We start from the raw sequence: 56,849 nt of genomic DNA, 5'->3' as shown, positions 1-56,849 counted from the left end.
CTGGCGATGATCGGCTTCCTCGCCCTCATGATCGGCGCCATCACACTGGCGGACGGGGCCGGCGCCGCGGTGTGGACCTCGCTCGGCTTCCTGGGCGCCCTGGCCACCGCGCCCGTGGCGGCCTGGCTCTGGGTGAAATTCAGCCTGGCCCCCTCGGCCGTGGTCTTCGAGGGGCAGCGCCCCGTGGCGGCACTGCGCCGCTCGTCGCAGCTGGTGCGCGGCGACTGGTGGCGGATCTTCGGGATCAGCCTGCTGGCCTTCGCCATGGCGGCGGTGGCGAACTACATCATCCAGATCCCGTTCTCGTTCCTCGGCATGTTCTCCGGGATCATCGGGGGCTCGACCCTGGACGACGACCCGAACCCCGCGTCGATCGTCTTCGCGATGAGCGGCTATGTGGTGATCCTCCTGTTGGGACAGCTGATCGGTCAGCTCGTCTCGGCAACGTTCCCGCAGCTGGTGACCGGACTCCTCTACGTCGACCGGCGCATGCGTACGGAGAACCTGGGCCCGGTCCTCGCCGAGGCGGCAGCCGTACCGCCGCAGTACGGCCCCTAGGGTCTTTCAGTCGATGAGCGAGTTCTTCGGGGTGAGCACACAGAACTCGTTCCCCTCGGGATCCGCCAGCACCACCCAGCTCGCATCCGCGCGCTGCCCGATCTCGACCCGCCGTGCCCCGAGCCCGATGATGCGCTCGACCTCGACTGCCTGGTCGTCGGGGGCGAGGTCGATGTGCAGCCGGCTCTTGGCCGTCTTCTTCTCCGGCACGGGGACGAAGGTGATACCGGGAACCGCGGACTTGTCTGCGCCGATGACGATTTCGTCGTCGGCCTCGAAGAGCACCTTCCAGTCGAGCACTTGACACCAGAAACGGGCGAGCGACGGAAGATCGTGGGTGTCGACGACGATGCTGTAGAAGGAAACGGCCATGCCCGCCAGTCTGCCTGGCGGGCATGGCCGTTCACCACATCGAATCGCGAAGCCGCCCGTCGCGTCAGCCGCCGACGGTGAACCAGACGGCCCGGGACTTCTTCCACTCGGCGTGGTCGAGGTCCTTCGCCTCCGTGCCGTCCCCGTACAGATCGGCCGATCCGGCGTCCGTGATCAGCTGCGCCCGGGCGCCCGGAACAGTCAGGTCCGGAACATCGACGACGGCCTCCCAGCCGCCCGGGTCGGCGGTCGGCAGATCGGCCCGCTTGACCGGCGCGTGTGCGGCGACGCCGTCCCATGTATAGAGGGCGTACGCGTCGGAGTTGTCGTCGGCCGCCCAGGAACCGGCCACGATCAGATACTGATCGGCGGCGTTCTTGCGGATGTCCCGGATACTGAGCCCGCCGAGGTCCAGCTCGATCGGCGTACCGATGACCGCCTTCGCCCCGCTGCCGGCCACCTTGTCGAAGTTGGTGACAGGCACGATCAGGGCCTTGCCCCCTTGCTTCGGCGGCACGAGAGGCGCCCGGAAGCCGAGGTACGCGGTGGCGGTCGAGCCGGGCGCGAACTCCAGGCCCTCGATGTTGAACCCGTCGATCTGCTTGGGCGCTTCACCGTCCGCCGTACCCGCGGCGAAGCCGTACCGGTTGCCGTTCGCCTTGTCCCAGGCGACGAGGTCGTCCCGGAGCTTCTTGTACGAGCCGCCGACCGTCAACTGGGTGGCGGCGCCCGACCCGGTCACCGTCGTGGTGAAGACGGTGTTGCGGTCGGACTTGTATTCGCCGTCCTTGTTGTTGCCGAGCGAACCGGTCCAGTAGATGGTGTTCCCGACCCGGGCCGCGCCCTCGATGTCGATCTCCTTGTCCGCCCCGAGCGCCGAGCCGACGTCCCAGCTTCTCACGGGCGCCCCGGATGCCGAACGGCTGTACAGCCGGAGCGTGTTGGACTCGTCGTCGGCCACGACCGCGTACCCGCCGCCGACATCGACGGCGGCCGAGGTGTCCGAGGACCCGGTGAGGTAGCGCGTGTCTGCGGAGTTCTGCACGCCGGCGGACGCTGCGTAGTGCAGCGTCTTGGTGGCGGTCTTGCCGCCGAGCCCGGTGACCTTGATCGTGAGATCCGTGTAGCCGCGTGCGTGCGCGGCGACCGTGAGCTGCCGGGTGGCGCCGGCCCCCGTCACGGTCACATCACCGGTTCCGGCGACGGACGACTTGGAGCTGGCGGACGCCGCCACACCGAGCGCGGTGACATCGGCGCCGCTCTGCGCGACGGTGACGGTGACCACGGGGTCACCGGCCGAGCCGACGGCACCGGAGAGGTAGGAGACCGAGAGCCCGATCGTCGGCGTTCCGTAACTCGCAGCGTGTGCGGGGGCGTTGATCCCCAAAGCGGCCAGTACGAGAACACCGCCCGCGGCGGCGGCCGCCCGGCGGTTCTGGAGCGAAAGCTGATGCAGCACAGCGTGCCTCTCGTCGGCGTGATGTCGAGGAGTAGGTTGCGGTTCCCGCGCCAACGGCGGAGACACATCATGCGTACAGCAGACGAACAACGCCGAACGGCCCCCGGCAGAAGCCGGGGGCCGTTCGGCGGTGCAGATGGCTCAGACGTTGAAGCCGAGCGCGCGCAGCTGCTCGCGCCCGTCGTCCGTGATCTTGTCCGGGCCCCACGGCGGCATCCAGACCCAGTTGATCCGCAGCTCGCTGACGATGCCGTCGGTCGCGGACTTCGCCTGGTCCTCGATGACATCGGTCAGCGGGCAGGCCGCGGACGTAAGCGTCATGTCGAGGGTGGCGATGTTGGCGTCATCGATATGGATGCCGTAGATCAGGCCCAGGTTGACGACGTCGATGCCCAGCTCGGGGTCGACGACGTCGTACAGGGCTTCGCGGACCTCCTCCTCGGAGGCCGGCTTGGTCGTCAGGCTCTCGTTGGATGTCACCGTGTTCTCGCTCATGCCGTCTTCCCTTCGGACAGCGCTTTCGCCGTCGCGTCCTTCCACGCCATCCAGCTCAATAGCGCGCACTTGACCCGGGCCGGGTACTTCGAGACACCGGCGAACGCGACCGCGTCCTCCAGTACCTCCTCCATCGCGTCGTCCGGCTCCAGCTGGCCCTTCGACTGCATCAGTTCCAGGAAGGTCTCCTGGATCTTCTGCGCCTCGCCCAGCTCCTTGCCGACCAACAGGTCGTTCAGCACGGATGCGCTGGCCTGGCTGATGGAGCAACCCTGACCCTCGTACGACACATCGGTGATGGTCTCGCCGTCGTACTTCACCCGGAGAGTGATCTCGTCGCCGCACGTCGGGTTGACGTGGTGCACCTCGGCGTCGCCGTCCCGCAGGCCGCGCCCGTGGGGGTGCTTGTAGTGGTCCAGGATCACTTCCTGGTACATGGAATCAAGCTTCACCAGTCAACCCTCAGCCGCTGTGACTATTAACCGAAAAAGTTCCGTACGTGTTCCAGACCGTCCACCAGGGCGTCGACCTCGGCGGGCGTGGAGTACAGATAGAACGACGCTCGCGTCGTCGCAGGAATTCCGAACCGCAGGCAGACAGGCCGTGCGCAGTGGTGTCCGACCCGGACCGCGATGCCCTGCTCGTCGAGTACCTGGCCCACGTCGTGGGGGTGGATGTCGCCGAGCGTGAAGGAGATCGTGGCGCCCCGGTCCTCGGCCGTCGCAGGACCGATGATCCTGAGGTCCGGGACCTCCAGGAGCCGCTTCACCGCGTACTCGGTGATCGCGTGCTCGTGCCGGTAGATCTTCTCCATGCCGATCGCCGAGAGGTAGTCCACGGCCGCGCCGAGGCCGACGGCCTGGGCGATCGGGGGCGTACCGGCCTCGAACTTGTGCGGCGCGGGGGCGTACGTCGACGAGTGCATCGACACGGTCTCGATCATCTCGCCGCCACCGAGGAACGGCGGCAGGTCCTCCAGGAGCTCCTGCCGTCCCCAGAGCACGCCGATGCCGGTCGGGCCGACCATCTTGTGGCCGGTGAAGGCCACGAAGTCCGCCTGCAGCGCCTGCACGTCGAGCACCATGTGCGGGGCGGCCTGCGAGGCATCGATGCAGACCAGCGCGCCGACCTGCTGGGCACGGCGGATGATCTTCTCGACCGGGTTGATCGTGCCCATGATGTTCGAGACCAGGGTGAAGGAGACGATCTTCGTCTTCTCCGTGATGATCTCGTCGATGTTGGACAGGTCGAGGCGGCCGTCGTCGGTGATGCCGAACCACTTCAGCTTCGCGCCGGTGCGCTGCGAGAGGAGCTGCCACGGCACGATGTTGGAGTGGTGCTCCATCTCCGTGGTGACGATCTCGGTGTCGTGGTCCACCCGGTAGGGCTCATCGGCCCAGCCGAGCATGTTGGCCACGAGGTTGAGCGACTCGGAGGCGTTCTTGGTGAAGATCACCTCGTTGCGGCTGGGCGCGTTGATGAACGCGGCGATCTTGTCACGGGCGCCCTCGTACAGCGCCGTGGCCTCCTCCGCGACCGTGTACACACCGCGGTGCACATTGGCGTTGTGCCGCTCGTAGTACTCGTTGAGGGCGTCAAGCACCTGGCGCGGCTTCTGCGAGGTCGCCGCACTGTCCAGGTAAACGATCTTCTTCCCGTCGTGGACCGTACGATCCAGCAGGGGGAAGTCCTTGCGGATCGCCTCGGTGTCGAGGAGGCCCGGCAGCTGTGTCACGCGGAAGCGCCACCCTTCACATATGCCTCGTAGCCCTCGTTCTCCAGCTTGTCGGCGAGCTCGGCGCCGCCGGACTCGGCAATGCGGCCGTTGGCGAAGACGTGCACGAAGTCGGGCTTGATGTAGCGGAGGATCCGCGTGTAGTGCGTGATCAGCAGGGTGCCGACCTCGCCGGTCTCGCGGACCCGGTTGACACCCTCGGAGACGATGCGCAGGGCGTCGACGTCCAGACCGGAGTCGGTCTCGTCGAGGATCGCGACCTTCGGCTTGAGGAGCTCCAGCTGAAGGATCTCGTGGCGCTTCTTCTCACCGCCGGAGAAGCCCTCGTTGACGTTGCGCTCGGCGAACGCCGGGTCCATCTGGAGCTGGGACATCGTCTCCTTGACCTCCTTCACCCAGGTACGCAGCTTGGGCGCCTCGCCGCGGACGGCGGTGGCGGAGGTACGCAGGAAGTTGGAGACCGAGACACCGGGGATCTCGACCGGGTACTGCATCGCGAGGAACAGACCGGCGCGGGCGCGCTCGTCGACGGTCATCTCCAGGACGTCCTCGCCGTCCAGGGTCACCGAACCACGGGTGATCGTGTACTTGGGGTGACCTGCGAGGGAGTACGCGAGGGTGGACTTGCCGGACCCGTTGGGGCCCATGATGGCGTGGGTCTCGCCCTGCTTCACGGTCAGGTCGACGCCCTTGAGGATCTCCTTCGTGGCGTTGTCGGCCTCGACGGTGACGTGCAGGTCGCGGATTTCAAGCGTTGCCATGGGTGACTCAGGACTCCTGGGTGACGGAGACGAGCACATCGTCCCCTTCGATCTTGACGGGGTATACGGGGACGGGGCGCGTCGCGGGAAGGCCGGACGGCTTGCCGGTGCGGAGGTCGAAGCTGGAGCCGTGCAGCCAGCACTCGATCATGCAGTCCTCGACCTCTCCCTCGGACAGTGAGACGTTCGCGTGCGAGCAGATGTCGTTGATCGCGAACACCTCGCCCTCGGTACGGACGACGGACACCGGGATGCCGTCGAGCTCCACCCGCTTCGGGGTGTCGTCCTCCAGCTCACTCAGCGCACAGGCTTTGACGAAGGCCATCAGACGGAAGCCTTCAGCTCGGTCTCGATCTTGTCGAGCAGCCGCGCCTCGACGTCCGGCAGACCGATCTGCTGGACGAGCTCGGCGAAGAAGCCGCGCACGACGAGCCGACGGGCCTCCTCGGCCGGGATGCCGCGGGACATCAGGTAGAAGAGCTGCTCGTCGTCGAAGCGGCCGGTCGCGGAGGCGTGACCGGCGCCGACGATCTCGCCGGTCTCGATCTCCAGGTTCGGCACCGAGTCGACCCGCGCGCCGTCCGTGAGGACGAGGTTGCGGTTCATCTCGTAGGTGTCGGTGCCCTCGGCCCTGGCCCGGATGAGTACGTCACCGATCCACACCGCGTGTGCGCCGTCGCCCTGGAGCGCGCCCTTGTAGGCGGCGTTGGACTTGCAGTGCGGGGTGTTGTGGTCGACCAGGAGGCGGTGCTCCTGGTGCTGGCCCTTGTCGGTGAAGTACAGACCGAAGAGCTCGGCCTCGCCGCCGGTGCCCGCGTAGCTGACGCGCGGGTGGAGACGGACGAGGTCACCACCGAAGGTGACGACGATCGACTTGAACGAGGCGTCCCGGCCGACCAGCGCATTGTGCTGGCCCACGTGGACAGCGGTCTCGTCCCAGTCCTGCACGGAGACGACGGTGAGCTTCGCGCCGTCACCGAGGACGTAGTCCACGTTGGCGGCGAGCACCGCGTCACCGGTGTGGTCGATGACGACGACGGCCTCGGCGAAGGCACCCAGCTCGACGACCTGGTGGCCGTAGGCCACGCCGCCCTCGCCGTGCACCGCGATGCGGATCGGCTCGGTGAGCACGGCCTCCTTGGCGACCGTGACGACGGACGCCTGCTCGAAGGACGTGTACGCCTGGGCGGCGACGCGGTCCACCGGGGTGCCGGCCTTCCCGAGCCGGGCGTCGTCACGGCCGACGGTCTCGACCGTGACGCCCTCGGGGGCCTCCACGGCGACCTTGACGGCGCCACCGGTCGCGACGGCCGTGCCGTCGTGCAGCCCGCGCAGCCGCTCCAGCGGCGTGAACCGCCACTCCTCCTCACGGCCGTGCGGGACCGGGAAGTCCGCTACGTCGAAGGACGGGGGCGCGCTCATGCGCGTGGCGACGGTCGACTCGGCGGCCACCGCGATGGACCCGGTGGTGGTGGACCCCGCCGGAATGTTCTGAGCCTCAGCCATGGCTGTCGTAGTGCTCGCTTTCTCTGTCAAAAGTCGGGGGATTCGGTCGTCAGGCTGTGCTAGCCGACCGAACCCTCCATCTGCAGCTCGATCAGCCGGTTGAGCTCGAGGGCGTACTCCATCGGCAGCTCCTTCGCGATCGGCTCGACGAAGCCGCGCACGATCATCGCCATCGCCTCGAACTCCGTCAGACCACGGCTCATCAGGTAGAAGAGCTGGTCCTCGGAGACCTTGGAGACGGTCGCCTCGTGCCCCATCGACACGTCGTCCTCGCGGACGTCGACGTACGGGTAGGTGTCGGAGCGCGAGATCGTGTCGACCAGCAGCGCGTCACACAGGACGTTGGACTTCGCGCCCGGCGCGCCCTCGCCGATCTCGATCAGGCCGCGGTAGGAGGTGCGGCCGCCGCCTCGCGCCACCGACTTGGAGACGATGTTGGAGGAGGTGTTCGGCGCCATGTGGACCATCTTGGCGCCGGCGTCCTGGTGCTGACCCTCGCCCGCGAAGGCGATGGACAGGGTTTCGCCCTTGGCGTGCTCGCCCATCAGGTAGACGGCCGGGTACTTCATGGTGACCTTGGAGCCGATGTTGCCGTCGACCCACTCCATGGTCGCGCCCTCGTAGGCCACGGCGCGCTTGGTGACCAGGTTGTAGACGTTGTTCGACCAGTTCTGGATCGTCGTGTAGCGGCAGCGGCCGCCCTTCTTCACGATGATTTCGACGACCGCGGAGTGCAGCGAGTCGGAGGAGTAGATCGGCGCGGTGCAGCCCTCGACGTAGTGGACGTAGGCGTCCTCGTCGACGATGATCAGCGTCCGCTCGAACTGGCCCATGTTCTCCGTGTTGATACGGAAGTAGGCCTGCAGCGGGATGTCGACGCGGACACCCTTGGGCACATAGATGAACGAGCCACCGGACCACACGGCCGAGTTCAGCGAGGCGAACTTGTTGTCGCCGACCGGGATGACGGTGCCGAAGTACTCCTTGAAGAGCTCCGGGTGCTCCTTCAGCGCGGTGTCGGTGTCGAGGAAGATGACGCCCTGCTCCTCCAGGTCCTCACGGATCTGGTGGTAGACGACCTCGGACTCGTACTGCGCGGCGACACCGGCGACCAGGCGCTGCTTCTCCGCCTCCGGGATGCCGAGCTTGTCGTAGGTGTTCTTGATGTCCTCGGGCAGGTCCTCCCAGGACTCCGCCTGCTTCTCCGTGGACCGCACGAAGTACTTGATGTTGTCGAAGTCGATACCCGAAAGGTCGGAGCCCCAGTTGGGCATGGGCTTCTTGTCGAACAGCCTGAGGCCCTTGAGGCGCAGCTTCAGCATCCACTCGGGCTCGTTCTTCTTCGCCGAGATGTCGCGGACGACATCCTCGGAGAGCCCGCGCTTGGCTGCAGCGCCTGCCGCGTCGGAGTCGGCCCAGCCGAATTCGTACGTGCCCAGACCCTCGAGCTCAGGGTGGGCAGTCTCCGTAGGGAGCGTCATGCGGGGTTCCTCCCGGCCGTGCTTGCAGATGCTGAATTGGTGGTCTGTGGTGCTGAGTGGCCGCTGCGCGGAATGTACGTCGTACACACACCGTCGCCGTGGGCGATGGTGGCCAGACGCTGCACATGCGTCCCGAGGAGGCTGGAGAAGAACTCCGTCTCCGCCTCGCACAGCTGCGGATACTGCTCGGCGACATGAGCGACCGGGCAGTGGTGCTGGCACAACTGCTCGCCCCGCTGCGGGCCGGGCGCGCTACGCGCCGTAGCAGCGTACCCGTCGGCTGACAAGGCCTTGGCCAGCGCCTCGGTGCGCGCCTCGGGTTCCGCGGCCTCGATCGCCGTGCGGTACGCCTCGGACTGGGCCGCGATCCTGGCCCGGGCGAAAGTGACGACCGCTTCGTCGCCCGAGGTCTCGGCGATCCAGCGCAGCGCGTCCGCGGCGAGCTTGTCGTAGGACTGGTCGAAGGCGTCCCGCCCGCAGTCGGTGAGGGCGAACGCCTTGGCCGGGCGGCCACGGGTCCGCGCCCCGTACACCCGCTGTTCGCGGGCTTCGACGACGCCGTCGGAGACGAGGGCGTCGAGATGGCGGCGGACCGCGGCCTGGGTGAGGCCGAGTCGCTTGGCCAGCTCGGCAACGGTGGACGGGCCGTGGTCCAGGATGGAGCGCGCGACCCGGTTGCGCGTGGAACGCTCTCCGGTCGCGAGTTCCTCCTGCGGAGCCTCGCCAACGTTTTTCACAACGCCATTGTTGCGTAATTCATCCGACCCTGACAACCACGGTCCGAAACGATCTACGGTGCGGTTCATCACTTAGGGTTACCTAATTCGGCCCCGGGAGAAGGCGTCCTTCCGCCCCTGCCTAGACTTACCGGCCATGAAGAGCGAGCCCGTCGTCCAGGTCAGGAACCTGGTGAAGCGGTACGGCCCCAAGACCGCTGTGGACGGCCTCGACCTGTGTGTACGCACCGGCGCGGTCACCGCCGTCCTCGGCCCCAACGGCGCCGGCAAGACCACCACCATAGAAACCTGCGAGGGCTACCGCCGCCCGGATGACGGGACGGTACGGGTCCTCGGCCTCGACCCGGTCGCCGACGCCGCGAAGCTCCGCCCCCGGATCGGCGTGATGCTCCAGTCGGGTGGCGTCTACTCCGGTGCACGCGCCGACGAGATGCTCCGCCACATGGCGAAACTCCACGCCGATCCACTGAATGTCGACGCCCTGATCGAGCGCCTCGGCCTGGGCAGCTGCGGCCGTACGACCTACCGCCGGCTCTCCGGCGGCCAGCAGCAGCGGCTCGCCCTGGCAATGGCCGTCGTCGGCCGCCCCGAACTGGTCTTCCTGGACGAGCCGACCGCCGGCCTCGACCCGCAGGCCCGCCGCTCCACCTGGGATCTCGTACGGGAACTGCGGGCCGACGGCGTGTCGGTCGTCCTCACCACGCACTTCATGGACGAGGCCGAGGAGCTCGCCGACGACGTCGCCGTCATCGACGCGGGCAAGGTCATCGCCCAGGGCAGCCCCGAGACGCTCTGTCGCGGCGGCGCCGAGAACACCCTGCGCTTCACCGGCCGCCCCGGTCTCGACCTCGGCTCCCTCCTGAAGGCACTGCCCGACGGCACGGAAGCGGCCGAGCTCACTTCCGGCACGTACCGCATCACCGGCGACGTCGGCCCGCAGCTGCTGGCCACCGTCACCTCCTGGTGCGCGCAGCACGGAGTGATGCCGTCCGGCATCTCCGTGGAGCGTCGCACCCTGGAGGACGTCTTCCTGGAAATGACCGGCAAGGAGCTGCGCGCATGAGCGCCGGTACGTACACCCCGCAGGCGGGCGCCGCCCCGCTGTCCCGCATGATCACCGCGCAGACCGCGCTGGAGATGCGGATGCTGCTGCGCAACGGCGAGCAGCTGCTGCTGACCGTGATCATCCCGACGCTGCTGCTGGTGCTGTTCAGCGCGGTCGACATCGTGGACACGGGGGCGGGCAGGTCCGTCGACTTCCTGACGCCGGGCATTCTCGCGCTCGCCGTGATGTCCACGGCCTTCACGGGCCAGGCCATCGCCACCGGTTTCGAGCGGCGGTACGGGGTGCTCAAGCGGCTCGGTGCCTCGCCGCTGCCCCGCTGGGCGCTGATGACCGCCAAGACGCTTGCGGTACTGGTCACCGAGGTGCTGCAGGTGGTGCTGCTCACGGTGATCGCGTTCGCGCTCGGCTGGTCGCCGCACGGCAACCCCTTCGCCGTCCTGATGCTGCTCGTGCTCGGCACCGCGGCCTTCTCCGGGCTCGGACTCCTGATGGCCGGGACGCTGAAGGCGGAGGCGACGCTCGCCGCGGCCAATCTGGTCTTTCTGCTGCTGCTGGTCGGCGGCGGGGTGATCGTGCCGCTGGACAAGTTCCCGGACGCGGTGCAGTCGGTGCTGGGGCTGCTGCCGATCGCGGCGCTGTCGGACGGACTGCGGGATGTGCTCCAGCACGGCGCGTCGATGCCGTGGAGCGACCTCGGCATCCTCGTGGTGTGGGCGGTGCTCGGGCTGGGCGCGGCGGCGAAGTTCTTCCGCTGGGAGTGAGCCGGCAAACGCGCTCCGTCGACGTTTCGGGGTAACTCGTCCCCCTCGTGAAAGCTTGCACAAGCCGCCGCCTACGATGGTGCGCGTGCCCAAGCTGACCCGAGCCGAAGTCGCTCAAGCCGTGCGGAACCCGCTCCTCTACATTGCCGAGCGATGGACTCCGACCCCCCACACGGTCCGCCGTGCGGCCATGTCGGCCGTCGTCATGGCCGTGCTCATCGTCGTGACCGGCGGCGCGGTACGGCTGACCGGCTCCGGCCTCGGCTGCCCCACCTGGCCCAAGTGCACCGACGAGAGCCTGACGGCAACGAGCGAGATGGGCATCCACGGCGTCATCGAGTTCACCAACCGCATGCTGACGTACGTCCTGTGCGCGGCGGTCGGGTGGGCGATCATCGCCGCCCGGTGCGCGAAGCCCTGGCGGCACAGTCTCACCCGGCTCGGCTGGGCGCAGTTCTGGGTGGTCATGGGCAACGCGGTGCTCGGCGGCATCGTGGTGCTGGTCGGCCTCAACCCGTACACCGTCGCGGCGCACTTCCTGCTCTCCACGGCACTGCTCACCATCGCGATGGTGACCTGGCAGCGGGTCCGCGAGGGCGACGCCGCGCCGCGGCCGCTGGTGGGCAAGGCGGTGTCCCAGCTGACCTGGCTGCTCGTGGTCGTGGCGGGGCTGCTGATCACGGTCGGCACGGTCGTCACGGGCGCCGGACGGCACGCGGGTGACTCCAGCGACGTCCACCGCATTCCGATCGACTGGAAGATGATCACGCAGCTGCACGCCGATCTGGCCTGGGCCGTGGTGGCGCTGACCGTCGCTCTCTGGTTCGTGCTGAAGGCAGTGGACGCGCCGGTCGGTCCGCTCCACCGAGCCCGTGATCTCTTCCTGGTGCTGCTCTCCCAGGGACTGATCGGGTATGTGCAATATTTCACCGACACGCCGGAAGTGCTGGTTGGCCTGCACATGCTCGGCTCGTGCCTCGTGTGGATCGCGGTCGTGCGGGTGCTGCTGTCGCTGCGTGAGCGCCCGGTGGCGGGCTCACCGACGACGACTCCGCGCAGCGAAACAGCGGTCATCGCCTGAAAGACGCCGCACACCGGGGAGCAACTGGCGCAAGGCGTCATCGGATACGTGCAGTACGGACCATCCCCAGTGCGCGGCGTGAATCTCAACGAGCCGAATCCTGCAGGGGTTACGTCAGTCACCAGATGTGACTGACCAAAGCCCCCTGCTCACCGGACTGATCTGGTGAGCAGGGGGCTTTCGTCGGCTTCAGGCCTTGTTGGAGGGGCCGCCGAGCTGAATGCCGGCCATCCGCGTCCACTCGTACGGGCCGGTGTGGACCTTCGCGGCGAACTCCCCGTCGAAGGACTCGTGCATCGTGATCCCGGCCTTCCGAGTGGCGCTCTCGGCAATCGCGTACGACGGGGCAACCAGATCGCCCCAGCCGCCGTCCTCGCCCACGAGAACGATGCGAGTGCCCATCTGCCCGATGTAGGCGAGCTGTCCCTCCGCACCGCCGTGTGCCTTGGAGAAAGCGCCGATCTGCTTGGCGAGCTTCGCCGCCCTGCGCTCCGCGCGGGCCGCCTGCTTGCCGCTCTCAACCTGGGTCTCTGCCGTCTCTGCCATGCTCAGGATGCTACCGATGGGTAGATCGACTGACGACGGGCGGGGCACGTGGCATGGGCCACGTACCCCGCCCGTCGGCAGGAATCGATGAAGTGGGACTACCTCAGGAAGGGGTCGACCGCCACGGCGACGAAGAGCAGCGAGACGTAGGTGATCGACCAGTGGAACAGCCGCATCTCCTTGAGCTTCCCTCCGGTCACCCCGGCCTTGGCCCGGTTGAGCAGACCGTGCGCCTCCCAGAGCCAGAATCCGCCGGTCAGCAGCGCCACCGCCGTGTAGAACCAGCCTGTGTAGCCGAGCGGGGTCAGCAGCAGCGAGACGGCGACCATCACCCAGCTGTAGATGACGATCTGGCGGGCCACCACCCGGTTGGAAGCGATGACCGGCAGCATCGGGACACCGACCCGGGCGTAGTCGTCCTTCACCTTCATGGACAGCGGCCAGTAGTGCGGCGGCGTCCAGAAGAACATCACGGCGAAGAGGATGACCGCTGCCCAGGACATCGAGTCGGTCACGGCGGACCAGCCGATGAGGACCGGCATGCAGCCCGCGATGCCGCCCCAGACGATGTTCTGCGAGGTGCGGCGCTTCAGAATCAGCGTGTAGCCGACGACGTAGAACAGCAGCGCACCGAGTGCGAGCGCGGCCGACAGCCAGTTGACGAGCAGTCCGAACCAGACCGTGGAGATCACCGCGAGGGCGAACCCGAAGGCCAGGCACTCGCGCGGGCTCACCATGCCGGTGACCAGCGGGCGCTGCGACGTACGGTCCATCAACGCGTCGATGTCGCGGTCGATGTACATGTTCAGTGCATTGGCACCGCCCGCGGAGAGATATCCCCCGATGGTGGTGGTGAGAACGAGCCACAGGTCGGGTACGCCCTGAGCAGCCAGGAACATCACCGGAACAGTGGTGATCAGCAACAGCTCGATGATCCGAGGCTTGGTCAACGCCACGAATGCCTTGACACGGGCCCCGAACGGGCGATGGCCCCCTGGGCTGGGAGTCAAGGCGACCCCTGCGGGTCGGGACTCGACGGCCGTCACGCACACCCCTGACAGAGAAATCCCAGCAAGCTCCGGGCGTGAAGGCCCAGTAAAGACTTGCGCGAACCAGACCACTGTAGACGTTGGGGACAGGCCGCCCTTCGCGGGGGTGGCGTCGTGTTGAAGTGGCGCAGAAGTAAGGGGACACGCTCATTGGAGAGGCATATAAGGGGACACGCTCACCGGGCGGCGCAAAGGTAGGAGGACACGCTCGCCAGAGGGCCCGGACGCGGCCGAACGCGCTCATCCGAGGGCCCAGAAGTAGGGGCACGCGCTCATAGGAGTAGCGCATAAGTGAGCCGTTGTGCTCATACGGGAGGCGAACTCCGCGGGCCGCCTGCACCCTGGAAAGCAGCCGGAAAATGCTCGTTCCGACGGGGGTAGGCTCGACAACGCCCGGTGCGGTCACAGTCACCGGTTTACAACAGTGGAGAGGAGCCCTGACTCAGGGTGAGCACCAAGCCGACCACCACAGACCTCCAGTGGACCGAATTGGACCAGCGGGCCGTGGACACTGTCCGCGTCCTTGCCGCCGACGCCGTACAGAAGGTCGGAAACGGCCACCCGGGCACGGCTATGAGCCTGGCTCCCGCCGCGTACACCCTCTTCCAGAAGGTGATGCGGCACGACCCCGCCGACGCGGAGTGGACCGGTCGCGACCGGTTCGTGCTCTCTGCGGGTCACAGCAGCCTGACCCTCTACATCCAGCTCTACCTGGCCGGCTACGGCCTGGAGCTCGATGACCTCAAGGCTTTCCGTACCTGGGGCTCGAAGACCCCCGGTCACCCGGAGTACGGCCACACCACCGGCGTCGAGACGACCACGGGCCCGCTGGGCCAGGGCGTCGCCAACGCGGTGGGCATGGCAATGGCCGCCCGCTACGAGCGCGGTCTGTTCGACCCGGAGGCGGCGCCCGGCACCTCCCCGTTCGACCACATGGTCTGGGTCGTCGCCGGCGACGGCTGCCTCCAGGAGGGCATCTCCGCGGAGGCGTCCTCGCTGGCCGGGCACCAGAAGCTCGGCAACCTGGTCCTGCTGTGGGACGACAACCACATCTCCATCGAGGGCGACACGGAGACCGCGGTCTCCGAGGACACCCTTGAGCGGTACGAGGCGTACGGCTGGCACGTCCAGCGCGTCGCCCAGCTGCCCAGCGGCGACCTGGACCCGGCAGGTCTGTACAAGGCACTGCAGGCCGCCAAGGCCGAGACCGAGCGCCCGTCGTTCATCGCGGCCCGCTCGATCATCGCCTGGCCCGCCCCGAACGCCCAGAACACCGAGGCCTCGCACGGATCTGCGCTCGGTGACGAAGAGGTCGCCGCGACGAAGAAGGTCCTCGGCTTCGACCCGGAGAAGTCCTTCGAGGTCTCCGACGAGGTCATCTCCCACACCCGTGAGGCGCTGGACCGCGGCCGCGAGGCCAAGGCCGAGTGGGAGAAGGCGTTCGCCGCCTGGCGCACCGCCAACCCGGAGCGCGCCGCCGAGTTCGACCGGATCTCCGCGGGCGAGCTGCCCGCGGACTGGGAGGACAAGCTTCCGGTCTTCGAGCCGGGCAAGAGCGTCGCCACCCGCGCCGCCTCCGGCAAGGTGCTCCAGCAGCTCGGCGAGGTCATCCCCGAGCTCTGGGGCGGCTCCGCCGACCTCGCGGGCTCGAACAACACCACGATCGACAAGACGTCGTCGTTCCTCCCGACGGGCAACCCGCTGCCCGGCGCGGACCCGTACGGCCGCACGATCCACTTCGGTATCCGCGAGCACGCCATGGCCGCGGCCATGAACGGCATCGCGCTGCACGGCAACACCCGCATCTACGGCGGCACCTTCCTGGTCTTCTCCGACTACATGCGCAACGCCGTGCGCCTGTCCGCGCTGATGCACCTGCCGGTGACGTACGTGTGGACGCACGACTCGATCGGTCTCGGCGAGGACGGCCCGACCCACCAGCCGGTGGAGCACCTGGCCTCGCTGCGCGCCATCCCGGGTCTGAACATCGTCCGCCCGGCCGACGCCAACGAGACCTCCGTCGCCTGGCGCGAGATCCTGCGCCGCTACACCAAGGTGTTCGGCAAGGGAGCCCCGCACGGTCTGGCGCTGACCCGCCAGGGCGTGCCGACCTACGAGGCGAACGAGGACGCGGCCAAGGGCGGCTACGTGCTCTTCGAGGCCGAAGGGCCCGAAGAGCAGAACACGCCGCCCCAGGTCCTCCTGATCGGTACGGGCTCCGAGGTGCACCTCGCCGTCGAGGCGCGCGAGGAGCTGCAGGCCGCCGGTATCCCGACCCGTGTGGTCTCGATGCCGTCCGTCGAGTGGTTCGAGGAGCAGGACCAGGCTTACAAGGACAGTGTTCTGCCGCCGTCCGTGAAGGCCCGGGTCGCGGTCGAGGCCGGTATCGGTCTGACCTGGCACCGGTACGTCGGAGACGTCGGCCGGATCGTCTCGCTGGAGCACTTCGGTGCCTCGGCCGACGCCAAGGTCCTCTTCCGCGAGTTCGGCTTCACGGGCGAGCACGTCGCCGCCGTCGCGCGGGAATCTCTCGCCGCCGCCGCACGCTGACGCCGTTATACGACTAGTAGGAGATGCAATTCTCATGACAGACGCACTCAAGCGCCTCTCCGACGAGGGCGTGGCGATCTGGCTCGATGACCTGTCGCGCAAGCGGATCACCTCGGGCAACCTTGCCGAGCTGATCGACCAGCAGCACATCGTGGGCGTCACCACCAACCCGTCGATCTTCCAGAAGGCGATCTCGCACGGCGACGGTTACGAGCAGCAGCTCACCGACCTCGCCACCCGCAAGGTCACCGTCGACGAGGCCATCCGCATGATCACGACGGCCGATGTACGGGACGCTGCGGACATCCTGCGTCCTGTCTTCGACGCCACGGACGGCCAGGACGGCCGGGTCTCCATCGAGGTCGACCCGCGCCTGGCCCACCACACCGATGCAACCGTCGCCGAGGCCAAGCAGCTGGCCTGGCTGGTGGACCGGCCCAACACGCTCATCAAGATCCCGGCGACGAAGGCCGGCCTCCCGGCGATCACCGAGGTCATCGGCAAGGGCATCAGTGTCAATGTCACGCTGATCTTCTCGCTGGAGCGCTACCGCGAGGTCATGGACGCCTACCTGGCGGGCCTGGAGAAGGCGAAGGCCGCGGGCCTGGACCTCTCCAAGATCTACTCGGTGGCTTCGTTCTTCGTGTCCCGCGTGGACTCCGAGATCGACAAGCGGCTCGACGCGGTCGGCACCCCGGAGGCCAAGGCGCTCAAGGGCAAGGCAGCTCTCGCCAACGCCCGGCTCGCCTACCAGGCGTTCGAGGAGGTCTTCTCGTCGGACCGCTGGGCGGCCCTGGACAAGGCGCAGGCCAACAAGCAGCGTCCGCTGTGGGCCTCGACCGGTGTCAAGGACCCCGCGTACAAGGACACCCTGTACGTCGACGACCTGGTCGCCCCCGGCACGGTGAACACCATGCCCGAGGCCACCCTGGACGCCACGGCGGACCACGGGCAGATCACGGGCAACACCATCGCCGGCACCTACGAGCAGGCCCGTGCCGAGCTCGACGCGGTCGCGAAGCTCGGGATCTCCTACGACGACGTCGTCCAGCTCCTTGAGGACGAGGGCGTCGAGAAGTTCGAGGCGTCCTGGATCGACCTGCTCAACTCGACCGAGGCGGAGCTCAAGCGCCTCGCCCCTTCGGAGGGCTGACCACCTTGTCTGGTGTTCCCGGAGCCAACCCGCTTCGTGACCCCCAGGACCGACGGCTCCCGCGCATCGCGGGACCGTCGGGCCTGGTGATCTTTGGCGTCACGGGCGATTTGTCCCGTAAAAAGCTGATGCCCGCCGTCTACGACCTGGCCAACCGCGGCCTGCTGCCGCCGGGCTTCTCCCTCATCGGTTTCGCGCGCCGCGAATGGCACGACGAGGACTTCACACAGGAGGTCCACGACGCCGTCAAGCAGCACGCCCGTACGCCGTTCCGCGAAGAGGTCTGGCAGCAGCTCATCCAGGGGATGCGCTTCGTCCAGGGCAACTTCGACGACGACGAGGCCTTCGAGACGCTGAAGGCCACGATCCAGGAGCTCGACAAGGCACAGGGCACGGGAGGCAACTTCGCCTTCTACCTGTCCGTGCCGCCGAAGTTCTTCCCCAAGGTCGTCCAGCAGCTCAAGAAGCACGGGCTGGCGGACCAGAAGGAGGGCTCCTGGCGGCGGGCCGTCATCGAGAAGCCCTTCGGCCACGACCTGGAGAGCGCGCAGGAGCTCAACCAGATCGTGCACGACGTCTTCCCGCCCAACGAGGTCTTCCGGATCGACCACTACCTGGGCAAGGAGACGGTCCAGAACATCCTGGCGCTGCGGTTCGCCAACACGATGTTCGAGCCGATCTGGAACAGGTCGTACGTCGACCACGTCCAGATCACGATGGCCGAGGACATCGGCATCGGCGGCCGGGCCGGCTACTACGACGGCATCGGCGCCGCCCGTGACGTCATCCAGAACCACCTGCTCCAGCTGCTGGCGCTGACCGCGATGGAGGAGCCCGGCTCCTTCCACCCGAAGGCCCTGGTCGCCGAGAAGCTCAAGGTGCTCACGGCGGTGGAGCTGCCGGAGGACCTCGGCAAGCACACCGTACGCGGTCAGTACGCGCACGCCTGGCAGGGCGGCGAGGAAGTCCTCGGCTACCTCGAAGAGGACGGCATCGACCCCAAGTCGAAGACCGACACCTACGCCGCGATCAAGCTGACGATCAACAACCGCCGCTGGGCGGGCGTGCCCTTCTACCTCCGTACCGGCAAGCGGCTCGGCCGCCGGGTCACGGAGATCGCGGTCGTGTTCAAGCGCGCCCCGTATCTCCCCTTCGAGTCCGGCGCCACCAAGGAGCTGGGCGGCAACGCCCTGGTCATCCGGGTCCAGCCGGACGAGGGCGTGACCGTGCGGTTCGGCTCCAAGGTGCCGGGCACCTCGATGGAGGTCCGGGACGTCACGATGGACTTCGCTTACGGCGAGTCCTTCACGGAGTCCAGCCCGGAGGCGTACGAGCGGCTCATCCTCGATGTGCTGCTCGGTGACGCCAACCTCTTCCCGCGGCACCAGGAGGTCGAACTCTCCTGGAACATCCTCGACCCGATCGAGGAGTACTGGGACAAGCACGGCAAGCCCGCGCAGTACCCGGCGGGCACCTGGGGCCCGGCCGAGGCGGACGAGATGCTTGCACGAGACGGACGGAGCTGGCGCCGGCCATGAAGATCGATCTCACGGAAACCACTTCCAGCAAGATCAACCAGGCGCTGGTGTCGGCCCGCCGTGCCATCGGCACCCCGGCCATCGGCATGGTGCTGACCCTGGTCATCGTCACCGACGAGGAGAACGCGTACGACGCCCTCAAGTCGGCCGGCGACGCCTCGCGCGAACACCCCTCGCGGATCATCGCGGTGATCAAGCGGGTCAGCCGCTCGCCGCGCAGCCGCCGGGACGCCCGGCTCGACGCCGAGGTACGGGTCGGCTCCGACGCGGGCACCGGGGAGACCGTCGTCCTGCGTCTCCACGGTGAGCTGGCCAACCACGCCCAGTCGGTGGTCCTGCCGCTGCTGCTGCCGGACGCCCCGGTCGTGGTCTGGTGGCCCGAGGGCGCCCCCGACGATCCGGCGAAGGACCCGCTGGGCGCGCTCGCCCAGCGCCGGATCACGGATGCGTACTCGGCGGAGAACCCGAGTGACGAACTCGCGGTGCGCGCCCGGTCGTACACCCCGGGCGACACCGATCTGTCCTGGACCCGCATCACGCCGTGGCGCTCCATGCTGGCGGCCGCACTCGACCAGCAGCAGGTCGAGGTCGTCTCGGCGACGGTCGAGGGCGAGTCGGAGAACCCGAGCTGCGAGCTGCTCGCCATGTGGCTCGCCGACCGGCTCAAGGTTCCGGTGGAGCGCACCCTGTCCGGCGGCCCCGGCCTGACGGCCGTGCGGATGCAGACCAAGAACGGCGTCATCGTCCTGGACCGGCCGGACGGTTCGCTGGCCACGCTCTCGATGCAGGGCCAGCCGGACCGTGCCGTGGCGCTCAAGCGGCGGGAAACCGCCGAACTCCTCGCCGAGGAGCTGCGGCGCCTGGACCCGGACAACACCTACGAGGCGACGGTGAAGTTCGGCGTGGAGAAGCTCGTCGAAGCGGCGGAGCCGAAGCCGGCCGAGCCCACCCCCACGGCCGCCCCTGCCGCCCCTGCCGCCCCTGCCGCCGCGAAGAAAGCCGCGGCCAAGAAAGCGGCGGCGAAGTGAGTGCCCCTCAGCTTGTCGTGCACCGCGACAAGGAGCTGATGGCGCAGGCCGCCGCTGCCCGGCTGATCACGAAGATCGTGGATGCCCAGGCCGCGCGCGGTCACGCCTCGGTGGTGCTCACCGGCGGGCGCAACGGCAACGGCCTGCTGGCCGCACTTGCCGACGCGCCCGCCAGGGACGCGATCGACTGGTCGCGGCTCGACCTGTGGTGGGGCGACGAGCGGTTCCTGCCGGAGGGCGATCCGGAGCGCAATGTCACGCAGGCCCGCGAGGCCCTGCTGGCCTCGGTGCCGCTGACCCCGTCCCGGGTGCACGCGATGCCCGCTTCGGACGGCCCCTGCGGCAACGACGCCGACACGGCAGCGGCCGCGTACGCCGGTGAACTGGCCGCGGCGGCCGGTCCGGAGGACCACGGTCCGGTACCGACGTTCGATGTGCTGATGCTGGGCGTCGGCCCGGACACGCATGTCGCGTCGCTCTTCCCGGAGCTGCCCGCGGTACGGGAGACCGAGCGCACCGTCGTCGGCGTGCACGGCGCTCCCAAGCCGCCGCCCACCCGCATCTCGCTCACGCTGCCCGCGATCCGGGCGGCGCGCGAGGTGTGGCTGCTCGCCGCGGGCGAGGACAAGGCGGAGGCCGCGGAGATCGCGCTCTCGGGCGCCGGGGAGATCCAGGCCCCGGCAGCCGGTGCGTACGGACGCAGCCGCACTCTGTGGCTGCTGGACGCGGCGGCGGCCTCGCGGCTACCGCGCGCGCTGTATCCGCCGGCCTCTCCCTGAACGGTCGTCAGTAACACAGTACGGAGGCCCGGTTCGCTCTCGGAGCGGCCGGGCCTCTGTCGTGAATGGGCCAAGCCCACAGTGGTTCGGGTTCCGTATCGGAACCGTGGTGGTGACTCCTCCCCCTCATAAACGAGGCGGCTTCCCACTTGGCTCTGGGGCCTCGTGACGGCCAAGCCCTGACCGCTGCCCGTGGGCAGATCCTGAGCGTATTACGCCGCTTCGCGCCTCCGCGGCCCATTGACCGCATTCCCGTCAGGCCTGGACGACGGGACTTCTCGCGAATCCGAGGAATCGATGTGCCGGACGCTCGGAGGCTATGGCCTTGGGAACGGCAACCCCCAGTCCGTGCGTCAGCGGGGAGGAGCCGCCGACCTGGGTCAGCCCGTTGGCCCGGTGCGCTCCAGGAAGGGCTCCAGCAGGCCGGGGACGGCCTCGGACGCGAAGTCGAGGCCCTCGGTCGCATCCGCGTCGTACGCCGTGTACGCGCCCGCTCCGGCGGCCGTCGTCGCGGTGAGGCTCAGCACCCCGTACCGCCGCTGGAAGTACGTCTGCCTGACCGTCCAGCCGATGACACCGGCCCGTTCCAGCGCGGCGGTCGAGCGCCGGACCGTGCCGGACCTGACCACCAGGTAGTCGCCGCTGATGGCGTGTCCCAGGCCGCGGTAAGCGTCCCGGGCGAGGAACACCCCGGCGGGCAGCCCCACGGCGGCGCAGGCGAACGCGATCCAGAGCAGTACGGGTGTCAGCAGCACACCCAGGAGGGCCAGAACGAGTACGGGGGCGGTGACGGCCCAGAACGCCCGGCGCAGCCGACGGCCGCGGGCCGCGAGGGGGTGCCCGGTCAGCGGGGCGCCGGTCGGGGACGTGGTCTCGCGCAGGACGTCGGCGGCGACCGTGTCGGCGACGGGCCGGGGCGCGGCAGGCAGCAGGGTGTTGTGGTCGCCGTGCTGCTCCTCGTCGTCCTTGGCCAGTCCGGTGGTGATCGCGTCGACCCGGGCTGCGCCGAACAGCCGGATGCCGAGCGGTTCGACGAGGTCGACGCCGCGCAGCCGCCGCTCCTCGATGGAGACGGACCGGGAGGTCAGCAGGCCGCGCCGGATGCGCAGCGTGCCGCCAGGTTCGCGCTCCAGCCGGTAGCTCCACCACATCTCGACCCACAGGCCGAGCGCGCCGACGACACCGGCGACCACCGCGGCGACGGCGAGGATCACGATCATGGCGAGCAGTGAGGTGTCCTGGAACCGGTCACCGATCCAGTCGATCACCTGCCCCTGGGCCCCGAACCAGTCGCTGACCTGCATCACCGCACCGGCCGCCGCACCGCCGAGCGCGGGGGCGACGAAGGAAGCCGGTGCGTAGCGGATCCAGCGCGGGTCGAGGGCGGCGAGCTCGCCCTCGCGATGGGTGCCCGGGGTGCCGGTGACTGCACGTTCCAGCAGCTCGCGGCGGAGCCGTTCGCCCTCGGACCTGGTGACCGGGTCGAGTTCCAGGGTGGATTCGTTGCCGGAGTGCTCGCCGGTGCCGATGCGGACGGCGACCAGGCCGAGGACCCGTTGCAGCAGATGGGCGGTGAGGTCGACGCTGCGGATGCGTGTCCGGGCCAGTGAGCGCTTCTTGACCAGCAGCAGCCCGGTGTGGAGCTCGACCCGTTCGGCGCCGATGCGGTAACGGGTGCGGCGCCACCGTACGTAGTCGCCGGCCGCGGCGCAGCCGATCAACACGATCGCACCCGCCAGCACCCAGGCGACCGCGTGCCCGAACCCGAACCGTCCGGAGAGGCCGAGCGTGGCGGGCACGGCCGCACCGGCCGCCACCCCGGCCATGACGAGTGCGCCGACGAGGACCGTACGCCGGTCCAGCCGCCGCCAGTCGGCAGCGGTGGCCGCCTCGGGGCCGGTGACGCCGCCCTCACCCTCGGCGCCCGGGGCAACGGCCGCCTCGGAGCTCATGTGGCGTCCCCGGGGGTGTCCTGCGTGATCCGGGTGAGCCGCTCAGCCAGCTCGGCCGCCAGTTCGTGGCCCAGTCCCTCGATCCGCACCGCACCCTTGGACGATGCCGTGGTCACGGTGACCGTGGCAAGCCGGTAGAGCTGTTCGAGCGGGCCGCGCACGGTGTCCACGGTCTGGATCCGGGACATCGGGGCGATCCGCCACTCCTGCCTCAGGACGCCGGTTCTGACGTACACCGCTTCGTCGGTGACCTCCCAGCGATGGGTGCGGAACCACCAGAGGGGGAAGAGGACGGCGCAGCCGATGCCGAGGACCGCGAGGATCGCTGCGGACAGCAGCAGCCAGAACCGGGCGGGCTCGATGAACGCGCCCAGCACGGCCGTCACGGCGACCGGCACCACGGTCAGCAGCAGCCACCGGGCCCGCCACCAGCCGACGGCCCTCGGGTCCAGTGTGTTGTTCGGCGGCCTCAGCCGCACCGTCCGCTCCCCCGTGGTCATCGGCTCAGCGCCCCCTGCGGGCGCGGTACGCCTGGACGAGCGCGGCGGTCGAGCTGTCCAGCTGCTCGCCCCCCTCCGCCGCGGCAGCGGCCGATGTCGACGTCTCGGTCAGCACCGGCTCGATCTTCTTGGCGAGGACCTTGCCGAGTTCGACGCCCCACTGGTCGAAGGAGTCGATGTTCCAGATGGCTCCCTGGACGAAGACCTTGTGCTCGTACAGCGCGATCAGCTGGCCGAGGACGGACGGCGTCAGCCTGTCGGCCAGGATCGTCGTCGTCGGGTGGTTGCCCCGGAAGGTCTTGTGCGGCACCAGCTCCTCGGCGACGCCTTCGGCGCGGACCTCGTCCGGCGTCTTGCCGAAGGCCAGCGCCTGGGTCTGGGCGAAGAAGTTGGCCATCAGCAGATCGTGCTGGGCGACCAGACCGGGCAGCAGGTCGGCGACCGGCTCGGCGAAGCCGATGAAGTCGGCCGGGATGACCTTGGTGCCCTGGTGGATCAGCTGGTAATAGGCGTGCTGCCCATTGGTGCCGGGGGTGCCCCAGACGACCGGTCCGGTCTGCCAGTCGACCGGATTGCCGTCCCGGTCCACGGACTTGCCGTTGGACTCCATGTCCAGCTGCTGCAAGTACGCGGTGAACTTGGACAGATAGTGGCTGTAGGGCAGTACGGCATGCGACTGCGCGTCGAAGAACGCGCCGTACCAGACGCCCAACAGGCCCAGCAGCAGCGGGGCGTTGTCCTCGGCGGGGGCGGTGCGGAAGTGCTCGTCGACGAGGTGGAAGCCGTCGAGCATCTCGCGGAACCGGGCCGGGCCGATGGCGATCATCAGCGAGAGTCCGATGGCGGAGTCGTACGAGTAGCGGCCGCCGACCCAGTCCCAGAACTCGAACATGTTGGCGGTGTCGATGCCGAAGTCCGCGACCTTCTCGGCGTTCGTGGACAGCGCCACGAAGTGCTTGGCGACGGCGTCCTGATCGGCCTTCAGACCGGTCAGCAGCCAGTCGCGGGCCGAGGTGGCGTTGGTGATGGTCTCGATCGTGGTGAAGGTCTTCGACGCGATGATGAAGAGCGTCTCGGCCGGGTCGAGATCGCGCACGGCCTCGTGGAGGTCGGCGCCGTCGACGTTCGACACGAAGCGGACGGTGAGCGAGCGGTCCGTGAAGGAGCGCAGCACCTCGTACGCCATGGCGGGGCCGAGGTCGGAGCCGCCGATGCCGATGTTGACGATGTTCTTGATGCGCTTGCCGGTGTGACCGGTCCACTCCCCCGCCCTGATGCGGTCGGAGAAGGCCGCCATCCTGTCGAGTACGGTGTGCACGGCGGGCACCACGTTCTCGCCGTCGACCTCGATCACCACATCTCTCGGGGCACGCAGCGCGGTGTGCAGGACGGCGCGGTCCTCGGTGGTGTTGATCTTCTCGCCGCGGAACATCGCGTCCCGCAGCTCTGCCACGCCGGTGGACACGGCGAGCTCGCGCAGCAGCCGGAGCGTCTCGTCGGTGACCAGGTGCTTGGAGTAGTCGACATACAGATCACCGACCCGGAGGGTGTATCCGGTGCCGCGCTCCGGGTCGTCCGCGAAGAGCTGCCGCAGGTGTGTCGCCCCGAGCTGCTCACGGTGCTTGCCCAGAGCGGTCCACTCGGGCGTCTGGTTGAGCCTGGTTCGGCTTGGTGTATTCATCCCGGATATCAGCCCACTTCTTCTCGTGCCTGCAGATGCCCCGCTGCCCTTCCAACTTAATTGATCAGAGGGGTTGACGAGGCGAGGGAGAGCTGCGGCACGGCAAAAGCAGTCCGGCCGGACACCCCGTGAGGTGTCCGGCCGGAGAACAACAACTAGATCTCACCCCGGAGTTTTGCCAGGGCCTCGGCGAGGATGGCCTCGCCGTCCGCATCGCTGCGCCGCTCACGTACGTACGCGAGGTGCGTCTTGTACGGTTCGGTGCGCGGCGGGTCCGGCGGACTGTCCCGGTCCTGGCCGGCCGGGAAACCACAGCGCGGGCAGTCCCAAGTCTCCGGTACCTGCGCGTCACTGGCGAAGCTCGGCTGCGTCTCGTGCCCGTTCGAGCACCAGAAGGAGATGCGGAGGCGCGGCGCGGACTCGCCCCGCTCGGCCTCCCCCATCGGCCCCGCTCCGACCCGGCTTCCCCGGATCGCGTTGCCACTTGCCACGGTCGTAACTCCCTGCGTGATGGTGCTCGAAGATGCCCCAGTCTACGTAAGGCCCAACGCGCGTCCAGTGAAAGGAGTTACACCCTCACCGGGAATCGCGTACGACGGGTCAGTTGTCCAGCTTGATCAGCAGACCAAGCGCAACAATGCACGCGAACCAGGCCAGACCGATGAACACGGTGATCCGGTCGAGGTTCCGCTCGGCGACCGAGGAGCCGCCCACGGACGACTGCATACCGCCACCGAACATGTCGGAGAGGCCGCCGCCCTTGCCCTTGTGCATCAGCACCAGCAGCATCAGCAGCAGGCTGAAGACGATCAGGGCGATCTCGAACGCCAAAATCACGGCTGGTCCCTACTTTCCGGAATTCTCTGGACTGTATGTGCGAACAGCGGGGGCCGGGAGGCTACACCCTCCTCGGCCCCCGCAAGGGTACGACGGATCCGCGCTACCGCATACTCACTGGTCGCGGAAGCGGACGATCTTGACGAACTCGTCGGCGTCCAGTGCGGCCCCACCGATCAGCGCGCCGTCCACATCGGGCTTCGACATGATCTCGGCGACGTTCCCGGACTTCACCGAGCCTCCGTACTGGATACGGACCGTGTCGGCCAGTTCCTGCGAGTACAGCTCGGCGAGGCGGCTGCGGATCGCCCCGCAGACCTCCTGGGCGTCGTCGGAGCCGCAGACCTTGCCGGTCCCGATGGCCCAGACCGGCTCGTACGCGATCACGATCGACTCGGCCAGCTCGGCGGGGATGTCCTTGAGACCACCGTCGACCTGCGCAAGCGTGTGCGCGACGTGGTTGCCCGCCTCACGGACCTCCAGCTCCTCGCCGACGCAGAGGATCGGGGTCAGGCCGTGCTTGAAAGCGGCCTTCACCTTGGTGTTGCAGATCTCGTCGGTCTCGCCATGGTACTGGCGGCGCTCGCTGTGGCCGACGGTGACGTAGGTGCACTTCAGCTTGGCGAGCATCGGGCCGGAGATCTCACCGGTGTACGCGCCGGAGTCGTGCGCCGAGATGTCCTGGGCGCCGTACTTGATCTTCAGCTTGTCGCCGTCCACCAGGGTCTGCACGGAGCGCAGGTCGGTGAAGGGCGGCAGGACGGCGACCTCTACGGCGTCGTAGTCCTTGTCGGCCAGGGCGAAGGCGAGCTTCTGGACGTGTGCGATGGCCTCGAGGTGGTTGAGGTTCATCTTCCAGTTGCCCGCCATCAGCGGGGTACGGGTGCTCATGAAAAGTCAGTCCTCCAGTGCGGCGAGGCCGGGAAGCGTCTTGCCCTCGAGGTATTCGAGGCTGGCGCCGCCACCGGTCGAGATGTGTCCGAATGCATTCTCGTCGAAGCCCAGGATGCGGACGGCCGCGGCGGAGTCGCCACCGCCGACGACACTGAAGCCCTCGGAGTCGACGAGGGCCTGGGCTACGGCCCGGGTGCCCTCGGCGTAATCAGGGTGCTCGAAGACGCCCATCGGGCCGTTCCAGAAGACGGTGACGGCGTCGGCGAGCTTCGAGGCGTACAGCTTGTTGGTCTCGGGGCCGTTGTCCAGGCCCATGAAACCGGCCGGGATGGCGTCCGCGGGCACGGTGCGGTGCTCGGTCGGAGCCTTGGCCTTGAGGTCCGGGAACTGCTCGGAGACCACGACGTCGACGGGGAGCACGAACTCCACGCCCTTGTCCTCGGCGCGCTTGAGGTACTCCAGCACCGCCGGGATCTGGTCCTCCTGAAGGAGGGAGCTGCCGACCTCGTGGCCCTGGGCCTTGAGGAAGGTGTACGCCATGCCGCCGCCGATGAGGATGCGGTCGGCGCGCTCCAGCAGGTGGTCGATGACGCCGAGCTTGTCGGAGACCTTGGAGCCGCCGAGCACGACGGCGTACGGGCGCTCGACGTTCTCGGTGAGCTTCTTCAGGACGCCGACCTCGGTGGCGATCAGGTCGCCGGCGGCGTGCGGCAGCCGGGCCGGGAGGTCGAAGACCGAGGCGTGCTTGCGGTGGACGGCCCCGAAGCCGTCGCCCACGTACACATCGGCGAGCTCGGCGAGCTGGTCGGCGAACGCGCCGCGCTCGGCGTCGTCCTTCGACGTCTCACCGGGGTTGAAGCGGAGGTTCTCGATGACGGCGACCCGGCCGTCGGCGAGCGCGGCGACCGTGGCGCGGGCGGACTCGCCGACCGTGTCGGTCGCGAAGGCCACGTCGGCGCCGATCAGCTCACCGAGACGGGCCGCGGCGGGCGCCAGGGAGAAGGCGGGGTCCGGGGCGCCCTTGGGGCGGCCCAGGTGCGAGGCGACGATGACCCGCGCACCGGTCGCGGCGAGCTTCTCCACGGTCGGCTGGACGGCGCGGATGCGGCCGTCGTCGGTGATGGTGGTGCCGCTCAGCGGCACGTTGAGGTCGGCGCGGACGAATACGCGCTTGCCGGTGACCCCTTCGGCGAGAAGTTCGTCGATGGTCTTCATCTTGCTGGACTCCTTGGAGGACGAGGAAGCATGCAACGGGGCTCGAACGGCGCTGCGTTGCGCCGTTCGAGCCCCGTGCTCACATCGAGGTGCCTGCCGATTCGACGGTCAGAGCTGGCTGCCGACGAACACGGTCAGGTCGACGAGGCGGTTGGAGTAGCCCCACTCGTTGTCATACCAGCCGATGACCTTGACCTGCGTGCCCTCTGCCATGGTCAGCAGGGAGTCGAAGGTGCAGGAGGCCGGGTCCGAGACGATGTCCGAGGACACGATCGGGTCCTGGGTGTAGGCCAGCTTGCCCTTGAGCGGGCCTTCCTCGGCGGCCTTCTGGAACGCGGCGTTGACCTCGTCGCGGGTGACCTCGCGCTCCAGCGTGATGACCAGGTCGGTGACCGAACCGGTCGGGACCGGGACGCGCATCGCCATGCCGTCGAGCTTGCCCTTGAGCTGCGGGAGCACCAGAGCGGTGGCCTTGGCGGCACCGGTCGTGGTCGGGATGATGTTCTCCGCCGCGGCGCGGGCGCGACGCAGGTCGGAGTGCGGGAAGTCCAGGATGCGCTGGTCGTTCGTGTACGCGTGGACCGTCGTCATGAGGCCCTTGACGATGCCGAAGTTCTCGTCCAGAACCTTGGCCATCGGCGCGACACAGTTGGTGGTGCAGGAGGCGTTGGAGATGACGTGGTGGTTGGCCGCGTCGTACTTCTCCTCGTTGACACCCATCACGATGGTGATGTCCTCGTTCTTGGCCGGGGCCGAGATGAGGACCTTCTTGGCGCCACCCGCGATGTGCTTCTCGGCGTCGGCCTTCTTGGTGAAGATGCCGGTCGACTCGATGACGATGTCGACGCCCAGCTCACCCCAGGGGATGTCGGCCGGGTTGCGCTCGGAGAGCACCTTGATGGTGTGACCATCGACGGTGATGCTGTCGGCGGTGTGGCTGACCTCGGCCTTGAGACGGCCCAGGATCGTGTCGTACTTCAGAAGGTGTGCCGTGGTCGCGGTGTCACCCAGGTCGTTGACAGCCACGATCTCGATGTCCGCACCCTGCTCCAGCAGCGCGCGGAAGTAGTTACGACCGATGCGGCCAAAGCCGTTGATGCCTACGCGGATCGTCACGAACCGATCTCCTCGTTAGGTACGCGGGATTTACACCCCGGCGAGTTGTATGAGATGTCCCCGACCGCCTCCGACCCTACCTCTCCGACGGCCCCGGGGTGACATCGAGCGGGGCCGTAAGAACCGCCGAGGCCCGTACTCCTCGATAGGAGTACGGGCCTCCGGATACTCGGCCGTACTTGTAGCGATGATTACGGAGCGTCAACACTTCTGGGAATGCCGCGCGTTCTGTATTTGGCCGACTTCATGACCGTCGCGGGTCAGCCCACCAGGCCGTCGGCCAGCTCCTCGCTGAGGGTGGATTCCGTGCCCGGGATACCCAGATCCTGGGCCCGCTTGTCGGCCATCGCCAGCAGTCGTCGGATCCGGCCGGCGACCGCGTCCTTGGTCAGCGGCGGGTCGGCGAGCGCGCCCAGCTCCTCCAAGGAGGCCTGCTTGTGCTCCATGCGCAGCCGTCCGGCCGCGGCGAGGTGTTCGGGCACCTCCTCGCCCAGGATCTCCAGCGCGCGCCCGACCCGGGCGCCCGCGGCGACCGCGGCCCGCGCGGAACGGCGCAGGTTGGCGTCGTCGAAGTTGGCGAGCCGGTTGGCGGTGGCGCGGACCTCGCGGCGCATCCGCCGTTCCTCCCAGGCCAGCACCGACTCATGGGCGCCGAGCCGGGTGAGCAGGGCACCGATCGCGTCGCCGTCACGGACGACGACCCGGTCCACCCCGCGCACCTCGCGGGCCTTCGCCGCGATGGAGAGCCTGCGGGCCGCGCCGACCAGCGCGAGCGCCGCCTCCGGGCCCGGGCAGGTCACCTCCAGCGAGGAAGAGCGGCCCGGCTCGGTGAGCGAGCCATGTGCCAGGAAGGCCCCGCGCCAGGCGGCCTCGGCATCGCAGGTGGCCCCCGAGACCACCTGCGGGGGCAGGCCGCGGATGGGACGGCCGCGGCCGTCCACCAGGCCGGTCTGGCGGGCCAGCTGATCGCCGCCCGCAACCACCCGTACGACATAGCGGGAGCCGCGCCGCAGCCCGCCGGGAGCCATCACGATCAGTTCCGAGCTGTGCCCGAAGATCTCGAGAATGTCCCGCTTCAGCCGGCGCGCCGCCATCGCGGTGTCCAGCTCCGCCTCGATCACAATCCGGCCGCTCACCAGGTGCAGCCCACCCGCGAACCGAAGAATCGCCGAGACTTCTGCCTTCCTGCAGCAGGTCCGGGTCACGGGAAGCCGAGAGACTTCGTCCTTCACCGCCGGCGTCATCGCCATGGGCCGATCCTTCCATGCATCCGAAAAATACGGTCGTACGCGGCGGCCAACAGCTCCGGATCATGGATCGGAACACCGTCGGGTGAGGCCACCGGCGCCAGCTCGACCGCGGCGCCGAGCCGCTTGGCGGCGTCGGCGAGGGAATCGCGATCGGGCACGGCGGCTTCGTCGGCCAGCACCACGTCCATGGCGAGTTTAGGGGCGTGTCGTCCCAAAACCTCCAAATGACGCTGCGGAGAGAAGCCATCAGTTTCGCCGGGTTGCGGTGCGAGGTTGAGCGAGAGGACCTTGCGGGCCTTGGTCTCGATGAGCGCGTCGAGCAGTTCCGGGACGAGCAGATGCGGGATCACGGAGGAGAACCAGGACCCCGGGCCGAGCACCACCCAGTCCGCGTCGAGGACCGCCGCGACGGCCTCGGGAACGGCCGGCGGGTCGTTCGGGACGAGGTGCACGGACTGCACCTCGCCCGGGGTGAGCGCCACAGTGGCCTGACCGCGCACCGTGTCCACGTCGTCCGGTCGGGCCGGGTCGTGTCCCCGTACGAGCGCCTGGAGCTCCAGCGGCACGGCGGACATGGGCAGCACCCGGCCGTGCGCACCGAGGAGCTTGCCGACCAGGTCCAGGGCCTGGACATGGTCGCCGAGCTGCTCCCACAGGGCGACGATCAGCAGATTGCCGACCGCGTGCTCGTGCAGATCGCCCTTGGACTGGAAGCGGTGCTGGATGACCTGGGCCCAGGTCTGGCCCCATTCGTCGTCACCGCACAGTGCGGCGAGCGCCTTGCGCAGGTCGCCGGGCGGCAGGACCCCGAGCTCCTCGCGGAGCCGGCCGCTGGAGCCGCCGTCGTCGGCGACGGTGACCACGGCCGTGAGATCGCCGGTGATCCGGCGGAGCGCCGCGAGCGATGCGGACAGACCCATGCCGCCGCCGAGGGCGACGACCTTGGGCTGCGCGCCGCGCTTGCGGCCGGAGATCGCAGAGGTGGCTCTGCGCAGCCGCCGCAGGCGCAGACTACGGCTGGTCACTCGCGCCCCATGTCCCGGTGGACGAGGACGGTCTCGATGCCTTCGGTCGCGAGCCTGGCCGCGAGCTTCTCGGACATGGCGACCGAGCGGTGCTTGCCGCCCGTGCAGCCGACGGCGATCGTCACATAGCGCTTGCCCTCGCGGCGGTACCCGGCGGCGATGAGCTGGAGCAGCTCCGTGTACTGGTTGAGGAATTCCTTGGCGCCGGGTTGGTCGAAGACGTAGGCGGAGACCTCTTCGTTGAGCCCGGTGAACGGGCGCAGCTCGGGGACCCAGTGCGGGTTGGGCAGGAAGCGGCAGTCGACCACCAGGTCGGCGTCGACCGGCAGGCCGTACTTGAAGCCGAACGACATCACCGTGGCGCGCAGCTCCGGCTCCTCGTCGCCGGCGAACTGGGCGTCCATCTTGGCGCGCAGTTCGTGCACATTGAGGCTGGAGGTGTCGATCACCAGGTCGGCATCGCCGCGCAGCTCACGCAGCAGATCGCGCTCGGCGGCGATGCCGTCGACGATCCGGCCGTCGCCCTGGAGGGGGTGCGGGCGGCGGACCGACTCGAAGCGCCGGACCAGCGCGTCGTCGGAGGACTCCAGGAAGACGATGCGCCGGGTGACGTGCTTCGCCTCCAGGTCCGCGAGGGACTCGCGGAGGTTGTCGAAGAAGCGGCGGCCCCGCACGTCGACGACGACGGCGATCCGGGCCACGTTGCCCTGCGAGCGGGCGCCGAGCTCGACCATGGTGGGAATCAGGGCGGGCGGCAGGTTGTCGACGACGAACCAGCCGAGGTCCTCCAGACACTTGGCCGCGGTACTGCGCCCGGCGCCCGACATCCCCGAGATGATCACCAGCTCGGGGATGGCCGCATTCCCGTCACCCGTCTCGATCGTGGTGCCCGTACTCACGTGTCCTGCTCCGTCTGCTCGGTCGGTGCTGTTGTGCTCGACTTCGTGTTCGTGCTCAGTCATGTCGTGCTGCCCCCGTCGTCATCTTCAATGATCTCTCCTGTCGCCGTGTTCACGGCGGGCGTGGCCGGGGCAGCCGAGGCCAGGGCGACAGCCACCGATTCCGCAGTCCTGCGGCCTATCCCCGGAACCTCGCAGATCTCGTCGATTGTCGCCCGCTTCAGCTTCTTCACGGAGCCGAAATGCTTGATCAGCGCCTGTTTCCGGGTCTCGCCGAGGCCGACGACGGCATCCAGGGGGCTGGAACGGATGCGCTTGGCCCGCTTGGCTCGCTGATACGTGATCGCGAAGCGATGGGCCTCGTCACGGACACGCTGGAGGAGGTAGAGGCCCTCGCTGGAGCGGGGCAGGACGACGGGGTCGTCGTCCTCGGGCAGCCAGACCTCTTCGAGGCGCTTGGCGAGGCCGCAGACGGCGATGTCGTCGATCCCGAGCTCGTCGAGGGCGCGCTTGGCGGCGGCGACCTGCGGCTGGCCGCCGTCGACCACGACGAGCTGCGGCGGATAGGCGAACCGTTTGGGACGGCCGTCGTCCTCACGGGGCTCGGGGTCCGGATCGGGGGTGGTGTCCGGGACGGAGGCGGTGCCTGCGCCGGGGATGGTGTCCACGCCGTCGGCCTGGGCGGCCGGGCCGGCCGGGACTGCCGGAGCGGTTTGCGGGGCCGGGACGGGGCCGGTCGGCGCGGGGGTCTCCTCCCACTCCCCCGTCCGCTCCTTCTCCTGGAGATACCGCTTGAAGCGGCGGCCGATCACCTCGTGCATCGACCGGACGTCGTCCTGGCCCTCGAAGCCCTTGATCTGGAAGCGGCGGTACTCGCTCTTGCGTGCAAGACCGTCCTCGAAGACGACCATGGAGGCGACCACGTCGTCGCCCTGGAGATGCGAGATGTCGAAACACTCGATGCGCAGCGGAGCCGTGTCGAGGTCGAGCGCCTCGGTGATCTCCTCCAGGGCGCGGGAGCGGGTCGTCAGGTCGGATGCGCGCTTGGTCTTGTGCAGCCCCAGGGCCTGCTGGGCGTTGCGCTGAACCGTCGCCATCAGGTCCTTCTTGTCGCCGCGCTGCGGGATCCGCAGGCTGACGTGGGAGCCCCTGCGGCCGGCGAGCCACTGGGAGACCGCGTCGGGGTCCTCGGGGAGGGCCGGGACGAGGACCTCCTTGGGAACGGAGTCGCCCGTCTCCTCGCCGTACAGCTGCTGCAGGGCGTGCTCGACCAGGCCCGAGGTGTCGACGTTCTCGACCTTGTCGGTGACCCAGCCGCGCTGACCGCGCACCCGGCCGCCGCGCACATGGAAGATCTGGACGGCGGCTTCGAGCTCGTCCTCGGCGACCGCGATCAGGTCGGCGTCGGTGGCGTCGGCAAGGACTACGGCGCTCTTCTCCATGGCCCGCTTGAGGGCCTCCACATCGTCGCGGAGCCGAGCCGCCCGCTCGTACTCCATCTCTTCGGCCGCCGCCATCATGTCCTTCTCCAGGCGGCGGATGTACGTGCCGGTGCGACCGGCCATGAAGTCGCAGAAGTCGCCCGCCAGTTCGCGGTGTTCCTCGGGGGTGACCCGGCCGACGCAGGGGGCCGAACACTTGCCGATGTAGCCGAGGAGGCACGGGCGGCCGGTCCTGGCAGCGTTCTTGAAGACTCCGGCGGAACACGTACGCACCGGAAAGACCCGGAGCATCAGGTCGACCGTCTCGCGGATCGCCCAGGCATGCCCGTACGGACCGAAGTAGCGCACGCCCTTCTTCTTGGCTCCGCGCATGACCTGGACGCGCGGGAATTCCTCGTTGAGCGTGACCGCGAGATACGGATAACTCTTGTCGTCGCGGTACTTGACGTTGAACCGGGGGTCGAACTCCTTGATCCAGGAGTACTCCAGCTGGAGCGCCTCGACCTCCGTGGAGACGACGGTCCACTCCACCGAGGCGGCCGTAGTGACCATCGTGCGCGTACGCGGGTGGAGCGCGGCCAGGTCCTGGAAGTAATTGGCCAGGCGCTGGCGCAGGTTCTTGGCCTTTCCGACGTAGATCACCCGGCGGTGTTCGTCGCGGAATTTGTAGACCCCCGGGGAGTCGGGGATCTGTCCCGGCTTGGGGCGGTAGCTGGAGGGGTCTGCCATGTGTCCCACCCTACTTGCGGGCAGTGACAGTGCGGCCTGCTCGGCAGTGGTGCCGTGCTCCGGGGCGCAGGTCGAGGGAGCGCGCCCCGGAGCACGGGGTCAGCGGGTGCCGTTGCCGGTCACGGGGTTTGCCGGTGGCGGCGGTTGCGCAGTGCCGTGATGCCACCGAGGGCGAGCACGGCGAGGGCACCCGCTCCGACGCGGTGGAGCGGGTGCTCGCCACGATGGGGTCACCGATGGACGGCGGGCTGCACACCGTGGGGCATCACGAGCGGATACGGATCGGGCCCGGCCGGGAACTGCGGCAATGGAAGTCGCAGCACGTGGTGCGCGCGCACCGGGACGACATCGACCGCTATCTCGCCGTATACCGGGGCGATCCGGCGCGGGTGGAGGTGGCCGTCCGGGAGAACTGCCGGACGGGGCGGGTCCGCTGGGACCGGGAGAAGGGAGTGCTCGTCGCGGAGCTGCTCTTCGAAACCGGCTGAGGGCGGGTGACTCATACCTCTTCGGCTACGGCTTCGACGACGCCACGGGAGGGCCGTGCGGCAAGTACGTGCGCGGCTTCAGCTTCTGCGGCGGACAGTACGTGTTGCAGGTGGACTTCGACGAGGCCGCGCTGCCGGTACGGTGCCGGAGCTTCGCCCAGGTCTCGGCGGGGGCGCCGCGCGGCGCCCGTGCGGTTCTCACGCTCACCGGCCGGCACCGGACCGTTCACCTGGTGGAGCAGGGGGTACGGCCCGGCCTGGTCGGCATCGACTGGGACTGGGAGTGAGTCCGTCCTTGGCAGGGCGTCAGGCGTCGGGGCCCGCGACGAGCTTTCCGCCCTCGATCCGGACCGGGACCGAGGGCAGCGGCGCGGTCGCCGGGCCGCGCATCGCCTTACCGGTCGTCGTATCGAAGTGGCTGCCGTGGCAGGGACAGTTCCCCACGTTGTCCTCGACCTTGTCCAGCAGGCAGCCCGCGTGGGTGCACTGGGCGCTGAACGCCTTGTACTGGCCCTTGGCCGGGCACGTGACGATGACCCGCTGGTCGCGGTAGAGCTTGGATCCGCCGACGGGAACCTCTTCCGCCGCGCCCAGCTGGACGGGGGCGGTCGGCGTCGGTGTCTCGGCATGACCGAGCTTCGATTCGGTCGAACAGGCGGTCACTCCCAGCCCGGCGGCGCCGGCGAGAGCGGCACCCTTCAGCACGGTACGGCGGGCGGCGGGCTGGCCGGGCATGCGGTCTCCACTGGTCAGAGGTGCAGGGTGCAGAGGGGTTACCGGGGGCAGCTGAGGCGCCGGAAGCACCAGGGGTTACCCGGGGGCGTCAGAGCCATCGGTGACAGAACCGACGATACCGGCGGAGATCGGGGGGTCGGTGGCCGGGCCACCCAAGTCCGATTGTCCCTGGTCAGGGGGCCAGGGGCGGTTGGACAGGAGGGGAGGGTGTACGGGCAGGGGCGCGCGGGCGGACCGGTCCGCTCCTGGGACGAGCGGGCGGGCCGGGGTACCTGGGGACGCGCGGGGGGGGGTGGGGGCGGCGCAGGCCTCACCGAGCTCCGATGGGCGCGCAGCCGTAGCGGGGCCTGCGGCGAGGGGCGCGCCGTACCGGCAGAAGCGGCGGCCTCCGATTTCCGGGGCCGCCGCTTCGTCGCGGTACCGTCAGGCCTTGCGCGCGCGGGTCGCCTTCTTCGCCGCGGGCTTCTCCGCCACAGCCGTCTCGGCGGTCCTGGCCGTGGCGGACTTGGCGGCCTGGCCGGCACTCGTCCTGGCCGTGGCCGTCTTCCTGACCGGGGCCGACTTCGCAGCGACTGCCTTCTTCGTGGCCACCTTCCGCACGGGCTTACGTGCCGCAGGCACCGAGGCTTCGCTCACCCGGTCCGGGTCCAGGATGCCCTGGAGGAACTTGCCGGTGTGGCTGGCCGGAACCCCGGCGACCTGCTCCGGAGTTCCCTCGGCGACGACAAGACCGCCCCCGTTGCCCCCTTCGGGGCCCATGTCGATGACCCAGTCCGCGGTCTTGACCACATCGAGGTTGTGCTCGATGACGATCACCGAGTTGCCTTTGTCGACCAGCCCGGAGAGCACCTTGATGAGCTTGCTGATGTCCTCGAAGTGCAGGCCCGTGGTCGGCTCGTCCAGGACGTAGACCGTGCGGCCGGTGGAGCGCTTCTGCAGCTCGCTCGCGAGCTTCACACGCTGTGCCTCGCCGCCGGAGAGCGTCGGCGCGGACTGGCCGAGCCTGACGTATCCGAGGCCGACCTCGTGGAGCGTGCGGAGGTGACGGGCGATCGTCGGGACGGCCTCGAAGAACTCCAGGCCCTCCTCGATCGGCATGTCCAGCACCTCGGCGATGGACTTTCCCTTGTAGTGGACCTCCAGGGTCTCCCGGTTGTAGCGCGCTCCGTGGCAGACCTCGCACGGGACGTACACATCAGGCAGGAAGTTCATCTCGATCTTGATCGTGCCGTCGCCGGAACAGTTCTCGCAGCGGCCGCCCTTGACGTTGAAGGAGAAGCGGCCCGGCAGATAGCCGCGCACCTTCGCCTCCATCGTCTCCGCGAACAGCTTGCGGACATGGTCGAAGACGCCGGTGTACGTGGCCGGGTTCGACCGGGGCGTACGGCCGATGGGTGACTGGTCGACGTGCACCACCTTGTCGACCTGGTCGTCCCCGTCGACCCGGGTGTGGCGGCCGGGCACCGACTTGGCACCGTTCAGCTCGCGTGCCAGGTGGGTGTAGAGGATGTCGTTGACCAGCGTCGACTTTCCGGAGCCCGAGACACCCGTGACGGCCGTGAGCACACCGAGCGGGAAGGAGACGTCGATGTCCTGGAGGTTGTTCTCCCGGGCACCGTGCACCGTGAGCCTGCGTGACGGGTCGACGGGGCGCCGGATGTCGGGCATCGCGATCGACTTCCTGCCGGCCAGATACTGACCGGTGATCGACTCACCGTTGCCCAGCAGCTCCTTGAGCGATCCGGAGTGGACCACCTTGCCGCCGTGCTCACCGGCGCCGGGGCCGATGTCGACGACCCAGTCGGCGACCTTGATGGTGTCCTCGTCGTGCTCGACGACGATGAGCGTGTTGCCCATGTCGCGGAGCCGGACCAGGGTCTCGATCAGCCGGTGGTTGTCCCGCTGGTGCAGACCGATGGACGGCTCGTCCAGCACGTACAGCACGCCGACCAGGCCGGAGCCGATCTGTGTGGCCAGCCGGATGCGCTGGGCCTCGCCGCCGGACAGAGTGCCTGCCGCGCGGTTCAGCGAGAGGTAGTCGAGGCCGACGTCGACCAGGAACCTCAGCCGCTCGTTGACCTCCTTCAGCACCCGTTCGGCGATCTTCTTGTCGCGGGCGTTCAGCTTCATCCGGCCGAGGAATTCGGCGCACTCGCTGATCGACATCGCGGAGACCTCGGCAATGGACTTCTCCATCACCGTGACCGCGAGGACGATCGGCTTGAGCCTGGTGCCCTCGCAGGTCGGGCAGGGCACCTCTCGCATATAGCCCTCGAAGCGCTCCCGGCTGGAGTCGCTCTCGGCCTCGGAGTGCCGCCGCTTGACGAACTGCACCGCGCCCTCGAAGGCGGGGGTGGTGTAGGCGCGCTCGCGGCCGTAGCGGTTGCGGTAGCGGACCTCGGTCTGGATCTTGTGGCCGTGGAGCAGGGCCTTCTTGGCGCGCTGCGGCAGCCCGGCCCACGGGATGTCCGTACGGAATCCGAGGGCTGTGGCGAGCGCGCCGATCAGCCGCCCGAAGTACTCCTTGGTGTGGCCGTGCGACCAGGGGTGGATCGCGCCCTCGTCGAGCGACTTCTCCTCGTCGGGGACGATCAGCTCGGGGTCGACCTCCATCCGCGTACCGATACCCGTGCAGTCGGGGCAGGCGCCGAAGGGCGAGTTGAAGGAGAAAGAGCGCGGCTCCAGCTCCTCGAAAGAGAGGTCGTCGTACGGGCAGTAGAGGTGCTCGGAGTACATCCGCTCACGCTCGGGGTCGTCCTCGGGGAGGTCGACGAAGTCGAGCACGACCATGCCGCCGGAGAGCCCGAGCGCGGTCTCGACCGAGTCGGTCAGCCGGCGCTTGGCGCTGTCCTTCACCGTGAGGCGGTCGATGACCACCTCGATGGTGTGCTTCTCCTGCTTCTTCAGCTTGGGCGGCTCGGAGAGCTGGATGGTCTCGCCGTCGACCCGGGCCCTGCTGTAGCCCTTGGTCTGCAGATCGGCGAAGAGGTCGACGAACTCGCCCTTGCGCTCACGCACCAGCGGCGAGAGCACCTGGAAACGGCTGCCCTCGGGAAGACCGAGCACCTTGTCGACGATGGCCTGCGGCGACTGGCGCGAGATGGGACGGCCGCACTCGGGACAGTGTGGCTTGCCGATCCGGGCGAAGAGCAGCCGGAGGTAGTCGTAGACCTCCGTGATGGTGCCGACCGTCGAGCGCGGGTTGCGCGAGGTCGACTTCTGGTCGATGGAGACGGCTGGCGAGAGGCCCTCGATGAAGTCGACGTCCGGCTTGTCCATCTGGCCGAGGAACTGGCGGGCGTACGAGGAGAGGGACTCCACGTAGCGCCGCTGCCCCTCGGCGAAAATCGTATCGAACGCGAGAGACGACTTGCCCGACCCGGAAAGCCCGGTGAAGACGATGAGGGAGTCGCGCGGGAGGTCGAGCGAGACGTTCTTGAGGTTGTGCTCGCGAGCGCCACGGACGATGAGACGGTCGGCCACGCCGGTCCGCACCTTTCTGGAGAGAAGTGGGGGAACTGAGCCCCTGTCCCAGGGTATGGGGGGCGCCACAGCGATGTACGAAGCTTTCGACTCCGAGCGTATAGCACGCGCATTCGATTTATGGACGGCCACAGACTCCTTCACCCGAATGAGTGGCGAGGCTAGGCTCAGCCTCATGATTGATCATGCGCACGACCTGGACGCCGTACGTGAAGCAACCGATCGGCTGCTCAGCGCCACCGGGAAACTGGACGACGCCTCACTCGCCGAGCCGTCGCGATTGCCGGGCTGGAGCCGCGGCCATGTCGTTGCGCACCTCTCTCGTAACGCCGACGCGCTCGTAAATGTTCTCCAGGGCCGGCCGATGTACGCAGACAGCGAAACCCGCGACCGCGACATCGAGCGCGACGCACCCCGGCCGAAGGCCGAGCAGTTGGCCGACCTGGCAGGCAGCGCGGCCCGCTTCATGGATGCCGCATCGGCCGCGGCGGACTGGTCCCGCACGGTCACGATGCGCAACGGCGTGACGGACTCGGCCTCCCGGATTCCCTTCCGCCGCCGCGTCGAGGTCGAGCTGCACCATGTCGACCTGGGCATCGGCTACGAGCTGGAGGATCTTCCCGAAGAGTTCGTCGACCGGGAGATCGACTTCCTCGCCGAGCGGTTCGGGCAGCATCCGGAGGTCGTGTCCACGGGTGTGGCCGCCGACGACGGCCGATTCTGGACCACGGGCGGCGGCGCGGAAGGCGGCCCTGTCGTGGTCCGCGGCACGGCCCCCGAGCTGCTCGGCTGGCTCTGCGGACGCCGTGACGGGTCGGCACTGACCGTCGAAGGCGGCCCCCTTCCCGTACTGCCCCCGCTATAGGCTGAGACGTATGACGTACAGCGGAGCGGTCAAGGTCGGCGGACGTGCGGATGTACACGAGTTGACGGATCTGATGATCTCCAAGGTCGCCGTCGGCCCGATGAACAACAACGCCTATCTGCTGCGCTGCCGGGCCACCGGCGAGCAGCTCCTGATCGACGCGGCCAACGAGGCCGGGACCCTGCTGCAGCTGATCGGTGACGACGGCATCACCTCCGTCGTCACCACCCATCGGCACGGCGACCACTGGCAGGCACTCGGCGAGGTGGTGGCGGCCACCGGCGCGCGTACGTACGCCGGGCGGTACGACGCCGAGGGCATCCCTGTCCCGACCGATGTCCTGGTCGACGACAACGGCACGATCCAGGTGGGCCGGGTCGCCCTGACCGCCCGTCACCTCGTCGGTCACACCCCGGGCTCCATCGTGCTGATCTACGACGACCCGCACGGCGCCCCGCATCTGTTCACCGGGGACTGCCTCTTCCCGGGCGGGGTCGGTAATACGTACAAGGATCCCGAGGCCTTCGCGAGCCTGCTCCACGATGTGGAGACCAAGCTCTTCGACCAGTTGCCCGACGAGACCTGGGTCTATCCGGGCCACGGCCACGACACCACGCTCGGCGACGAGCGTCCGCAGCTGCCGCAGTGGCGCGCTCGCGGCTGGTAACGGCAGCCGCAGCGGCGCTCTCCACCCGTACAGAAACCGGCCGGGGCGGGCAACGGACAGTTGCTCGCCCCGGCCGGTGCCGGTTGCTGCCCGGCCGGACGGCCGCCAGGCCGTCCGCCGCGGTCAGGCGTCGATGCTGGAACCCTTGTCCGCGGCCTTGACCGCTTCCGCAGCCGCCTCGGCCCGCTCCTGCTTCTTGTTGGCGATGAGACTGGTGATCGTGGTGATCACCAGCACGCCGCAGATGACGCCGAGCGAGACCGGGATGGAGATCTCGGGGACGTGCACCCCGGACTCGTGCAGTGCGTGCAGCACCAGCTTCACGCCGATGAAGCCGAGGATGGCCGACAGTCCGTAACTGAGGTGGACCAGCTTCTTCAGCAGCCCGCCGATCAGGAAGTACAGCTGCCGCAGCCCCATCAGGGCGAAGGCGTTGGCGGTGAAGACGATGTACGGGTCCTGGGTCAGGCCGAAGATCGCGGGGATGGAATCCAGGGCGAACAGCACATCGGTGGTGCCGATGGCGAGCATGACGACCATCAGCGGCGTCAGGACGCGCTTGCCGTTGTTGCGGATGAAGAGCTTGGTGCCGTGGTACCGGTCGGCGACCCCGAAGCGGCGCTCGATCGTCTTGAGGAGTCGGTTCTCCTCGAACTCCTCCTCTTCCTCGTCGGCCCGCGCCTCCTGGATGAGCTTCCAGGCGGTGTAGATCAGGAACGCGCCGAAGATGTAGAAGACCCACGAGAAGTTGGCGATGACGGCGGCACCGGCAGCGATGAAGATTGCTCGCAGCACCAGCGCGATCAGCACACCGACGAGCAGCACCCGTTGCTGGAGGTGGGAAGGGACCGAGAACTTCGCCATGATCAGGACGAAGACGAAGAGGTTGTCGACGCTGAGCGACTTCTCGGTGATGAAGCCGGCGAAGAACTCGCCCGCCGCCTGGCTCTCACCGAAGACCAGCAGGCCGAGTCCGAAGAGCGCGGCCAGCGCGATCCAGATGATCGTCCAGATTCCGGCTTCCTTGGTCGTCACGTCATGGGGTTTGCGCCCGATGAAGAAGTCGACGGCAATAAGGGCTGACAGACCAAGAATGGTCAGCACCCAGAGGGTCCATGAAACGTCCACTGCGCCTCCGGCAGTTCGCTACGGCTACTGATCAGCGTCGTCGCTGCCGGAGGTCTCTTCCACCCGGGCGCACGGGCTGCGCACCACGGGCCGGCGCCCCGGGACCGGTCACAGTCCGTACTGACGGGAACGCCGCGTATGGGAGTACTCCCCTCCGCCCAAAGAACAGTACAGGAAACACCAAGGAAAGGTAAAGAGGAGGGTAAAGATCTCCCAAAAGGGCAGGTCAGGGCTGTTGATACGTAGTCGCTTCCGCTCCAGGGCTCAGGGGTGCCGGGGGCGGCGGGCCGCGGCCACCCTGGCGAGCACCTGCTCAAGGACCCGGCTGCCGGGCGGCATTCTCAGCGGCTCGTACGTCCAGGCGTGGCCCACCCAGGGATCGGCCAGGTGGTCGTCGGCGACCGGCGTGATCCGGAGCAGCGAGCGCCACAGCGGGTCGAGCACCGGCCCGTACGCGCCGGCGTCCTCGCGGTCCGCGACCATCAGCAGATGGACGCCGACCGAGGGCCCCTCGTCTGCGAGGTAGCGCAGCTGGGTGACGGCCCGGTCGTCGAAGCCGTGCGGGAAGTCGTTGACGATCAGCAACTGTTCGCCTGTGTCGAGGTCCGGCGGAAGCGAATCGGCGGCGCCGGCCCGGATCGCCATCTGCACCAGGTCGACGCGCCGGGTCAGCTGCGCGAGGACCGTGGCCACTCCCCCGGCTCCGGCGGCGGGCGGCCCTGCGAGGGCCCCGGATTCGACCAGGGGGGCGAGCGCTCCGGCCGCCGAGCCCGCGGGGTCGATGACATGGACGGAGAACTCGTCGGCCGGGTAGACGGCCAGCAGCCGGGCCGCGTGCGCGACCGCGTTCTCCATGGCCAGGCGGCGCAGTTGGGCGGTGTCCATCAGGGCTGCGGCCTCGGAGGCCGTACGGCCGCTGTCGACCCAGATCCCTCGCTCCAGAGGGAGCCGGACCAGTAGCGGGATTCGCAGGTCGGGGCTCTCGGGCAGATGAAGGTCGCCGATGCGCAGCGCCATGGGGGTCTCCATCGGGACGCGGTAGGCGTGCCAGACGGGGTTGTCCCATCCCGCGTACGCGGCGGGGAGTGCGGGTTCCACGACCGCGGACTCGGCGGCGAGCTGAGCGAGGTCGCGATCGAGGACCTCGCGGGCCCGGGCGGTCAGCTCGTCGCGCTTGGCACGGGCCTGTTCGCGGGCCCGGTCGCCGGCGCCGCCGATCCGGTTGCGCGGGTCGGACAGGGTCCGGTCGAGCTCCTGCTCCATGCGGGACTCTGCGAAGTCGACGGCGCTGCGGTACGCGGCGGTGGTGCGGGCCAAGTCCTCGAACATGCCCCATATCTGGTTGTAGAGGCGCTCCTCCATGGACCAGCCGGTCGCGTCCCCGGCGACGGGCCGGGCGGCGTGGCCCGGCCCGGCGGGCGGGGCGGCGGGAGGGGGCGGCGGGGGTGCGGATGCCTGGCGGCGCGGGTGCGCGTAGTTGACGGGGCCGCCCGTCGTGGCCGCGGACGGTGGGGTGGTGGGCTCAGCGAGCGGCTCGGGGGGCTGGAAGGCCGTCGGCGGTGCGACGGGAGGCCGGTCACCGTCCGAGGACGGTACGGGGCCCGTGCCGTGACCGACCCGGTCACCGTCCGGGGTGCGCGGCGGGGGCGGTGCGACCGAGCGGGCCATCGCGCGGGCGACGGCGTCCTGGATCGAGTGGGCCAGCTCGGCCGCCTGCGTCAGGCCCTGGTCGGCGAGCATGGCGGCGAGGCCGCCCGCGTAGCCCTGACCGACGGCGCGGACCTTCCAGGCGCCCTGGCGGCGGTAGAGCTCCAGGGCGGTGACCGCGGACTCGGTGTCCAGGCCGGTGAGGGTGAAGGTGGCGATCTCGCCGCCTTCGAGCCCGGTGACGGCGACGAACGGTGAGGCGACCGCGCCGAACCGGACCGGTCCGCCGACGCCCGTGGGCAGGGCCAGCAGCACGGTGACCCGGTGCACCGAAGCCGGCAGGGCGTCGAGGTCCACGGCGAGCCGGTGTTCGGCGGCGGCCTGTCCGGACACCTCGAGCCCGGGCAGCTGTGGCGATCCCGGGTGGGCGACCCACTCGGTGCCGTGCACGGTGCCGTCCTCGTCGCCGAGCGTGGCACCGGCCACGACGGGCGTGCCGGCCGATACCCGGATCTCCAGACGGGTCTGGGGCAAGGTGTGGTTCTGCCCCCGGACCAGCTCGGCCGTCATTGCCCTGTCCCCTCGATGACTTGCCGCTGCGTGATGCGGTGCGGCGCGATGTGGTGCAGCTCCCGGCGGCCGATGCCTCCGGGAGCTGCGCGTACCGATATCGACCGGCTGGTCCGGCCGCGCCTACAGGTGCGGCAGGATCGCCGGCATCAGGTCCTGGAAGGTTCGGCCGTTGGCCGGGTTACCGAGGGCGGTCATCTGCCACCCGTTCCCCGAACGGTGCACCTTCGCCATGATCTGGGCCGTGTACTGCCCGCCGCCGTCCAGCGTGTAGCGGGCGAGCTCCTCGCCGTTGGTCTCGTCGACGATGCGACAGAAGGCGTTCTGCACCTCCTGGAACGTCTGGCCGGTGAAGGAGTTCACCGTGAAGACGATCTGGTCGATGTGGACCGGCACCCGCTGCAGATCGACGAGGATCGCCTCGTCGTCGCCGCCCGAACCGGCGCCACCGACCAGGTTGTCCCCGGTGTGCTTGACCGAGCCGTCGTCACTGACGAGGTGACGGAAGAAGACCACGTCGACCGGCTGCTTGTCGGCGAACAGCACCGCCGAAGCGTCGAGGTCGATCTCCCTCGTACGTGAACCGAACAGACCGCGGCGCGGTGCCGCCTGCCAGCCGAGCCCCATCCGTACCGCGGTCAGGGTCCCCCCGTCGCTCTTCTGCAGGCTGATCGCCTGCCCCTTGGTCATATTGACCGTCACGTGCTGTCCCCTCTCCGCTTGCCCCGCAACCGTCCGTGCGCGGTTTTCCAGCACCCTACGCAGTCACACCGAGCGCGTGGCCGCTTGGGGCGTTTTTGTGTCGGTCCTGCAACACACCAGGTGCGACGGGGTCAGGCGAGGCCCGCCTCCCGCATCTGACGCAACTCCTTCTTCAACTCACCGACCTCGTCGCGCAGTCGGGCCGCCACTTCGAACTGCAGGTCAGCGGCGGCTGCCCGCATCCGGTCGGTCATCTCCTCGATGATTCCGGCGAGTTCGGTGGCGGGCCGGTCGGTGACCACCGCGCCGTTGCCCCCGGCCTTCTTGGAGCCTGCCGTCTTGACGCCCAGCGTGGGAACGGGAGCCTTGGCGCCCTTCGCCTGGCGGTAGCCGGTGCCGAGCAGCTGCTCGGTATCGACCTCCTCGCGGGCGATCGTCGCAACGATGTCGTTGATCTTCTTGCGCAGCGGCTGCGGGTCGAGGCCGCGCTCGGTGTTGTAGGCGATCTGCTTCTCGCGACGGCGATTGGTCTCGTCGATGGCCTGCGCCATCGCCGGGGTGATCTTGTCCGCGTACATATGGACCTGCCCCGACACGTTACGGGCGGCGCGCCCGATGGTCTGGATCAGGGACGTCCCCGAGCGCAGGAAGCCCTGCTTGTCCGCGTCGAGGATGGCGACCAGCGACACCTCGGGCAGGTCGAGGCCCTCGCGCAGGAGGTTGATGCCGACCAGTACGTCGTACTCACCGGAGCGCAGCTCGCGCAGCAGCTCGATGCGGCGCAGGGTGTCGACGTCGCTGTGCAGATAGCGGACCTGGATGCCGAGCTCCAGGAAGTAGTCGGTGAGGTCCTCGGCCATCTTCTTGGTGAGGGTGGTGACCAGGACCCGCTCGTCCTTCTCGGCGCGCGTGCGGATCTCGTGCACCAGGTCGTCGATCTGGCCCTCGGTGGGCTTGACGACGACCTCCGGGTCGACGAGGCCGGTGGGGCGGATGATCTGCTCCACGAAGCCGTCGCCCCTGGAGAGCTCGTACTTCCCGGGTGTGGCGGAGAGATAGACGGTCTGGTCGATCCGGCTCAGGAACTCCTCCCACTTCAGCGGGCGGTTGTCGAGCGCGGAGGGGAGCCGGAATCCGTGGTCGACGAGGGTCCGCTTGCGGGAGGCGTCGCCCTCGTACATGGCGCCGATCTGCGGCACGGTGACATGCGACTCGTCGAGGACGAGGAGGAAGTCCTCGGGGAAGTAGTCGAGGAGGGTGTTGGGGGCGGTGCCGGGTGAGCGGTCGTCGAAGTGCATCGAGTAGTTCTCGACGCCGGAGCAGGTGCCGATCTGCCGGAGCATCTCGATGTCGTACGTGGTACGCATCCGCAGCCGCTGGGCCTCCAGCATCTTGCCCTGCTTCTCCAGCTCGGCGAGGCGCTGTTCCAGCTCCTGTTCGATGCCGTTGACCGCCTTCTCCATGCGCTCGGGGCCTGCGACGTAGTGGCTGGCCGGGAAGACGTGGAGGGACTGGTCCTCGCTGATGACCTCGCCGGTGAGCGGGTGGAGGGTGGAGAGCGCCTCGATCTCGTCGCCGAACATCTCGATTCGGACGGCGAGCTCCTCGTAGACCGGGAAGATCTCGATGGTGTCGCCGCGGACGCGGAAGGTGCCGCGGGTGAACGCCAGGTCGTTGCGGCTGTACTGGATCTCGACGAAGCGGCGCAGCAGCTGGTCGCGGTCGATCTCGTCGCCGACCTTGAGCTGGACCATCCGGTCCACGTACTCCTGGGGCGTACCGAGACCGTAGATGCAGGAGACGGAGGCGACCACGACGACATCGCGCCGGGTGAGCAACGAATTCGTCGCGGAGTGGCGCAGCCGCTCGACCTCCTCGTTGATCGAGGAGTCCTTCTCGATGTAGGTGTCCGACTGCGGGACGTACGCCTCGGGCTGGTAGTAGTCGTAGTACGAGACGAAGTACTCGACGGCGTTGTTGGGCAGCAGCTCGCGGAACTCGTTCGCCAGCTGGGCCGCGAGCGTTTTGTTCGGCGCCATCACCAGGGTGGGGCGCTGCAGTTTCTCGATCATCCAGGCGGTGGTCGCCGACTTGCCGGTGCCGGTCGCGCCGAGCAGGACGACATCCTTCTCATCCGCACGGATGCGCCGCTCCAGCTCGGCGATGGCCGCGGGCTGGTCGCCGCTGGGCTGGTAGGGACTGACGACCTCGAAAGGCGCCACCGAACGTTCGATCTTCGAAACGGGCCGCATGCAACCACCGTACGACCCACCGCTGACAACCGGGCCGGGTCAGCCGCAGTGCCGGGCCGAGGTCACCATTCTCCCGGCGGCGCGGGATCGCGCGGCCGCGAGTGGAACGACGCCGGGTCGGCGTGTGTTCCGAACCGCGGGACCTGCCGCTGGGCCGGGATTCCGGGGGGCCGTCCGGCCCCGTTCATGGCCCTGGGGTCGTCCCAGTCCGGGGTGCCCATCACCATCAGGGGGTCGAACATCACGACCACCGCGGCAAGGAGCAGGAAGCAGCCGGGGCCGATCATCAGTGGCAGGAGGGGGGCGGTCCGCCCGTCGGCCGAAGCCGGGTCGACGAGGGCGCCGGGGTGCAGATGGACGCTCAGCGCGGCCATGCCCGTGTAGTGCATGCCGCTCACCGCGACGCCCATCACGACGCTGGCGCCGAGACTGGGCAGGAAGCCATGGATGGAGACGGCCGCCCAGAGTGCGGTCGTGGCGGCCACCACGGCTATGACGACGGAGAGGGCCACAGTGAACGTTTCGTACTCGAACTGTCCCTCAAGACGCATTCCGGCCATGCCCAGGTAGTGCATGGTGGCCACGCCCAGCCCGGTAATGGTGCCGCCCGTCACCATTGCCATACGGGTGGCGCCCCGGTACCCGACGATGAAGATGCCGATGGCGACCATGCCGATCGCGACGGCGAGGCTGGCGAAGGTGATCGGCTTGTCGTAGCCGATGGTCACCCCTTCGACGGAGAAGCCGATCATCGCGATGAAGTGCATCGTCCAGATGCCGGAGCCTATGGAGGTCGCGCCGAGGGCCAGCCAGCCGGCCTTGAAGGAACGCTCGGTGCGCAGCGAACGGGTCGTACAGCGCAGCCCGAGGGCCGCACCGAGGCAGGCCATGAGGAAGGCCACGACGGGCGTCACCGCTCCGTAGCTGAAACCGTCGATCGTGCCCTGCATGCTCGTACGCCCTTCGCGGAAGCCCGGGTTCGGGGGTGACCCTAAGACGCGAGGCCCGGCAGACAAACAGAAGAGCTGCATTTTATAGACATGGAAATCGGCCCGTGACCCGGTCTCAAGAGCGGCGTTCACGTTGTGGCCATCCTTCACCTGTCCCCCGTTCGGCGGCGGCTGCCACTCTCGGCCCGTCCGTAACTCTTACGCAAGGAGTACACGTGTTCGCACGCACCGCAACCGCCGCCGTCGCTGCCGCCGCCCTCATGGGTGCCGGCGCGTTGCTGATGTCGACCACCGATACGCAGACCACGGGCCGGGACACGGCCACGACCGGGCACGCGAACACGGGCACGGGCATCCAGACCGTGAGCGCCCGGACAGCGGACACGAAGCCGGGCGCCCCGGTCGTCTACGCCCACCGGGGCGCTTCGGCCTATGCGCCGGAGAACACCCTGGCCGCCGTCGACAAGGCCGACGCCCTCGGCTTCGACTGGGTGGAGAACGATGTCCAGCTCACCAAGGACGGTGTGCTGGTGGTCATCCACGACACCGGTCTGAAGCGGACCACCGACGTCGAAGAGGTCTTCCCGGATCGTGCGCCGTGGGCGGTCAAGGACTTCACGGCCGCCGAGATCGCCCGGCTGGACGCGGGCAGCTGGTTCGGTCCGCAGTTCGCCGGAACCCGGGTGCCCACCCTCCAGCAGTACCTGGACCGGATCGAGCGCAACCACCAGAAGCTGCTGCTGGAAATCAAAAGCCCGGAGACCTACCCGGGCATCGAGAAGGAGACCCTGCGGGTGCTGCACCAGAAGGGATGGCTCGACCGCAACCACGTCAAGAACCGGCTCGTCATCCAGAGCTTCGGCGCGGACAGCGTGAAGAAGGTGCACCAGCAGCGTCCGGACGTCACGACCGGTTTCCTCGGCACCCCCGCGGTGGCCGATCTGCCCTCGTACGCGGCGTTCACCGACCAGATCAATCCCTCGTACACATCGATCTCCGCCGATTACGTGTCGGCGGTGCACGCGCTGAAGGGCGCACACGGCAAGAAGCTCCGGGTCAACACCTGGACGGTCAACGACGCGGCGACCGCGGCGAAGGTGGCGGGCTTCGGCGTCGACGGAATCATCACCAACACCCCCGATGTGGTGCGCGAGGCCACGGGCTGACACCTCGGCCGCCCCGTCTCCGCGGCCCGTTGTCAGTGGCCGGCCGTACGGTGGTTTCCCATGAACAGCAACGGCGTTGTCGAGTGGGCCGTCGTCGAGAGCGACATCGGCCCGCTGCTGCTCGCCGCGACCGACGCGGGACTGGTGAGCGTGGTCTTCCACGCCCGTCCCGAGGTGCGGGAGAAGGCGGTCGGGCAGTTGCGGTCGCGACTCGGTGCGGAGCCGGTGGAGAGTCCCGGCTCCGCACGGCTCGCCGAGCCGATACGCCAGCTCGCGGCGTATTTCGCGGGCTCGTTGCGGGAGTTCTCGCTCGACCTGGACTGGTCGCTGACCTCCGGCTTCAACCGCCAGGTGCTCCGCAAGCTGGCGGCCGGGGTGCCGTACGGGGCGGTCGTCGGATACGGGGGCCTCGCCGAGCACGTGGGGCAGCCGGGGGCAGCTCAGGCGGTCGGGGCTGCCATGGGGTCCAATCCGCTGCCGGTGGTGGTGCCGTGCCATCGGGTGGTGGAGAGCGACGGCGGACTCGGCGGGTTCGGCGGCGGCCTCGAAACCAAGCGGAAGCTGCTGGCTCTGGAGGGCGTGCTGCCCCAGCCGCTGTTCTGAGTCGGTCGTGGAGACCCGGCTCCCCGCGCCGGGGCACCGGGTCCGTGCCCGGACGGAACCCGGTTTCGTACCTGTGTATGGGCTGGCAGACTGCGCCAGTGACCAACACCCTCGATGCATCTGACACCCCCACCGGGCCCGACCACCCCGCCGGCCGGGTGACGGCGGCCGAGCTGCCCGGGTTGCGGCGCAGAACGTCCGCAGTGCTCATAGCCAGCCAGATACTCGGCGGCCTCGGCGTCCCCATCGGTATCGCCCTGGCCCCAGTCCTGGCCACGGAGGTGAGCGGCTCCGAGGCGCTGTCCGGTCTGGCCCCGACCGCGTCGGTGGCGGGTACCGCGCTGCTCTCGCTGCCGCTGGCCGCGCTGATGACCTCGCGCGGCCGGCGGCCCGGTCTCGTCCTGGCGTATCTGATCGGCGCGCTCGGCGCGGGCCTCGTGGTGCTGGCCACCGTCGTGGAGAGCTTCCCGCTGCTGCTGCTCGGCATGGCCGGGTTCGGTGCCGGTTCCTCGGCCAATCTGCAGGCCCGGTTCGCCGCCGCGGATCTGGTCGAGCCCGACCGGCGCGGCCGGGCGATCTCCACCGTCATCTGGGCCACGACGATCGGTTCGGTTCTGGGGCCGAACATCGCGGCCCCGGTGGGGCATGTCTTCCGCGGCACCGCGATATCGGAGAAGGCGGGCCCGTTCTTCTTCGCGGCCGGGATCTTCCTGCTGGCCGCCGTGGTGGTCGGGGTGCTGCTGCGGCCGGACCCGCTGCTCACCGCACGGGCGCTGGCGGCGCAGGACAACGAGTCCCCCGCAGGCCGTTCGCTGCGTGCCGGTGTCGCGGCGGTCCGGGCGTCCCCGATGGCGCGACTGGCACTGGTGACGGTGGCCGTCTCGCACACCGCGATGGTCTCGATCATGGTGATGACCCCGGTCGATCTGGGCCATCACGGCGCCGGACTCCAGCTGATCGGCCTGGTCATCAGCGGCCACATCGCGGGTATGTACGCGTTCTCCCCCGTGATGGGCTGGCTGTCGGACCGGTTCGGCCGGCTCGCCGTGATCGGTCTGGCGGTCGGGCTGCTCTCCTGCGCCGCACTACTGGCCGGCACCGCGGGCCCCAGCCATGGTCAGACGGCGGCAGGGCTGTTCATGCTCGGGCTCGGCTGGTCGGCCGGGCTGGTCGCCGGTTCGGCGCTGCTCACCGACTCCGTACCGCAGCCCGCCCGCGCCGCCGTGCAGGGTCTGTCGGACCTGACCATGAACACGGCGGCGGGCATCGGCGGTGCGATCGCCGGAGTGATCGTCGCCCGGGCGAGCTACGGCTGGCTGAACGCGATCGGAGCATGTCTGCTGCTGCCGATGGCGGCGCTGGCACTGCGCCGGGCGCTCGCCCGGCCGGCCGCGCCTGTCGCGCCCACCTCACCCGACGCAGCTGGCACACCTGCATCCACGGCACCCACGTCCGACCTCTGAGGTTTCAGAGGCTGATGTGGTAGGCCTTGCGCAACGTCTCGTGCACGGTCCACGTCGTTCGGTCGCCCTCGCGCAGCACGCAGGCGTCACCCGGCCCGACCTCCAGCGTCGCCCCGTCCTCGACCACCACGGTCGCGCGTCCGCTGACGACCACGAACAGCTCGTTGGCCTCCGTGTCGGTGACCACGCCCGGCGTGATCTGCCAGATCCCGCGCAGCTGCTTGCCGTCGGGTGACTCCCAGAGCACCTTGCCGGTCACCACGGGCTCGCCCGAGACGATCTGTGCGGGGTCGAGCAGTTCCGGTTCGAGCTCGGCATCCGGAATGTGTACGGCGAACGAGGCGGGAGCTTGATCAAGTGTGGTCATGGCCGGTCACCCTAGCGACCGCTTCGGGGCGACTCGACACCAGGACCGGGAAAACATGCGGAGGGGACGGGTGATTCAGCCGGTGTCCCGGCCGCACGTTTGAGGTCGATGCGCCTGCGACAGGGATGTGGACATGTCACTGAATGCGTCGCACAGCGCACACTCACACACCCCCGCCTTCTCCACCGAGGTACAGGCGGCCCTCGCCACGCACCACCCAGTCGTGGCTCTGGAGTCGACGATCATCGCCCACGGTCTGCCACGCCCCCGCAATCTGCAGGTCGCCGAGGAACTCGAAGGGCTCGTACGTTCCGCGGGTGCCGCGCCCGCCACGATCGCCGTACTGGACGGACGGGCCCACATCGGTCTGGACAAGGCACAGTTGGAGCGGGTCGCCGCGGACCCGGCGATGCGGAAGCTGGGACACCGGGACCTCGCACCGGCCCTGGCGACGGGCGCGAGCGGTGCGACGACCGTGTCCGCGACGGCGTTCCTGGCCGCACACGCGGGCCTGCGCGTCTTCGCGACCGGCGGCCTCGGCGGCGTACACCGGGAGTGGACCCGGACCCAGGACGAGTCCGCGGACCTCCGGCTCCTCGCCCGGACCGGCATCACCGTGGTGTGCGCGGGGGTGAAGTCGATCCTGGACGTCCCCGCCACGCTGCAGCGCCTGGAGACGCTCGGCGTCGGAGTGCTCGGTTACGGCACCGACCGCTTCCCCGGCTTCTACCTGAACAGCTCGGGCGAACCGGTCGACTGGACAGTGCGGACGCCCGAGGAGGTCGCGGAGGTGATGCGGGCCCAGGACGCGCTCGGAGATCCCGGTTCCGCGCTGATCGTCGCCAACCCCGTCTCCGTGGAGGACCAGTTGGATCCCGCACTCCACGACCGCGTGCTGGCCGAGGCCCTTGCCGCATGCCGGGAGCGCGGCATCGTGGGCCAGGCCGTCACACCGTTCCTGCTGGACCGGCTGATGCGGGGCACCGGGGGCGCTTCGCTGGAAGCCAATCTGGCGGCCGTACGCGGAAACGTATCGCTTGCCGCGCGAATCTCCGGCGCATGGGCCGCCGCCGCACAGGACACAGCAGTGCACCCGAACCCGGCGGCCGGCCGATGACCGACGGCGGCCTTCTCGTCGTCGGTGACGTGGTCACGGATGTCGTGGCCCGGCACGGAACGGCGCTGATCCACGGCACGGACACCTCGGCCCGGATCCGCACCGTCCCCGGTGGTGCGGGCGCCAACGTCGCCTGCTGGGCGGCACGTTCGGGCTGTCGCGACGTACGGCTGCTGGCCCGGGTCGGCGCCGACAGTGCGGCCTGGCACCGGGACGCGCTGCAGCGGGCAGGAGTACGTTGCCTGCTGGCCGTGGACGACGACGTACCGACCGCTACCGTCGTCGCCCTCGTCGATTCCGCCGCCGAGCGCACCTTCCTCACCGACAGCGGTGCCGTGCTCCGCCTCTCCCCCGACGACTGGTCACCGTCGATGCTCGACGACATCGCCCATCTCCATCTCTCCGGGTACCTTCTCTTCGCGGCGACGAGCCGGGCGACGGCCCTGCTCGCTCTGCGGGAGGCCCGGCGACGGCGGATCCCGGTGAGCGTCGACCCGGCTTCGGCCGGCTTTCTCACCGAGCTGGGCGTCGACCGGTTCCTGACAGCCGTGGAGGGCACGGATCTGCTGCTGCCCAATGCGGACGAGGCCCGGCTGCTCACCGGACTTCCCGAACCGGCGGACTCCGCAGCCAAGTTGAGCCTTCAGGTACCCCGGGTGGTCGTCACGCTCGGCGAGGGCGGAGCTCTGCTGGCCGTCGCGGGTGCGGTGACCCGGCACATCCCGGCGGTCCAGGTGCGGGGTGCCGTGGACTCGACGGGCGCAGGCGATGCGTTCACCGGCGGCTTCCTCGCGGCGCACCTGTCGGGGGCGAACGACGCCTCGGCCGTGGAAGCAGGCTGCCGGTCGGGGGCGGAAGCGGTCACCACCGTGGGGGGCCGCCCCGGTCCATGACACACCCGGCTCCATGAATCAGCCCGGCCTGCTACCTGCCTTGTCCCCAACCGGTCCAGGCGGGGTGCAGCGGATCGTCGGCCCGTACGACCGCATCCGCGCGGTCGCCGGGCGCCACCTCGTCCTCGTACCGCGCGAAAGCGGGCAGGGTCCAACGCTCGCTCTCCTCGGTACGCCGCCGCAGTGCGCCCGGCGACAACCGCAGATGGACACTCAGGTCGAACGGGAACCAGTGCCCCAGCAGCAATGGGCCGTACACCACCAGCACACCGCCTTCGGGAAGGAGTTGATACGGACTTCGAGTGGCCCGGTCCGTCACCGGATCCCAGAGATCTGGCAGCACCCGCCCGCTCCCGCCCGCCTCCAGCGGCCCGAACACCTCGCGCCACAGCGCGCTCGTGTCGAACCAGCTGTCGTAGTACGAGTCGGGGTCCTCCTTGCCGTACTCGTACCGAAGACTTGCCGGCCGCAGGAATCCCTCGGTGGACACGACGAGCACCGCACGCCCGCGGACCCGCAGCGCCTGTGCGACTCGCCCGGCCAACTCCCCGGTACGGGCCGCCGGCGCACCGTCGACGGCGACCTTCAGCCAGGGGCCGGCGTCGGCCGGCTTCAGACCGTCGGCGTGCACGGCGAAGGCTTCGGCCAGCCGCTCCCAGGTGATCGCTTCACATCGCACGCACCCATCATCACCCCGGCCTCGTGCGTCAACGTCGGCCGTCCCGCCGGCGAGGTTCTTCCTCGTCGGTCCCCGCCAGGTGGTTCCCGGCCAGGCGCACCACGGGGTCGGCGAGCGGACGCAATCCCGGTTCTCGGTCTGCGGCCGCGTCTGCGAGGCGGCCGATGTCGGCGAGCCACTGTCCTGTGACGCCGTCCGGCGCGCCGATGCGCCGGAAGCCGCGCTCCAGCAACCCCTGGGCGGCCTGCGGCTGCCCGCGCAGTACGGCGTTTGTCGCGGCGACCGCATGGGCCAGGGCGCTCGCGGGCCGCGACCAGTCGTCACCGCGCGCCGCAGGGTTGTCCTGGTCGCGGTCGGCCAGGTGGGCGACCGATGACGCCCCGATCGCCAGGTCCACGCGCCAGAGGAGCGGAAGCCCCTGGAACGCGGCGAAGAGCAGACGCCGCTTGCGGGAGTTCTGCAGCTCGGGGTCCGTACGCAGGGAGTCGAGGGGCCGGACCGCTTCGAGCACGTCCCGGGCGGCGGCGGCACGGTGCACGGCAGGGACGCGCTGCGGGCGTACTGGGCGGCGGCCCTGGAGCGCATCCCCGAGCTGAAGTTCGAGGTGGTGGACGTCCGGGTGAGTATCCATGCCCTGGTGATCGACTACCTCAACCAGATCGGCGGCCGCGTGAACGAGGTACTGATCTTCCGCGACGGCCTGGTGATCTCCGGCTTCGGGGCATACGGGGAGACGCTCGCCGACTGACGGCCGGTGCCGACGGCGGACGAGACGCTCGCCGGCCGACGGCGGACGAGCGTCGTTCGCTACTTCCTCGCGTCGCAGTCCACCGCGTCGGCGTCGTCGGAGAGCGCACTGCCCTCCGGCAGCAGATAGGTCACCCAGAGCACGACGGGCTCGGTCCCCAGGTTGCGTCCGATGTGGCGGTGAGCGGATCCGGACGGCTCGATGAAGGACGAGCCCGCGGGCGTCACCTCGACCGAGCAGTCGTCCAGAGTGCGCGTCAGCGTCCCGGACTTGACGACGGCGATCAGCTGACCGCTATGGGTGTGCCAGCCGGTGGAGCCGCCCGGCTCGACGGTGATGGTCCGGAAGGTCACATCGGTGCGGCCGTTCGGGGTCTTCACCTTCAGCTTTCCCACCGATGTGCCCTTCGCGACCACCGTGCCGCTCACACCGCTGCCGGGTGTGGCGACGGCCGCCGACGGTACGAAGCCGAGCGCGGCCACGCAGCCGCCTATGACCAGGGCCTTGGCGAGTCGCCCCTGCCGTACCCGGCTCCCCTGCTGTCTGCCGACCTTCACGTGCGACTCCTCTGCCTCAGCGTCCCGGAAGCGTCCTGGACATCCTGAAACGGACATCCCAAATGCCCCCACGCTACCCGTGAGTTGAGCCTCGGAACCCTCCCGGTCCGGCGGTCACTCGCCGCGAAGTTCGGCGGCGAGCGGCCCGTCGCCCGACACCTCGATACGTCCGTCCTTGACGGCCTCGGCGAACGTCAGCCCACCCTGCCCGAGCGCCAGGCAGACCTCGACGTCGAGCGCGATACAGGCATCGGCCCGAGCCGCAGGACCATCCCCGTACACAGCCGCACCGGCCATCGCGCCACCGGCGCGCACATGGAACACACCCTCGTCCAGATGGACTTCGACGACTCCCGCATGTGTCAGCCCGTCCAGCGAGCGCAGCAGCGGAAGTGCGAACCAGTGTGCCCGTACCGCATCGGTGGGCCGCCGCTCAGTGAGCGCGGGCGCACCCCACTCGGCGAGCGCGGCAAGTACGGGCAGCAGCCCGTGGCCGCGCTCCGTCAGTTCGTACACCGAGGCCGCGGCGGGCGGCGGAAGCCGGCGGCGGGTGACCAGGCCGCCCTGTTCCATGTCCTTGAGCCGGGAGGCCAGGACATCCGTACTGACGCCGGGCAGGTCGGCGTGGAGGTCGGTGTAGCGGCGGGGGCCCGCCAGCAGTTCACGGACGATCAGCAGGGTCCACCGGTCGCCCACGGAATCGAGGGAGCGCGCGGTGGCGCAGAACTGGTCGTAACTCCGGCGGCGAGCCGAGCGTGTTGCGGACTGTTGCTGACGTGGCATGCGACGCAGTCTAGACATGTTGTTGGACTTTCCAAGCCCTAGCTTGGTAAAACCAAGTATCGCAATCAGGTCGGGGAGGCCACCGCATGGAATTCCGGCAGTCCAGCAAGCTCGACGAGGTCTGTTACGAGATCCGGGGCCCGGTCATCGAGCACGCCAACGCCCTGGAGGAGGCGGGTCACAGCGTGCTCCGCCTCAACACGGGCAATCCCGCGCTCTTCGGTTTCGAGGCGCCGGAGGAGATCGTCCAGGACATGATCCGGATGCTTCCGCAGGCCCACGGCTACAGCGATTCGCGCGGCATCCTGTCCGCCCGCCGGGCGGTGGCACAGCGCTACCAGGCCATGGGTCTGACGGATGTCGGGGTCGATGACATCTTCCTCGGCAACGGCGTCTCCGAGCTGATCTCCATGGCCGTCCAGGCGTTGCTGGAGGACGGTGACGAGGTGCTGATCCCGTCCCCCGACTATCCGCTGTGGACCGCGGTGGTGACCCTCGCGGGCGGCAAGGCCGTGCACTACACCTGCGACGAGGCCTCGGACTGGAACCCGGACCTCGCGGACATGGCGTCGAAGATCACCGACCGGACCAAGGCCGTCGTGATCATCAACCCGAACAACCCGACCGGCGCCGTCTATCCGCGCGAGGTCCTCGAAGGCATCCTCGATCTGGCGCGCAGGCACGGCCTGATGGTCCTCGCCGACGAGATCTACGACCAGATCCTCTACGACGACGCCGAGCACCACAGCGTGGCGGTCCTCGCTCCCGACCTGGTCTGCCTCACCTTCAGC

The 56,849-nt window shown here is 69.0% G+C and carries 54 protein-coding genes and 1 pseudogene (2 of these 55 running past the window's edge); 19 read left to right on the top strand and 36 right to left on the bottom strand.

The annotated features are described in order from the left end of the window. Positions 1-558, top strand: the 3' portion of a protein-coding gene (locus OG953_RS32470) for a hypothetical protein (protein ID WP_405688791.1). The gene continues 546 nt to the left of window position 1, outside the view; only the last 558 of its 1,104 coding nucleotides appear in the window; its start codon lies off the left edge, out of view; it ends in the stop codon at positions 556-558. A 6-nt stretch (positions 559-564) separates the two neighbouring features. On the opposite strand, the gene OG953_RS32465 is transcribed toward OG953_RS32470, so the two are convergent. From OG953_RS32465 to OG953_RS32420, 10 genes are all read right to left on the bottom strand, one after another. Continuing rightward, positions 565-930 (bottom strand): VOC family protein, encoded by a 366-nt coding sequence (locus OG953_RS32465; protein WP_405688789.1) that lies wholly within the window; start codon positions 928-930, stop codon positions 565-567. Positions 931-994: 64 nt separating this feature from the next. After that, positions 995-2,389, bottom strand: a complete 1,395-nt coding sequence (locus OG953_RS32460; protein ID WP_405688788.1) for a hypothetical protein — start codon at positions 2,387-2,389, stop codon at positions 995-997. A 141-nt stretch (positions 2,390-2,530) separates the two neighbouring features. After that, positions 2,531-2,884 (bottom strand): metal-sulfur cluster assembly factor, encoded by a 354-nt coding sequence (locus OG953_RS32455; protein WP_405688787.1) that lies wholly within the window; start codon positions 2,882-2,884, stop codon positions 2,531-2,533. Further along, entirely contained in the window at positions 2,881-3,336 is a 456-nt protein-coding gene (gene sufU, locus OG953_RS32450) for a Fe-S cluster assembly sulfur transfer protein SufU (RefSeq protein WP_114243911.1), read from the bottom strand. The genes OG953_RS32455 and sufU overlap by 4 nt, the downstream gene beginning before the upstream one ends. A 26-nt stretch (positions 3,337-3,362) precedes the next feature. Beyond that, entirely contained in the window at positions 3,363-4,619 is a 1,257-nt protein-coding gene (locus tag OG953_RS32445; protein ID WP_382218797.1) for a cysteine desulfurase, read from the bottom strand. Then, positions 4,616-5,380 (bottom strand): Fe-S cluster assembly ATPase SufC, encoded by a 765-nt coding sequence (sufC, locus tag OG953_RS32440; RefSeq protein ID WP_405688786.1) that lies wholly within the window; start codon positions 5,378-5,380, stop codon positions 4,616-4,618. The genes OG953_RS32445 and sufC overlap by 4 nt, the downstream gene beginning before the upstream one ends. 7 nt (positions 5,381-5,387) lie before the next feature. Then, positions 5,388-5,705 (bottom strand): bifunctional 3-phenylpropionate/cinnamic acid dioxygenase ferredoxin subunit, encoded by a 318-nt coding sequence (locus OG953_RS32435; protein WP_093899509.1) that lies wholly within the window; start codon positions 5,703-5,705, stop codon positions 5,388-5,390. Then, positions 5,705-6,886, bottom strand: a complete 1,182-nt coding sequence (sufD, locus tag OG953_RS32430) for a Fe-S cluster assembly protein SufD (protein ID WP_405688785.1) — start codon at positions 6,884-6,886, stop codon at positions 5,705-5,707. The genes OG953_RS32435 and sufD overlap by 1 nt, the downstream gene beginning before the upstream one ends. Positions 6,887-6,945: 59 nt before the next feature. Further along, complete coding sequence (sufB, locus tag OG953_RS32425; protein ID WP_093899511.1) at positions 6,946-8,367, bottom strand: Fe-S cluster assembly protein SufB; 1,422 nt, start codon at positions 8,365-8,367, stop codon at positions 6,946-6,948. Continuing rightward, entirely contained in the window at positions 8,364-9,104 is a 741-nt protein-coding gene (locus OG953_RS32420) for a helix-turn-helix transcriptional regulator (RefSeq protein ID WP_405688784.1), read from the bottom strand. The genes sufB and OG953_RS32420 overlap by 4 nt, the downstream gene beginning before the upstream one ends. 136 nt (positions 9,105-9,240) lie before the next feature. On the opposite strand from OG953_RS32420, the gene OG953_RS32415 reads away from it, so the two are divergent. The 3 genes from OG953_RS32415 (at position 9,241) to OG953_RS32405 (ending at position 12,012) form a co-directional block, all read left to right on the top strand. Then, positions 9,241-10,167 carry an ABC transporter ATP-binding protein gene (locus tag OG953_RS32415; RefSeq protein WP_405688783.1) on the top strand — a complete coding sequence of 309 codons (927 nt, stop codon included), beginning with the start codon at positions 9,241-9,243 and terminating at the stop codon, positions 10,165-10,167. After that, on the top strand, positions 10,164-10,931 hold the full coding sequence (locus OG953_RS32410) for an ABC transporter permease (protein WP_405688782.1): 768 nt from the start codon (positions 10,164-10,166) through the stop codon (positions 10,929-10,931). Before OG953_RS32415 ends, OG953_RS32410 begins: the two co-directional genes overlap by 4 nt. A gap of 76 nt (positions 10,932-11,007) precedes the next feature. Next, positions 11,008-12,012, top strand: a complete 1,005-nt coding sequence (locus OG953_RS32405) for a COX15/CtaA family protein (RefSeq protein ID WP_405688781.1) — start codon at positions 11,008-11,010, stop codon at positions 12,010-12,012. 189 nt (positions 12,013-12,201) lie between these two features. Here the strand turns inward: OG953_RS32405 and OG953_RS32400 are convergent, their stop codons facing one another. Next, positions 12,202-12,558 (bottom strand): hypothetical protein, encoded by a 357-nt coding sequence (locus OG953_RS32400; protein ID WP_189277156.1) that lies wholly within the window; start codon positions 12,556-12,558, stop codon positions 12,202-12,204. Between the two features lie 98 nt (positions 12,559-12,656). Next, positions 12,657-13,610: a heme o synthase gene (locus OG953_RS32395; protein ID WP_405688780.1), complete on the bottom strand. Its 954-nt coding sequence runs from the start codon at positions 13,608-13,610 to the stop codon at positions 12,657-12,659. A 444-nt stretch (positions 13,611-14,054) separates the two neighbouring features. Here OG953_RS32395 and tkt point away from each other — a divergent pair, with 444 nt between their 5' ends. From tkt to pgl, 5 genes are read left to right on the top strand one after another with little or no spacing between them, the layout of a single operon-like run. Continuing rightward, complete coding sequence (tkt, locus tag OG953_RS32390; RefSeq protein ID WP_405688779.1) at positions 14,055-16,157, top strand: transketolase; 2,103 nt, start codon at positions 14,055-14,057, stop codon at positions 16,155-16,157. Between the two features lie 34 nt (positions 16,158-16,191). Further along, entirely contained in the window at positions 16,192-17,310 is a 1,119-nt protein-coding gene (tal, locus tag OG953_RS32385) for a transaldolase (RefSeq protein ID WP_189277150.1), read from the top strand. Positions 17,311-17,315: 5 nt separating this feature from the next. After that, positions 17,316-18,848, top strand: a complete 1,533-nt coding sequence (gene zwf / locus OG953_RS32380) for a glucose-6-phosphate dehydrogenase (RefSeq protein ID WP_405688778.1) — start codon at positions 17,316-17,318, stop codon at positions 18,846-18,848. Continuing rightward, complete coding sequence (gene opcA / locus OG953_RS32375; RefSeq protein ID WP_405688777.1) at positions 18,845-19,876, top strand: glucose-6-phosphate dehydrogenase assembly protein OpcA; 1,032 nt, start codon at positions 18,845-18,847, stop codon at positions 19,874-19,876. Before zwf ends, opcA begins: the two co-directional genes overlap by 4 nt. After that, the gene (gene pgl, locus OG953_RS32370) at positions 19,873-20,655 is read left to right on the top strand and encodes a 6-phosphogluconolactonase (RefSeq protein WP_405688776.1); all 783 of its coding nucleotides are present in this window, start codon (positions 19,873-19,875) and stop codon (positions 20,653-20,655) included. Before opcA ends, pgl begins: the two co-directional genes overlap by 4 nt. Positions 20,656-21,035: 380 nt before the next feature. Here pgl and OG953_RS32365 read toward each other — a convergent pair whose 3' ends face one another. The 12 genes from OG953_RS32365 to uvrC form a co-directional block, all read right to left on the bottom strand. Further along, positions 21,036-22,607 (bottom strand): PH domain-containing protein, encoded by a 1,572-nt coding sequence (locus tag OG953_RS32365; protein WP_405688775.1) that lies wholly within the window; start codon positions 22,605-22,607, stop codon positions 21,036-21,038. Further along, complete coding sequence (locus OG953_RS32360) at positions 22,604-23,107, bottom strand: PH domain-containing protein (RefSeq protein WP_405688774.1); 504 nt, start codon at positions 23,105-23,107, stop codon at positions 22,604-22,606. The genes OG953_RS32365 and OG953_RS32360 overlap by 4 nt, the downstream gene beginning before the upstream one ends. 4 nt (positions 23,108-23,111) lie before the next feature. Beyond that, positions 23,112-24,788, bottom strand: coding sequence for a glucose-6-phosphate isomerase (gene pgi / locus OG953_RS32355; RefSeq protein ID WP_405688773.1), 1,677 nt, complete (start codon positions 24,786-24,788; stop codon positions 23,112-23,114). 155 nt (positions 24,789-24,943) lie between these two features. Next, a complete protein-coding gene (locus OG953_RS32350; RefSeq protein WP_072483070.1) occupies positions 24,944-25,279 on the bottom strand; it encodes an RNA polymerase-binding protein RbpA in 336 nt (111 codons plus the stop codon). 109 nt (positions 25,280-25,388) lie between these two features. Beyond that, on the bottom strand, positions 25,389-25,625 hold the full coding sequence (gene secG / locus OG953_RS32345; protein WP_398259955.1) for a preprotein translocase subunit SecG: 237 nt from the start codon (positions 25,623-25,625) through the stop codon (positions 25,389-25,391). A 114-nt stretch (positions 25,626-25,739) separates the two neighbouring features. Beyond that, a complete protein-coding gene (gene tpiA, locus OG953_RS32340; RefSeq protein WP_405688772.1) occupies positions 25,740-26,516 on the bottom strand; it encodes a triose-phosphate isomerase in 777 nt (258 codons plus the stop codon). Positions 26,517-26,522: 6 nt separating this feature from the next. Continuing rightward, complete coding sequence (locus OG953_RS32335; RefSeq protein WP_405688771.1) at positions 26,523-27,734, bottom strand: phosphoglycerate kinase; 1,212 nt, start codon at positions 27,732-27,734, stop codon at positions 26,523-26,525. A 108-nt stretch (positions 27,735-27,842) separates the two neighbouring features. After that, the gene (gap, locus tag OG953_RS32330) at positions 27,843-28,850 is read right to left on the bottom strand and encodes a type I glyceraldehyde-3-phosphate dehydrogenase (protein ID WP_327275847.1); all 1,008 of its coding nucleotides are present in this window, start codon (positions 28,848-28,850) and stop codon (positions 27,843-27,845) included. Positions 28,851-29,110: 260 nt separating this feature from the next. After that, on the bottom strand, positions 29,111-30,100 hold the full coding sequence (whiA, locus tag OG953_RS32325) for a DNA-binding protein WhiA (RefSeq protein WP_018104603.1): 990 nt from the start codon (positions 30,098-30,100) through the stop codon (positions 29,111-29,113). Continuing rightward, positions 30,091-31,125 (bottom strand): uridine diphosphate-N-acetylglucosamine-binding protein YvcK, encoded by a 1,035-nt coding sequence (yvcK, locus tag OG953_RS32320; RefSeq protein WP_405688770.1) that lies wholly within the window; start codon positions 31,123-31,125, stop codon positions 30,091-30,093. Before yvcK ends, whiA begins: the two co-directional genes overlap by 10 nt. Beyond that, a complete protein-coding gene (gene rapZ, locus OG953_RS32315) occupies positions 31,122-32,087 on the bottom strand; it encodes an RNase adapter RapZ (protein WP_266362251.1) in 966 nt (321 codons plus the stop codon). The genes yvcK and rapZ overlap by 4 nt, the downstream gene beginning before the upstream one ends. Beyond that, the gene (uvrC, locus tag OG953_RS32310) at positions 32,084-34,195 is read right to left on the bottom strand and encodes an excinuclease ABC subunit UvrC (RefSeq protein ID WP_405688769.1); all 2,112 of its coding nucleotides are present in this window, start codon (positions 34,193-34,195) and stop codon (positions 32,084-32,086) included. The genes rapZ and uvrC overlap by 4 nt, the downstream gene beginning before the upstream one ends. A 194-nt stretch (positions 34,196-34,389) precedes the next feature. Between uvrC and OG953_RS32305 the strand changes: the two are divergent. Beyond that, positions 34,390-34,970 (top strand): annotated as a pseudogene (locus tag OG953_RS32305) (hypothetical protein); the annotation flags it as partial. 19 nt (positions 34,971-34,989) lie between these two features. Here the strand turns inward: OG953_RS32305 and OG953_RS32300 are convergent. Then, the gene (locus tag OG953_RS32300; RefSeq protein WP_405688768.1) at positions 34,990-35,418 is read right to left on the bottom strand and encodes a Rieske (2Fe-2S) protein; all 429 of its coding nucleotides are present in this window, start codon (positions 35,416-35,418) and stop codon (positions 34,990-34,992) included. A gap of 423 nt (positions 35,419-35,841) precedes the next feature. Then, complete coding sequence (uvrA, locus tag OG953_RS32295; protein WP_405688766.1) at positions 35,842-38,901, bottom strand: excinuclease ABC subunit UvrA; 3,060 nt, start codon at positions 38,899-38,901, stop codon at positions 35,842-35,844. 175 nt (positions 38,902-39,076) lie between these two features. Between uvrA and OG953_RS32290 the strand changes: the two genes are divergently transcribed. Both OG953_RS32290 and OG953_RS32285 read left to right on the top strand, forming a co-directional pair. Beyond that, complete coding sequence (locus tag OG953_RS32290; RefSeq protein ID WP_405688765.1) at positions 39,077-39,766, top strand: maleylpyruvate isomerase family mycothiol-dependent enzyme; 690 nt, start codon at positions 39,077-39,079, stop codon at positions 39,764-39,766. Positions 39,767-39,776: 10 nt separating this feature from the next. Next, positions 39,777-40,433 carry an MBL fold metallo-hydrolase gene (locus tag OG953_RS32285; RefSeq protein ID WP_405688764.1) on the top strand — a complete coding sequence of 219 codons (657 nt, stop codon included), beginning with the start codon at positions 39,777-39,779 and terminating at the stop codon, positions 40,431-40,433. Positions 40,434-40,556: 123 nt separating this feature from the next. Here OG953_RS32285 and OG953_RS32280 read toward each other — a convergent pair whose 3' ends face one another. The 5 genes from OG953_RS32280 to OG953_RS32260 all read right to left on the bottom strand — a co-directional run bounded on the left by OG953_RS32280 (position 40,557) and on the right by OG953_RS32260 (position 47,682). Then, on the bottom strand, positions 40,557-41,561 hold the full coding sequence (locus tag OG953_RS32280) for a TerC family protein (RefSeq protein WP_405688762.1): 1,005 nt from the start codon (positions 41,559-41,561) through the stop codon (positions 40,557-40,559). A gap of 264 nt (positions 41,562-41,825) precedes the next feature. Continuing rightward, entirely contained in the window at positions 41,826-43,778 is a 1,953-nt protein-coding gene (locus OG953_RS32275; RefSeq protein ID WP_405688761.1) for a TerD family protein, read from the bottom strand. A 123-nt stretch (positions 43,779-43,901) separates the two neighbouring features. Next, positions 43,902-44,480: a TerD family protein gene (locus OG953_RS32270; RefSeq protein ID WP_405688760.1), complete on the bottom strand. Its 579-nt coding sequence runs from the start codon at positions 44,478-44,480 to the stop codon at positions 43,902-43,904. A 131-nt stretch (positions 44,481-44,611) separates the two neighbouring features. Continuing rightward, entirely contained in the window at positions 44,612-46,732 is a 2,121-nt protein-coding gene (gene uvrB / locus OG953_RS32265; protein WP_405688759.1) for an excinuclease ABC subunit UvrB, read from the bottom strand. Positions 46,733-46,794: 62 nt separating this feature from the next. After that, positions 46,795-47,682 carry an MHYT domain-containing protein gene (locus tag OG953_RS32260; protein ID WP_405688758.1) on the bottom strand — a complete coding sequence of 296 codons (888 nt, stop codon included), beginning with the start codon at positions 47,680-47,682 and terminating at the stop codon, positions 46,795-46,797. A gap of 215 nt (positions 47,683-47,897) precedes the next feature. On the opposite strand from OG953_RS32260, the gene OG953_RS32255 reads away from it, so the two are divergent. The 3 genes from OG953_RS32255 (at position 47,898) to OG953_RS32245 (ending at position 50,914) form a co-directional block, all read left to right on the top strand. After that, the gene (locus OG953_RS32255; protein WP_405688757.1) at positions 47,898-48,848 is read left to right on the top strand and encodes a glycerophosphodiester phosphodiesterase; all 951 of its coding nucleotides are present in this window, start codon (positions 47,898-47,900) and stop codon (positions 48,846-48,848) included. Positions 48,849-48,908: 60 nt separating this feature from the next. Continuing rightward, positions 48,909-49,451, top strand: a complete 543-nt coding sequence (locus tag OG953_RS32250; RefSeq protein ID WP_405688756.1) for a methylated-DNA--[protein]-cysteine S-methyltransferase — start codon at positions 48,909-48,911, stop codon at positions 49,449-49,451. Positions 49,452-49,528: 77 nt separating this feature from the next. Further along, positions 49,529-50,914 (top strand): MFS transporter, encoded by a 1,386-nt coding sequence (locus OG953_RS32245; RefSeq protein WP_405688755.1) that lies wholly within the window; start codon positions 49,529-49,531, stop codon positions 50,912-50,914. A 4-nt stretch (positions 50,915-50,918) separates the two neighbouring features. Here the strand turns inward: OG953_RS32245 and OG953_RS32240 are convergent, their stop codons facing one another. Next, on the bottom strand, positions 50,919-51,281 hold the full coding sequence (locus OG953_RS32240) for a cupin domain-containing protein (RefSeq protein ID WP_405688754.1): 363 nt from the start codon (positions 51,279-51,281) through the stop codon (positions 50,919-50,921). Between the two features lie 133 nt (positions 51,282-51,414). On the opposite strand from OG953_RS32240, the gene OG953_RS32235 reads away from it, so the two are divergent. Next, the gene (locus OG953_RS32235) at positions 51,415-52,398 is read left to right on the top strand and encodes a pseudouridine-5'-phosphate glycosidase (RefSeq protein WP_405688753.1); all 984 of its coding nucleotides are present in this window, start codon (positions 51,415-51,417) and stop codon (positions 52,396-52,398) included. Further along, a complete protein-coding gene (locus OG953_RS32230) occupies positions 52,395-53,291 on the top strand; it encodes a carbohydrate kinase family protein (protein ID WP_405688751.1) in 897 nt (298 codons plus the stop codon). The genes OG953_RS32235 and OG953_RS32230 overlap by 4 nt, the downstream gene beginning before the upstream one ends. A 31-nt stretch (positions 53,292-53,322) precedes the next feature. On the opposite strand, the gene OG953_RS32225 is transcribed toward OG953_RS32230, so the two are convergent. Beyond that, complete coding sequence (locus OG953_RS32225) at positions 53,323-53,970, bottom strand: uridine kinase (protein ID WP_405688750.1); 648 nt, start codon at positions 53,968-53,970, stop codon at positions 53,323-53,325. Positions 53,971-53,998: 28 nt separating this feature from the next. Beyond that, positions 53,999-54,508 carry a hypothetical protein gene (locus tag OG953_RS32220; RefSeq protein ID WP_405688748.1) on the bottom strand — a complete coding sequence of 170 codons (510 nt, stop codon included), beginning with the start codon at positions 54,506-54,508 and terminating at the stop codon, positions 53,999-54,001. Here OG953_RS32220 and OG953_RS32215 point away from each other — a divergent pair. Continuing rightward, on the top strand, positions 54,503-54,718 hold the full coding sequence (locus OG953_RS32215) for a nuclear transport factor 2 family protein (protein WP_405688747.1): 216 nt from the start codon (positions 54,503-54,505) through the stop codon (positions 54,716-54,718). The two genes, OG953_RS32220 and OG953_RS32215, sit on opposite strands and share 6 nt — an antisense overlap. Before the next feature lie 59 nt (positions 54,719-54,777). Here the strand turns inward: OG953_RS32215 and OG953_RS32210 are convergent, their stop codons facing one another. Next, complete coding sequence (locus tag OG953_RS32210) at positions 54,778-55,275, bottom strand: cupin domain-containing protein (protein WP_405688746.1); 498 nt, start codon at positions 55,273-55,275, stop codon at positions 54,778-54,780. A 114-nt stretch (positions 55,276-55,389) separates the two neighbouring features. Beyond that, the gene (locus tag OG953_RS32205) at positions 55,390-56,058 is read right to left on the bottom strand and encodes a winged helix-turn-helix transcriptional regulator (protein WP_405688745.1); all 669 of its coding nucleotides are present in this window, start codon (positions 56,056-56,058) and stop codon (positions 55,390-55,392) included. An 86-nt stretch (positions 56,059-56,144) separates the two neighbouring features. Here OG953_RS32205 and OG953_RS32200 point away from each other — a divergent pair, with 86 nt between their 5' ends. Continuing rightward, positions 56,145-56,849 carry the 5' portion of a pyridoxal phosphate-dependent aminotransferase gene (locus OG953_RS32200; protein WP_383967277.1) on the top strand. Its footprint extends 507 nt past the window's final position, so the window shows 705 of its 1,212 coding nt (coding positions 1-705); it begins with the start codon at positions 56,145-56,147; the stop codon falls past the right edge of the window.

Origin of the sequence: Streptomyces sp. NBC_00057 (assembly GCF_045041165.1) — a bacterium.
GTDB lineage: Bacteria > Actinomycetota > Actinomycetes > Streptomycetales > Streptomycetaceae > Streptomyces.
Note: the sequence above shows the minus strand (reverse complement) of the source record. Positions and strands in the feature narration are given on the sequence as shown.

What these genes read in the sequence shown, in the direction of transcription:
- OG953_RS32465 (WP_405688789.1), bottom strand. Translation starts at nt 930, where the DNA reads ATGGCCGTTTCCTTCTACAGCATCGTCGTCGACACCCACGATCTTCCG.
- OG953_RS32455 (WP_405688787.1), bottom strand. Translation starts at nt 2,884, where the DNA reads ATGAGCGAGAACACGGTGACATCCAACGAGAGCCTGACGACCAAGCCG.
- sufC (WP_405688786.1), bottom strand. Translation starts at nt 5,380, where the DNA reads ATGGCAACGCTTGAAATCCGCGACCTGCACGTCACCGTCGAGGCCGAC.
- OG953_RS32435 (WP_093899509.1), bottom strand. Translation starts at nt 5,705, where the DNA reads ATGGCCTTCGTCAAAGCCTGTGCGCTGAGTGAGCTGGAGGACGACACC.
- sufD (WP_405688785.1), bottom strand. Translation starts at nt 6,886, where the DNA reads ATGGCTGAGGCTCAGAACATTCCGGCGGGGTCCACCACCACCGGGTCC.
- sufB (WP_093899511.1), bottom strand. Translation starts at nt 8,367, where the DNA reads ATGACGCTCCCTACGGAGACTGCCCACCCTGAGCTCGAGGGTCTGGGC.
- OG953_RS32415 (WP_405688783.1), top strand. Translation starts at nt 9,241, where the DNA reads ATGAAGAGCGAGCCCGTCGTCCAGGTCAGGAACCTGGTGAAGCGGTAC.
- OG953_RS32410 (WP_405688782.1), top strand. Translation starts at nt 10,164, where the DNA reads ATGAGCGCCGGTACGTACACCCCGCAGGCGGGCGCCGCCCCGCTGTCC.
- OG953_RS32405 (WP_405688781.1), top strand. Translation starts at nt 11,008, where the DNA reads ATGGTGCGCGTGCCCAAGCTGACCCGAGCCGAAGTCGCTCAAGCCGTG.
- OG953_RS32400 (WP_189277156.1), bottom strand. Translation starts at nt 12,558, where the DNA reads ATGGCAGAGACGGCAGAGACCCAGGTTGAGAGCGGCAAGCAGGCGGCC.
- tal (WP_189277150.1), top strand. Translation starts at nt 16,192, where the DNA reads ATGACAGACGCACTCAAGCGCCTCTCCGACGAGGGCGTGGCGATCTGG.
- opcA (WP_405688777.1), top strand. Translation starts at nt 18,845, where the DNA reads ATGAAGATCGATCTCACGGAAACCACTTCCAGCAAGATCAACCAGGCG.
- OG953_RS32365 (WP_405688775.1), bottom strand. Translation starts at nt 22,607, where the DNA reads ATGAGCTCCGAGGCGGCCGTTGCCCCGGGCGCCGAGGGTGAGGGCGGC.
- OG953_RS32360 (WP_405688774.1), bottom strand. Translation starts at nt 23,107, where the DNA reads ATGACCACGGGGGAGCGGACGGTGCGGCTGAGGCCGCCGAACAACACA.
- pgi (WP_405688773.1), bottom strand. Translation starts at nt 24,788, where the DNA reads ATGAATACACCAAGCCGAACCAGGCTCAACCAGACGCCCGAGTGGACC.
- tpiA (WP_405688772.1), bottom strand. Translation starts at nt 26,516, where the DNA reads ATGAGCACCCGTACCCCGCTGATGGCGGGCAACTGGAAGATGAACCTC.
- OG953_RS32335 (WP_405688771.1), bottom strand. Translation starts at nt 27,734, where the DNA reads ATGAAGACCATCGACGAACTTCTCGCCGAAGGGGTCACCGGCAAGCGC.
- whiA (WP_018104603.1), bottom strand. Translation starts at nt 30,100, where the DNA reads ATGGCGATGACGCCGGCGGTGAAGGACGAAGTCTCTCGGCTTCCCGTG.
- rapZ (WP_266362251.1), bottom strand. Translation starts at nt 32,087, where the DNA reads ATGACTGAGCACGAACACGAAGTCGAGCACAACAGCACCGACCGAGCA.
- uvrC (WP_405688769.1), bottom strand. Translation starts at nt 34,195, where the DNA reads ATGGCAGACCCCTCCAGCTACCGCCCCAAGCCGGGACAGATCCCCGAC.
- OG953_RS32300 (WP_405688768.1), bottom strand. Translation starts at nt 35,418, where the DNA reads ATGCCCGGCCAGCCCGCCGCCCGCCGTACCGTGCTGAAGGGTGCCGCT.
- OG953_RS32290 (WP_405688765.1), top strand. Translation starts at nt 39,077, where the DNA reads ATGATTGATCATGCGCACGACCTGGACGCCGTACGTGAAGCAACCGAT.
- OG953_RS32285 (WP_405688764.1), top strand. Translation starts at nt 39,777, where the DNA reads ATGACGTACAGCGGAGCGGTCAAGGTCGGCGGACGTGCGGATGTACAC.
- OG953_RS32275 (WP_405688761.1), bottom strand. Translation starts at nt 43,778, where the DNA reads ATGACGGCCGAGCTGGTCCGGGGGCAGAACCACACCTTGCCCCAGACC.
- uvrB (WP_405688759.1), bottom strand. Translation starts at nt 46,732, where the DNA reads ATGCGGCCCGTTTCGAAGATCGAACGTTCGGTGGCGCCTTTCGAGGTC.
- OG953_RS32260 (WP_405688758.1), bottom strand. Translation starts at nt 47,682, where the DNA reads ATGCAGGGCACGATCGACGGTTTCAGCTACGGAGCGGTGACGCCCGTC.
- OG953_RS32250 (WP_405688756.1), top strand. Translation starts at nt 48,909, where the DNA reads ATGAACAGCAACGGCGTTGTCGAGTGGGCCGTCGTCGAGAGCGACATC.
- OG953_RS32245 (WP_405688755.1), top strand. Translation starts at nt 49,529, where the DNA reads ATGGGCTGGCAGACTGCGCCAGTGACCAACACCCTCGATGCATCTGAC.
- OG953_RS32240 (WP_405688754.1), bottom strand. Translation starts at nt 51,281, where the DNA reads ATGACCACACTTGATCAAGCTCCCGCCTCGTTCGCCGTACACATTCCG.
- OG953_RS32235 (WP_405688753.1), top strand. Translation starts at nt 51,415, where the DNA reads ATGTCACTGAATGCGTCGCACAGCGCACACTCACACACCCCCGCCTTC.
- OG953_RS32230 (WP_405688751.1), top strand. Translation starts at nt 52,395, where the DNA reads ATGACCGACGGCGGCCTTCTCGTCGTCGGTGACGTGGTCACGGATGTC.
- OG953_RS32205 (WP_405688745.1), bottom strand. Translation starts at nt 56,058, where the DNA reads ATGCCACGTCAGCAACAGTCCGCAACACGCTCGGCTCGCCGCCGGAGT.